The sequence below is a fragment of the Paraburkholderia sp. 22098 genome, assembly GCF_052045935.1.
Classification (GTDB): Bacteria; Pseudomonadota; Gammaproteobacteria; order Burkholderiales; family Burkholderiaceae; genus Paraburkholderia; species Paraburkholderia caledonica.
In genome coordinates, this window is the sequence record NZ_JBQEPV010000019.1 from 1 (window position 1) to 56,614 (window position 56,614).

Consider the following 56,614-nt stretch of genomic DNA (forward strand, 5'->3'; position numbering starts at 1 on the left):
TCCACGCTTCCTCCCCACACTCGGTCGCCCTCATGCAGTTGCGCTTCACTTCATTCGCTGTGACCAGCTTATGGCGGGACTTGCACCCGCAGGAGTGCGCCCATGCTGGGCGCACAAACAAAAAAGCTCCGGCATGGCTGCCGGAGCTTTTTCGTTCGTGCACATTGAAGTGGTGCGTTGCGCCGGAAAACGTCCGACGCGGCACCGCCACCTCATAAGCCGCGCCGTGTGAGGCGCGCTGATTGCCGCGCCGCTAGCCGCCTGATCAGTGCGCCGTCACAGCGGGCTTACCGATGCGCCCGCTCGCCGCACTTACTGCTGCATCACGTTCAGCTTGTTCGACACCGACGTCACGCCGGCGACACCCTTCGCTGCCTCGCCGGCCGCGTCGATCTGACCTTGATCGGGCACCGAGCCCGTGAGCGTCACGGCGCCGCCACGGGCGCGCACGGCGATGTTGGACACGTCGATGCCTTGCGTCTTGGCGAGCGCGGCGCGCACCTTGCGGCCCAGCTGGCTATTGGCCTTCTTGCTCGCCTTCGCGGTGGCGGCGGGAGCGGCTGTCGTGCCCGTTGCCGTTGCATCGCTTGCCTGAGCATAGACGTTGCATGCCACCACCATTGCCACCACCGAGCCCAGCGTCTTCAGAAAACCGACCGATTTCATATTGCTTCTCTCCTTAGCTTCACATTGGACCGCTTGAATAAGCGGCTTCGTTACGACTACCTGCGGCCATGCCCGAGGCGCGACGAGGCGCGCGGCGAGGCAATGGCCGGCTGTGGCTGCGACACGAGATGCGAGAGGCGAAGGGAGGCCGGCTGCCATGTGCCGCACGCGATGGCGAAGACGCTCATGCGATGCGGTCCGCAGACCGGCAAGCCGCGATATTCGCAGACGCGCCCGGTTCTTGTGTGTCGTGCCGGGTCGCGCCGCGCGAAACGTGTGTTCGCGGCAGCGATGCACAATTTAATCTAGCGGCGCCAGAAGCGCAAAGGGTTTAGTTGTGCTCGATGCGAGGGGGCTGAGTTAAATACTCATGTTTGCAGGCGTTCATACGCTGTTCACGTGCTTCCTATATGCGCTTAACCTGCTGAAGCACTTGTCGCCGCGGCGCTTTTTAATGGCCGCCTGCGCCCTGCTTGCCGGCGAAGCACTCGCCGGTCACCGAACCTTCATTGCGTGCTCCTCGCCCCGCGCTCGCCGCTTGGCCGCTACCCGGTAGTCACTTTTTGTTACGGGTTTCTCCGCGCCCTGCCCAGTCGTCCATTCCGCCGGCGCGGCAATCTCAGGTACCATCGGCGCCACGCGCAGCGCCCCATTCAGTTCACTCCGAACGTAGCCGTCCTGTCATCCGATGAAGCCAGCCACCGGCCGCAAACGCCCCACCCACCTCGTTGCCCGTTTCGTCGCGATCTCGTGGCGCGATCTGGCTGTGTCGTTCGGGCCGATCGTGCTGATCGCTGCCGTCGCGATCTGGCTCGCGGTGCGCCTGATCCAGCCCGCGCCGCCCAGCACGCTCACCATTAGCGCCGGCCCGCAAGGCAGCAGCTTCTGGACGGCGGCTCAAAAGTACAAGGAGATTCTCGCGCGCAACCGCATCACGTTGAATGTGCTGCCGTCGGAAGGCTCGCTGCAAAATCTCAAACGGCTGTCAGACCCGAACTCGAACGTCGACGTAGGCTTCGTGCAGGACGGCGTCGCGCCCGGCGCAGCAAGCAACGGCCTGATGTCGCTCGGCAGCGTGTCGTATGTGCCGCTCGCAATCTTCTATCACGGGCCGACGGTCGCGCGGCTTTCCGAATTCAAGGGCCAGCGGCTCGCAGTCGGCGCCGAAGGCAGCGGCACCCGGGAACTGGCGCTCGCGCTCCTGAAGGCCAACGGCATCGAGCCGGGCGGCGCGACCAAACTGCTGCCGCTATCCGGCGAAGACGCGGCGCAGGCCCTCATCTCCGGGAAGGTCGACGCGGCTTTCCTCGCCGGCGATTCCGCGCAACCCGCGGTCATGGGCAAGCTTTACCGCACGCCAAACGTGCAGTTCTACGATTTCACGCAGGCCGACGCATACACCCGCCGCTTTCCGTACCTGACGCAACTCGAATTGCCGATGGGCGCGTTCGATCTCGGTAAGAACCTGCCGTCCGCGCCGATCCATATGGTCGCGCCGACCGCCGAACTGGTGGCCCGCGACTCGCTGCACCCGGCGCTGTCGGACCTGCTGATCGAAGCCGCGCGCGAAGTGCACGGCAGGGCCAACATCATGCAGCGCGCGGGTGAATTCCCTGCGCCGCTTGCCCATGACTTCACGATCAGCGACGACGCCGCGCGCTACTACAAGTCGGGCAAGAGCTTCCTGTACCGCCTGTTGCCGTTCTGGCTCGCGAGCCTTGCCGACCGGCTGCTCGTGGTGGTCGTGCCGCTCGTGGTGCTGCTGATCCCGGCGCTGCGGCTCGTGCCGTCGCTGTATGCATGGCGGGTGAAGTCACGTATCTATCGCTGGTATGGCGCACTGATCGCTATCGAGCGCAGCGCGCTTAGCGACCATTCGCCGGCCGAGCGCGCGTCGCTTCTGCAACGGCTCGACGCGATCGAAGACTCGGTGAATGGTCTGAAGATGCCGCTCGCCTATGCCGATCAGTTCTATGTGCTGCGCGAGCACATCGGATTTGTGCGGGCAAGGCTCATGCAAAGCCGCGAAGCGCAGCGGGAGATGTCCGAAGAAGAGCCGGACGAAGGTACCGGCCAGGACTTCGCCGCGTTGACCGAAGCCGGCGACGCGGCCGCTGCGCCCGGCGCGCCGAACGAAGCCGCAGAGATCGGCGAGACACGCGCCGACGAGCGCCGCAAACCAGATTGACGGTGCAAGCCGCCGCCGCACCGCGTAAGATCATTACAATTCCGACGATCTGGCAGACGCAACCGCCGATCTGTCGGACAGGCAATCCGGGAGACATATATGACCGTTGGCATCGACGCCGCGCAGCCCCTGTGGTTTTACGATTTCGTCTCGCCGTTCACGTATCTGCTGCTCGAGCAACACGACAAATGGCCGGGCTTCGACTTCGCATTCACGCCGGTGGTGCTGAACGACCTGTATCGTCACTGGGGGCAACGGCCGGCTTACAGCGTGCCGGCCAAACGCACCTTCCTGTACCGGCACGCGCTCTTTCGCGCGGAGCAACTCGGCATACCGTACAAGATGCCGCCGGCTCATCCTTTCGACTCCATGAAGCCGCTGCTGCTCGCCACCGCCGCTCAGGCCGACGTGGTCTGTGTGCGCGAAATCTTCCGCTTCATCTGGCGTGAAGGCCGCGATCCGTCGAGCGACGCGGCATTCGCCGAATTGTGCGAACGGGTGGGCATACCGGACGGCCCCGAACTCATCAAGAGCGAAGAAGTGAAGGCGCAATTGCAGCGCAATACCGCCGACGCCATCGGCCTCGGTGTGTACGGCGTGCCGACCTTCCGGCTGAACGACCAATTGTTCTGGGGCGAAGATGCGTTGCCGATGGTGTTGTACTGCGCACGCACGCCCAACTGGCTGGAATCGAGCGAAGTGAAGCGGATCAGTGCGCTGCCGTCGGGTTTGCCCAACATCTGAGCGTTCGGTTCGGTGCAGTGGAGTGCGTGGGGCGCGCGTGTGGCGCGCGTGGGGCTACCGGGCGCTGCTGATGCCGGACATACCGCGCCCGCTATGGCGGCCGCAGTGCAATCGGGCCTAAGGTTATAACCTTTGCGCCACGCATAGACCGCGTGCTGATCGCCTCGCGTGCGGTGCGGATTCTTGTGACGCCCGCTCGACTTCGCCTCCCTCTTTTCCATGGACGACACCGCCGCCTCCCTCGATATCTGGCTCGTGCGTGTGCTGCGCACGCTGCTGGTCGAGCGCAGCGTCACGCAAACCGCGCTGCGCCTGAACCAGACACAGCCCGCAATCAGTACCGCGCTGCGCAAGCTTCGAGAGACGCTGAACGACCCCATCCTCGTACGGGGCAAGTCGGGCATGGTGCCGACCGAATATGGCGAGTCGCTGCTCGCATCCGCGCAACGGGTGCTGCGTGAGGTCGATTTCGTGGCCACGCCGCACGGCGACTTCGACCCCGGCCGTTCGCGCCGCACCTTTCGGGTAGCCGCGCCGGATTATCTGAACGACTTTTTCATGCCGACCGTGATCGCGCAGTTCCGCGAGGCGGCGCCGCACGCCCGGCTCGAAATCGATTCGCTGAGCCCGATGCTCGACCACACTGCCTCGCTCGATGCGGGCGAACTCGACCTCGTAATCGGCAACTGGCCGAAGCCCGATCCGCGCTTCGAGCGCAGCGACCTGTTTTCGGACACGGTTGTGTGCCTGATGCGGGCGGACCATCCGTTGGCGCGCGCGCCGCTCACGCGCGACGCGTATCTCGCGGCGCCGCATCTTGCGCCGACTCCTTATAGCGGCGCGCGCGGTGGCGCCATCGACATCGGGTTTGCGAGAGCGCGCGCCGAGCGGCGCATCGTCGCCACGCTGCCGTACTTCGGCCTCGTGCCGCAGACGCTGTTGCAATCCGATCTGATCTTCACGACGACGCGGCGCTTCGCGACGCACTACGCGAGCATTCTGCCGCTCGCGGTTGTCGAGGCGCCCATCCCGTTTCCGCGTATCAAGTGCTATCAGATGTGGCATCCGCAGCCGGATCGCCCGAGCGATCTCGGCTGGCTGCGCGCATTGATGTCACAGGTGTCGGACGGGCTGGTCGCGCAGAAGGTTCGGCGCGCGAAGCAGCCGCGGCAAGGGTCCACCTGAGGGCGACGCGAACGCGCTAATGGAGCGATGAGGCGTCCATGCGGTTGAGACGGTTAACGAGTGATCGGCGGCTGATGTTGTCGTGCGGATGACTTAGTCGATCAGGCCGCGTCGGCTAATGTTTTTAACGGCGCTAAACGCAGCCAATCCATTTCAGACGTTTGCCGCCACAGGTTGGAGCGCCGCTTGCGTTCCGTTTGCCGTTGCGGGCTGAACCGCGGCTCGCCGCCCGCGAACCTGCAGCAACTCCGCACATACCGCCACCGCGATCATGGCCGGCGCCTTGTCGACGATACCTGGCACGCCGATCGGACATGTCATCTGCTGCAACCGTTCGAGCTCTACCCCACGCGCGAGCAGGCGCCGCTCGAACTTTACGCGTTTTGTCTTCGAACCGATCATGCCGAAGTAGCTGAAATCGCGTCGCCGCATGATGCGTTCAGCGAGCGAGAAATCGAGCGCATGGTTATGCGTCATCACCAGAAACCAGGCGCCGGGCGGTGCCGTATCGACGATCGCGTCGGGCGTGTCGGTGGCTTCGATCTGCACATTCGCAGGCGTTTCGTCGGGGAACAGTTCGTCGCGCTCGTCCACCCACTGAACTACACACGGCAGGTTGCCGAGCAATTGAATGAGCGCATGCCCCACATGGCCCGCGCCGAACAGCACGATGTGCATGGGCGCGGGACGGGACTCGTCGACCTCGCTGCGCCGGCCGATCCGAATCGAAGAACAGTGGTTGATCGCGTTCATCTTCAATTACCTCGCGGCCGACGCGGCGGCCCGCACCGCGCCGATCGCCCTGAGGATTTCCTCGCTCGTGGCAGGTGCATTGAGCGGCGGATTCACCCGATGACCGCCCACTGCCGACACCGCGTCGCGAATCGCAAAGAATACCGAGAACGGCAACAGCAGCGGCGGCTCGCCAGTCGCTTTCGAGCGATGGATGCTGTCCTCTGCATTGCGGTTCTTGAACAGACGCACGTTGAAAACCGGCGGCGTATCGTTGACAGTCGGAATCTTGTAGGTGGACGGCGCGTGCGTCATGAGCTTGCCGCCGGCGTTCCACCACAACTCCTCGGTGGTGAGCCAGCCCATGCCCTGAATGAACGCGCCTTCCACCTGGCCGATGTCGAGCGCCGGATTCAGCGACGCGCCTACGTCATGCAGCGCGTCCGCGCGCAGCACGCGCATTTCGCCGGTCAGTGTGTCGATCACCACTTCGGACACGGCCGCGCCATACGAGTAGTAATAGAACGGCCGGCCTTGCAGCTTCGCCTGATCCCAGTAGAGCTTCGGTGTCGCATAAAAACCATCGGACCACAGCTGGATTCGCGCGAGATAAGCCTTTGCGACGACTTCTTCGAACGGCACAACTGCCTCGCCGACAATCACGCGGTCATGCGCGAAGCGCACGTCGGAAGCATTCACCTCGCCGGCGCCGAAACGCTCGGCGGCAAACACGGCGAGCCGTTCGCGCAGCTGGTGCGCCGCGTCCTGTGCAGCCTTGCCGTTCAGATCCGAACCCGTCGAAGCCGCCGTCGCCGAGGTATTCGCGACCTTGCTGGTATCCGTTGCCGTCACGCGAATCCGGTTGAAGCCGACGCCCAGTTCATGTGCGACGACCTGTGCGACTTTTGTGTTCAAGCCCTGGCCCATTTCCGTGCCGCCGTGATTCACGAGCACCGAACCGTCGGTGTAGATATGCACCAGCGCGCCGGCCTGATTGAAGTGCGTGACGTTGAACGCAATGCCGAACTTGACCGGCGTCAGTGCGAGGCCCTTCTTCAGCACCTCGTTGTTGGCGTTGAATTCGTTGATCGCCGCGCGGCGCGCGCGATATTCGCTGGTCGCTTCCAGTTCGTCGATCAGTTCGTGAATCACGTTGTCTTCGACGATCTGGCCATACGGCGTCTGATTACGCTCGGTCTTGCCATACAGATTGCGGCGGCGCACGTCGAGCGAATCCTCGCCGATCGAACGCGCCACGTTGTCCATGATGTATTCGATCGCAAACGCACCTTGCGGACCGCCGAAGCCGCGAAACGCGGTGTTCGATTGCGTGTTGGTCTTGCCGCAAAAGCCGTCGATGGTCACATCGGACAGCCAGTACGCGTTGTCGAAGTGGCACAGCGCGCGCGTCATCACCGGGCCGGACAGGTCGGCCGAAAAACCGCAGCGCGAGGTCATGTCGACAGCCACGCCTTCGATCACGCCCTTGTCGTCGTAGCCGACTTCATACGTGTAGTGGAAGTCGTGCCGCTTGCCCGTCACCATCATGTCGTCGTCGCGATCCGGGCGCAGCTTGACGGGGCACAGCAGCTTCCACGCGGCGAGCGCCGCGCAGCACGCGAAGAGACCCGACTGCGATTCCTTGCCGCCGAAGCCGCCACCCATTCGGCGACATTCGATCAGCACGTTATGGGACGCAATGCCCAACGCGTGAGCGACAAGATGCTGCATTTCAGTCGGATGCTGCGTTGAGCAATAGACGTGCATGCCGTCGTCGTCCTTCGGCACCGCATACGAAATCTGCCCTTCCAGATAGAACTGCTCCTGGCCGCCGAGCAGCATTTCGCCAGCCTCACGATGCGACGCGCGTGCGATCTTCGTGCCGGCCTCGCCGCGCGCGAGTTTCATCGGCGGCAGCACGTGCTGGTTGGCGGCACGCGCCTGCTGCGCGGTCAGGATGGCAGGCAATTCCTCATAGACGATCTCCGCGCGGCGGGCGGCGAGCCGCGCGGTTTCGTGCGACGTCGCGACCACGATGAACACCGGCTGACCGACGTACTGAACGATGCCGTCGGCGAGAATCGGATCGTCGCCGTGGACGATCGGCGCGACGTCGTTGGCGCCGGGAATATCGTCCGCCGTAAAGATAGCGACCACGCCGGGCGTCGCGCGCACCTTGTCGAGCGACATGGACACGATTTTCGCGTGTGCATTGCTCGACAGGCCGAGCGCGGCGTGCAGCGTGCCTGCGACCGTCGGGATGTCGTCAGTATAAGTCGCGCGGCCGCTCACGTGTAGATGCGCCGATTCATGCGGGCGCGACACATGAACCTGCGTGAAGTCGTCGAGCGCCTGAGCGTCCTTCAGAAAGGGTTCGGCATGCTGATTCATTGTTGTGTTCTCCGTTTTCTTCGTGCGCTTCGTGCGCTTCAGGCATCTGCCACGACATTGCCGCCGACACCGGCGTCCGCAGTCGAGCACGCCGCAACCACCGCGCGCACATCGAGCGAGCTTTTCGGCAACGGATTGTTGGGGCGCGTTTCGAGCCAGAAGCGATACAGCGTGTTCTTTGCAGCTTCGAGACGATAATTGCTGGTCGCGCGCATATCGGAAAGCGGCGCGTAGTCGTTGCCGAGCGCGAGCATCGCGGCTTGCGCGGTGGCTTCATGCCATTCGGCGTCGCGCAGCACGGCTTCTGCATGCGTTGCCCGCTTCGGCGTCGCTGCCATGCCGCCGAAGGCGATGCGCGGCTCGCGAATCAACTCGCCGTCCGCGATAAACGAGAATGCGGCACACACAGCGGAGATGTCCGAGTCGAAGCGCTTCGACAGCTTATAGGTGCGGAATTGCAACTTTGCGCGCGCGCCGGTGCGAGTCGGCACCTTCAGGCCGACGACGAACTCGTGCTCGGCCATATTCTTCTTCTGATACGCGACGTACAGGTCTTCGAGCGGCATTTCGCGTTCGACGTCGCCACCTCGGACAATCACGCGCGCGCCGAGCGCGATGAGACCGGGCATCGAATCACCGATCGGCGAGCCGTTGGCGATGTTGCCGCCGAGTGTGCCCGCGTTGCGAATGGGCAGCGAAGCGAAGCGTAGCCACATTTCCGTAAGCTCGGGATATTCCTTCGCGATCTCCGCGTAGGCGTTCTCTACCGTCACGCCCGCGCCAATTTCGATCCAGTCGGCATGCGTTTCGAGCTTCTGCAATTCGGCGATTTGGCCGACGTACACGACATTGCCGAGTTCGCGCATCTGCTTGGTGACCCACAGGCCAATGTCGGTGCTGCCCGCGAGAATGCGCGCGGCCGGCTCGGCCTGCTTGATCTGTGCGAGCGCCTGGACCGTGCGCGGCGCGTCGAAGCGCTGGCCGGCGTGCTCGTAATGGAACGTGTCGTCGCGTTGCAGCGTCGCGAGCGCGCCTGCGAGCGCCTCCACATTCACCGGTGCCTTGGGCGCGGGGACTTCGAACATGCGCACGGCCGCATCCACGATCGGACGATAGCCGGTGCAGCGGCACAGATTGCCTGTGAGCGCGTTGCTGATTGCTTCGCGCGAGGGCACCGTCTTGTTTGCGCAGCCATGCTCGTGGCCGTGCTTTTCGTAGAGCGACCACATCGACATGACGAAGCCCGGCGTGCAGAAACCGCACTGCGAGCCGTGGCATTCGACCATCGCCTGCTGTACCGGATGCAGCGAGCCGTCGGGCTGACGCAGATCTTCGACGGTGAAGAGCGCCTTGCCATCGAGCGTCGGCATGAACTGGATGCAGGCGTTGACCGCCTTGAAGTCGACGCCGCCCTTTTCGTTGCGCTCGCCAACCACGACCGTGCACGCGCCGCAATCGCCTTCGGCGCAGCCTTCCTTGGTGCCGGTGCAGTGCGCATCTTCACGCAGATACTGCAGGACCGTGCGGGTGACAGGCGCGTCCTTGATTTCGCGGATCGCGTTGCGATGGTAAAAGCGGATTGGCTCAGTCATGTCTTATCGCTCTCGAATGTTCTTTGTCCAGCAGGGATGGTTCGAAAACTATCACCGTCAATAAATACAACCCATAGCCCGGGTCGCATGCGGGACATATGCGCAATGCGATATCGAGATGGAATTGGCGCGCTGTGGGCTTATGTTGGGTTGGCTGGTCTTAGATGTTTGCTGGTGAAATGCTTGATTTCAGCCATTTTGTAGGGGCGCGCGGTGAGCATTTCGCCCTTCGCCGAGGGCAAATTAAGCGTCCGACGCCCCACTATCTGGGCTTCGCACCGGCTTACGTCTGACCAATTATTAAGCAAATGCTGCAAGAGAATCGGTTCCATGGGAAAATCACGCCTTCCCGCCGTTTTCAAGTCTGGTTTTCCCCATGTCCACCGACACAGCGACACCCCGCAGCGAATTCGCCACGACCATGCAGATCATTCCGGTCGTCTTTTTCACGTTTCTTTGCTATCTGACGATCGGCATTCCGCTGGCGGTGCTGCCGGGCTACGTGCATGACGACCTCGGCTACAGCGCGGTGCTCGCGGGCGCCGCGATCAGCGTGCAGTACTTGGCGACTTTGGCGTCGCGGCCGCTGGCAGGACGTTCGGCAGATACGTTGGGACCGAAGCGGACGGTGACGATCGGCTTGCTCGGATGCGGCGCGAGCGGCGTTCTTTTGTTGCTGGCAGTTTTGTGCGGACGCTGGCCCGTGCTGAGTCTTGGCCTGCTTGTGTGCAGCCGGCTCGTGCTCGGATTCGGCGAGAGTCTGTGCGGCACCGGCGCGATTCTGTGGGGCATCGGCCGCGTGGGCACGAGCAACAACGCACGAGTGATCTCGTGGAACGGCATCGCCACGTATGGCGCGCTGGCGGTCGGCGCGCCGCTCGGCGTTGCGATCGAGCGGACGGTCGGATTTGCGGCGCTCGGCATTCTAGTGATTCTGCTGGCGGCGCTCGGCTTCTACCTCGCCCGGCCGATGGCATCCGTGCCAATCGTCCACGGCGAACGGATGTCGTACCGAAGCGTGTTCACGCGCGTCCTGCCGCACGGCATCGGCCTTGCGCTCGGCTCGGCCGGTTTTGGATCGATTGCGACGTTCATCACCTTGTTCTATGCGGCGAAGCAGTGGCCGAACGCGGCGTTGTCGCTGACGGTGTTCGGCACGCTGTTCATCGGCGCGCGGCTGCTGTTCGCCAACACGATCAAGACCTACGGAGGTTTCCGGGTCGCGATTGTTTCGTTTTCATTTGAATGTGTCGGCCTGCTGATGCTGTGGCTTGCGCCTGAGCCGCATATTGCGCTCGCGGGGGCGGCGTTGACCGGATTCGGGTTTGCGTTGGTATTTCCGGCGCTCGGCGTCGAGGCAGTCGGACTCGTACCGCCCGCGAGCCGAGGTGCGGCGTTGTCGGCTTACTCGGTGTTTCTGGATCTGTCGCTGGGAATTACGGGGCCGTTGGCGGGGTATATTGCCGGCGAGTTTGGGTACGGGTCAGTGTTTCTATTTGCAGCAATTGCCGCTGCAGCGGCTGTGGGGCTTTCCAGTTTTCTTTATCTTCGGGATGTGAAGGTTGGGAAGATGCCTGCGGCGCTTTGAGGGCTTTTCGGCTCAACGCACCAACTCACACTTGAGTTCCGCGGCTCCGGGCAGGCAGCGGCGTAATCAGGACCAGCGCCGTGGCACGCCTGGCCTTGGTTGCAGCTAGCCGTACGTTCAGCCGGTACTCGTCGAAAGGCTCGGCTTCGAGCCGCCCCAAGTTGCGTTTGTCGAGCGGCTAAAGCGAACATAGTTACGACAAGCTGGAAATTAATCGGCAACCACATGTCGCACGATGTCCATGATGAGCAACAGGAAGGCCGTCATCCATCATCGACTCATCACCCTCAACAATCAGGTTCGGTCTAATTCCCGGATGCCGCGGGCAAAAGACTTCGTCGCCCATACGGGCGACCGGACGACCATCGAAGGTCATCGTTGGTGCTGGGAACAGCTACATCGGGAGGTACCCGCGTTGCGTTCAACTTCGACGGGCGCAAGGCGGTACTCGACATCGTTGGCGCGGGCAGCGTTGCCAACCCACTGACGAGCGATGTGCTGAAGACGTTCCACTGCCCGAGTTCCATGTCGACGTTCAGTTTGACCGACAGCGGTCCGCCGCCAGGATTACCTCCGGCAGGCGGACTTTCGAGCGTGTCGCATTAACGGAGTGGTTCCCAGCCCTCTACTTTCCTTCCGACAATCCCCGCTCCAACGCCGCGACCCCGGCGGGCAAATCGACCTTAACTCCGAGATCGACCATCGTCCGGCCCAACGCGTGCACAGTGCGAAACAGGTTGTGCTCGCGGCATTGCTCGCCCATCTGTCCGATCCGAACAATCGGCAATCCGAACGACCCCGAAATTTCGACCTGATGCTGCCGCGAAATATGCGCGCATACATCGCCTGGACTCAGCCCGGCGGGCACCTCGATTCCCACCACCGAATTTAGCCGGCAAGCAACCGGCGCATACAGCTGCAAGCCGAGCGCGGTCACGCCTTCCTGCAACGCCACCGAACACTTGAGGTGCCGCGCAAAACGCTTTTCAAGCGTCTCTGCGCACACGAGCCGCAGTGCCTCATGTAAAGCCAGCACGCCCGACACGGGCGCCGTGTAGTGATATCCCGCGTTATGCCAGAAGTTCTCGGCGAGCGACGCGTCGAGACACCAATGCGCATTCGGCGCCGTACGTCCTTTCACGCGCTCCCACGCTGCATCGGAAAACGCAATCAGCGAGACTCCCGGAATAGACGACAAGCCCTTCTGCCCGCCCGTGATCACCGCGTCGATGCCCCACGCGTCCATGGCGAGCGGCATGGTGCTCAATGTGCACACAGCATCGACGATCACCAGCGCGCCCGCCGCCTTCGCCAGTGCGGCAATGTCCTTCAACTGGTAATTCCAGACCGTATTCGAAGTCTCGCCCTGCACCACCGTGACGATCTCCGGTCGCTCACGGCGGATTGCCTCGGCGATCTCGTCGAGACTCGCCACCGTGCGGTCGGCCACTTCCAGTTCCGTCACTCGCGCGCCGACGCGGCGGCCCATCTCCGCCATGCGCCCGCTGAAAAAGCCGTTCTTGATGCTCAGCACGCGCGTACCTTCCCACGCGAGATTCGAGATTGCCATTTCCATCGCGGCCGAACCGGGGCCCGCCACGCCCAGCACCCATTTCGAATGGGTCTGGAACACGTAGCGCGCCATCGTCTTTACCTGACCGATCACCTTCACCATGGTTGCGCCCAGATGGTTGATGACGATCGTATTGGCCTTGGCGACCGCTGCGGGAATCGGCACGGGGCCGGCGCCCATCATCAGTAACGGCTCTTCGGGAAGAATGGCGTCGAGCGATTCGACAACCGGACACGGCACAGCAGTAGACGCAACGTTAGATGATGAAGTCGGCATGATCGGTACTTGAAGGAAAGCGCAAAGATGGAATGCACAGGAGCCAACGGCCTCGCCAGCTATGACACTGGCGAGGCCGTCGTCCGATCATTCACCGATCCGCGCAATTGCGCAAGTTTTTTGACCATGCTTTACCGGCGGCGCCGCAAACGCGCGTAGGCGACGCGCCTGGCCGCACCGCCGCAAGACCTCACTTCACCTTGGTCTTGTCGAGCTTTTTGCCGGTTTCCGCATTGAAACGCTCGACGTATTCTTCGATCAGCCGCCGCACCGCGCGTCCGATCTGCCGGTAGTCCGACTCGTTGAGGTTGGCCAGCGACACACGCCCAGACGCATGCTGCGTGCCGAAGCCGAGCCCCGGCAACAGCACCACCCGAGCCTCGCGCGCGAGACGGAACAGCAATTCGGTAGGCTGCGTGCTCTTCAACTGCCAATCGACGAACTCGCGCCCGAACATCCGCTCGCCAAGGTACTCGGCGTCGAGAATCGTGTAGTAGTCGACCTGGTTCGGGTCGCTGTCGTCGAATGCAATGCCGACCTCCTCATAAAGCGCCTGCTTGCGCTTGCGGATCAGGCGCTTCAGCGCGTTCTTGTATGCGTCGGGCGTATCCATCAGCGAGAACAGCGAGAACAACACCATCTGCACCTGCTGCGGCGTCGACAGCCCTGCCGTGTGATTCAGCGCGACGGTGCGGCTGTCGGCCACCAGACGATCGATGAATTTGAGCTTTTCAGGCTCTGTGGTGATCGACTCATAACGTTCGTGCAACTGCTTCTTCACGTCTTTCGGCAGCTCCGAAATCAGCCTGTCGAGCACGTTGTCGCGATGCGTCGCAATCGTGCCGAGACGCCAGCCGGTCGCACCGAAATATTTGGAGTACGAGTACACGAGAATCGTGTTCTTCGGCGCAAGCGCGAACAGCGACACGAAGTCGTCGGCGAATGTTCCGTACACGTCGTCGGTGAGAAGAATCAGATCGGGCCGTTCCTTGACGATGTCGGCAATGTACTGAAGGCTCTCGTCGTCCATTTTCACCGAAGGCGGATTACTCGGATTCACGAGAAAGAAGGCCTTCACTTTCGGATCGCGCAGCTTGTCGAGTTCTTCTTCGGTGTACTGCCAGCCATTCTCAACACCGGCGTTCAGATTCACCACGTTCAACTGGTAGTCGTTCAGCCGCGGAATCTCGATGTACGGCGTGAAGATCGGCATGCCGAGCGCGATGGTGTCGCCCGGCTTGATCAGGTGATTCTCGCGCATCGTGTTGAAGATGTACGTCATGGCCGCCGTGCCGCCCTCCACCGCGAACACGTCGAATTCGCCGACGAACGGATGCCGGCCGATCATCTCCCGGCGCAGATATTGTCCGACGATAACTTCGGATAGCTTGAGCATCCGGTCGGGCACCGGATAGTTCGATCCGAGAATCCCCTCGCACATTTCATAAAGGAAGTCGCCGGCGGAAAGCCCCAGCTGATCGCGCACGTACGATACCGCGCCGCGCAAGAAGTCGATCCCCGCGACGCCTTTGTTTTCGCGCAGGAACAGGTCAAAGCGCTCTTCGAGGCCTTCGCGCCGCGGAAATCCGCCGACGCCTTCAGGCATATAAGCGAACGAGCGTTCCGACTCGCGCATGGCGAAGAGCCCGAGCTGCCAGAAGCCGTGACGCGGGATCGTTGCGAGAAAATTCGGGTTGCCCCGACCGGCGTTCAGCATCGACGCATTGGCTGGCCGCTCGACGGCGCCGCCGCCCGCGGCCTTGATGAGTTCGTCCTTCAGCTCGAACGGGCTGAGCGCGGCAAGACCCGGCTGTGCCATGTCGCCACGTTTCTTGTCGTCCTTCTCTTTTGCCATGATGTGTTCTCCTGAGCCAGGTGAAAGACGCCGCCGGGCATTGATTAGCGCGATGCCGCGGCCGGCGCGAAGAGATCGATACAACGCGTTTGCTACACGAGTCCCACCACGAGCGGGCCGAGCAACGTCAACGCGACGTTCGCGATTGCATAGGTAATGGCGAACGGCACGGTCGGCACCGCGCTTTCCGCCTTGTCCAGCACGCCGCCAAAAGCCGGATTGGCACTACGTGAGCCCGACAGCGCACCTGCCAGAATGGCCGCGTTGTTGTAGCGAAGCACGTAGCGGCCGAACAGCATCGTGAGCAGGAGCGGGAACAGCGTGACGAACACGCCGAGCAGGAAGATCGTCATGCCGCTTTGCTTGACCGTGACCACGGCCTGCAGGCCGGAATTCAGACCGACCACGGCGACGAAGGCCGCGAGCCCGAAGTCCTTCAGCAGTTGCGAGGCTGCCGTGGGCATCACGCCGTACATGGGATGCTTGCCGCGCATCCAGCCGAACAGCAGGCCGGCGAGCAGACAGCCGCCGCCTGAACCGAGCGTGAGCGGAATTCCACCCACGTTGATAACGATGAGCCCGATCAGCAAGCCGAGTACGAGACCGACGCCCATGTAGATGAAATCGGTCTTGTTGCTGTACGGCAGTTCGTAACCCGCGGCTTCCACGGCGCGCTTGGTGTCTTTCGGCGAGCCATAAAACGTCAGCACGTCGCCATGTTCCAGATGGGTTTCCGGCAGCAGCGGCAGCGGCTGCCCGGCGCGCGTCACGCCTTGCAGATAGACGCCATGGCGCATGTCGCGATCCACCATTTCCCGCGCGGCCGCGATCGTCGTGTGGTTCATGCCTTTGCGGGTGAATACGCCTTCGCGCGTCTGCATGACGACGCCGACATCGCCAATGTCTGCAACTTCGCTGCCGTTCGAGCCGAACTCGACGACGGCTTCGCGACGGCCCACGACGAGCACGACATCGTCGTGATTCAATACCAGGTCGGGCGTAGGGTCGAGCGTATGGCCGCCTCGCTTGACGCGCTCGATTGTCAGCATGTCGCGATGCAGCGTCTCAACCTGCTTCACCGTCTTGCCCGCGCTGACGTCGATCCGGTACGCGCGCCCTACCAGTTCCGGCAACGCCAGAAGTTGTCCTGGCCCGCGAGCCGGCGCGCCCGCGGTGAGCTCGCGTTCTGCTTCGATGGAGGCATCGCGCAGACTCTGCCCCATGAACTTCGGCAAGATATTCACGCATACGATGATCGCGCCGAGCGAGCCGAACACGTACGTCACCGCATAGGCGATCGCAACGTCGGATTGCAGCGACTTCACCTCGTCGGCGGGCAGCCCGAGGCGCGCGATCGCGTCGCCCGCAGTGCCGATGATCGCCGACTGCGTCAGCGCGCCGCCAGCGAGCCCGGCGGCGAGCCCCTTGTTCAGGTGGAACAGCTTCGCGCAGATCACCACGGTAATCAGCGCGGTGACCGCGAGGAAAACGGCCATCGCGATTTCGCGCAGCGTCTTGCGGTTCAGCGAATTGAAGAAACCCGGACCGGAGTCGTAGCCGACCGCGTAGATGAATACGGCGAACATCACCGACTTCACGCCGTTGTCGATCGTCACGCCTGCCTGACTGATCACCACCGCCGCGAGCAGCGATCCGCCGACGCCGCCCAGCTGGAACTTGCCGAAGTTGATCTGGCCAATAAAGTAGCCAGCCGCGAGCGACAGAAACAGGGCGATCTCAGGTGATTTCTGGAATATGTGATGTAGCCAGTCCATCATGTCCTCGCTGAATAGTTTGCGATGCTAATTACCCGACACTGCCCGCCGCGGGTGTTCGATCCCCGCGCGGTGAATCCGACCGGCTAGCTGAGCTTGCCGGCCAGGCCGACCACGACCGGTCCCATCAACGGCAGAAAGATGTTGGAAAGCGCGTAGGTGATCGTGTAGCCGATCACCGGCGTCGAGTTGCCGGTCACACCGACGAGCGCGCTTATTGCCGGCGTGCTGCACTGCTGACCGGCGATGGCGCCGAGCAGCATCGGCGTTTCGAGCTTGAGGAACATGCGGCCAATCCACAACGACAGCAGCCCCGGCACGAGCACCATCAGAATGCCGGCTGCGGGCAGCGCGAGGCCGTATCCGCGCACCAGCTTGATGGCGTCCGGTCCCGCCGACAATCCCACCGCGGCGATGAAAGTGGCAAGCCCGAAGTCCTTGAGAATCTGCGCGGCCGCCGGAGGCAGCGAGCCGACGAGCGGATGGCGCGAGCGGATCCAGCCGAACAGCAGCCCGGACAACAAACAGCCGCCGCCGGTGCCCAATGCGAGCGATACGCCGCCGATGCGCCCGCCCAGGTGGCCAATCGCCATGCCGACCAGCACGCCGAGGCCCAGATAGACGAAGTCGGTCTTCTGCGTTGCGACGAGCACATAGCCGAGACGCCGTGCACCGCGCTCGACATCGGCCTTGGCGCCGACCAGCGTCAGCACGTCGCCGCGATTCAGTTCGGTGCCAGGCAACGCGGGTATTGTCGTCTCCAGCCGCGTGACGGCCGCAATGTAGACGCCACGCGCCTCGTCCGGCGGTGCCCGCTCACGCATCTGGGCAACCGTGAGGCCGTGCGCGTCGCGCCGTGTCAACACGACGTCGAGTTTCTCGGCAAGCACCTGGCCGAAGCCGGCGCCGTCGACTTCATCGCCGAGATCGGGCGCCGCGGCGACGATCGCTTCGCGGCGGCCCGCGACGAGCACAATGTCGCCCGAGGCCAGCGCGAGGTGCGGATCTACCGGCACATTCGCGCCGTTGCGCCGCACCTGCTCGATGGTGAGATTGAAGCCGTGCTGCTGTTCGATGGTGAGAACTGTTGCACCACGCGCCGCCCCGATGCGAAAAACGCGGCCCACCAGCGCCGGTGCGGCGGCATGCTGGCCCTCGCCCAATGCTCCGTCGCCGCCCAGCTTGCGCCACACGCGCGCCGCCTCCTCGCGCAAATCAATGCGCAACAGCAAAGGTGCAAACTGGCTCGTGAAGAGGACGATAGTGACCAGCCCGAACAGGTAACTCACGCTGTAAGCAGTCACGATGTTCGCTTGCAGACGCAGCGTCTGCGCTTCGTCGAAGCCGAGCCTGGCAATCGCCTCGGAGGCCGTGCCGATCACGGCCGACTCGGTCGCCGCGCCGGCCAGGAGACCCGCCGCAGTGCCGGCATCGAGCCGCATCACGGTCACCGCGATCGTGATCAGCACGAGCACCGACACGATCTCGACCACTGACAGCAGCCCATAGCGCCACCCCCGACCGATATTGGCGAAGAATTGCGGCCCACCGGTGAAGCCCAGCGCAAAGATGAACAATGCGAAGGCGATGTTCTTCAGATCGGGCGCGAGGCGCGCGCCTGTCTGGCCAAGTAACAACGCAACGATCAATGTGCCGCAAACACCGCCCAGCTGGATAGGACCAATACGAAAAGAGCCAATCAAATAGCCGATTGCGAGGCTCGTGAACAGAGCGATCTCCGGTTGAGTCCTCAGCAATTCACCGATCATGTTGACTAGCCGATTTTTGAAATTATTCGGAAATTGCTAAATATCTACGCAAGAGAAATTAAGCCCGTTGCCGTTGTCGATAGTTGACTTAAATCAGCTATCCCACGGAAAAGATGGAATGGCGTCATATGGCGCAAAGATAGCGCGCAGCAATCACGAATGCCGCGTTGACTACTGCGTCATTAAACGGAAAACATTGCTGACCGGACTTCGCTAGATGCGCCCGGCAGGGTGAAACGCCGCAAGTGCGGTTTGCACGAAATGCCTTTACTCATGAATGGAGCGGTGATTCACGAGCTTTTTTAAATTATGAAAGTTTAGTATCCCTGTCAATGCTATTTTTTTGCCATGAACACTTGACTTCACAGAGCGCGGACCTAAACAAGCTCCATCCGCATTCGCTTTAGCGCATTGCTTATTGCGATAGCTCCCTTATACTCATTCGCTCCAGGCAGACTTGACTCGTCGGCATTAGCCGGGAATTCGCGAGCGCCGCGAAACGTTCATGGGGATACGCGATGCGCATCATTCTCTTCAGCAGCCGCCAATACGACATCGAAACTTTCGCTGGAGCGAACAGCCGCCATGGCTATGAACTGCATTTCCAGGAGTCGCATCTGGACAGCGAAACTGCTGTGCTGGCGCAGGGCTACGAGGTGGTGTGCCCGTTCGTCAACGACCTGGTCGACGCGGCCGTGCTGGAGCGGCTATATGCAGGCGGCACGCGGATGATTGCCTTGCGTTCGGCGGGCTTCAACCACGTGGACCTCGCAACGGCCGAACGTCTCGACATGGCGGTCGCCCGGGTGCCGGCCTATTCGCCGCACGCGGTGGCCGAGCACGCAGTGGGCCTGATCCTCGCGCTGAACCGGCGCATTCCGCGCGCCGTCGCCCGTACACGGGAAGGCGACTTCTCGCTGCATGGGCTGCTCGGTTTCGATTTACACGGCAAGACGGTGGGCGTGATAGGCACCGGCATGATCGGCCGCGTGTTCGGCCGCATCATGGCGGGCTTCGGCATGCGTGTTCTCGCGCACGATCCCGGCACGCCCGCGAGCGACCTGCTCGCGCTCGGCGCGCGCTATGTCGCGCTCGACACGCTTCTGGCTGAATCGGACATCGTGAGTTTGCACTGTCCGTTGGTGCCGTCGACCTACCATCTGATCGACGCCGCCGCGCTGGCCAAAATGAAGCGCGGCGCTATGCTGATCAACACGGGCCGCGGCGGACTCGTCGAGAGCAATGCGCTGGTCGGTGCACTGAAGGACGGCCAGCTTGGCCATCTGGGGCTCGACGTCTACGAGGAAGAAGGCGGACTCTTCTTCGAAGACCATTCGAATCTCCCGCTGCAAGACGACGTGCTCGCGCGTCTGCTGATGTTCCCGAACGTCATCGTGACCGCGCACCAGGCGTTTTTCACACGCGAGGCGATGAACGAGATCGCGCAGACCACGCTCGATAACGTCGCCGCCTGGCAAACGGGTGTGCCTTGCAACACGGTCTCTGCAACGGGCACAACGAGCGCAGCGGGCACAGCAGGCTAGACGCCGCCGACCTTCAGCGAAACGGGGCGGATCGCGGTGCGGGCGTCGTCCGGCGCACCGCACATCTCACGCAGCAAGGCCGCCTCGCGCTCGTGCACTTCCACCGGAAACCAGCGTGCGCCGGCGTCGGCAAGATAACGCGCGCGATGCTGGCCATTGCGAAACGCCACCACACCCTCGCGCTCGAAACCGAACCAACCCAGTAGACCCGGTGCGCGGCGCGTGCAAATCGTCACGTAGGGCATCTGCGGAATACGAGGATTGTCCGGATCGAGAAATTCGCGAATGCCCCGCACCTTGCCCGCATGCCATTCGGCGATAGGCTTCAGAACGTAGTCGGTGTTGTCGCGATCGGCGCAGGCGAGCAGCTTGCGCACGTCGACCAGCACGACCTGATGCCGGGTGCCGTCGGCGACGAACACGCGTTTCAGGCGCACATGGTCGTACCATGAATGTTGATGCAGCGGCACGATCCAGACCGTCTCAGCGCAGGCCGGCGCAGCTCCGGACGATGAATTGATTAGAGGCAAAGGCAGGCTCGAAGAGCCGGCGAAGATTCGCCAGCGCGTTAAGAGAGCGCTAACGCTACGAGTCGATTGTGAAAGAAGCATGTCAAGCCACGGTATTAACTGCTCTGCATGAGTGCCGACGAGCGCGGCACAAACGCCCGAACTGACGGGCGAACGCGGACCTTCAAGGACACAACGATGAAAGACACCCTGAATTTCAATCGATATGTGCGCATAGAGGCTAACCAGGATAACGGCGTAGCAACCATCGTGCTTGAGCGCCCCGAGCGGCGGAATGCTGTCGACCGCGCTGTCGCCGACGCTTTGAGCGCCGCGTTCCAATGCTTCGAGGCGGAACCGGGGTGGCGCGCCGTGGTGTTGTTCGGCGCAGGCGGCACCTTTTGCGCGGGCGCGGATCTGAGCGCGCTGCCCGACGAGACCTTGCGCAACGAAATACACGCAGACGGCAGCGGACCTGGGCCAATGGGACCGACGCGCACGAGCTTCACGAAGCCGGTCATAGCGGCCATCGCGGGCTATGCGGTGGCGGGAGGCCTGGAACTGGCTGCGATGTGCGACCTGCGTGTCGCGGAAGACGATGCGGTGCTCGGCGTGTTCTGCCGGCGCGTCGGCATTCCGTTGATCGACGGCGGCACAATCCGCATGCCGCGGCTGATCGGCATGTCGCGCGCGCTCGATCTGATTCTGACGGGACGTGCGGTGAGCGCCCAGGAAGCGCTCGGTTTCGGCCTCGTCAACCGTGTGGTTGCAAGGGGCGAGGCGCGCGTCGCGGCAGAGCAACTGGCCGCGGATCTCGCAGCATTCCCGCAGGCGGCGCTACTGGCTGACCGCCTTTCGGTGCTCGAAAACAGCATGCTCGGCGACCTGGCCGAGGCACTCCAGCGCGAAGGCGCCGGCGGATATCGGGCTGTATTCGACGAAGGTATCGCCGGTGCCGCGAGTTTTGCAAAAGGCGCTGGACGTCACGGCGAGACGCCGGACTCGCATGAAGGAAGCAACTAGCGGGGCGCGGAAAAGGAGTGGCTGCAGCTATCGGCACCGCGGGTCGTACACACTCAAGCGGCGTAACGTCGCGCGGTGTTCAGCGAAAAACAACGTTCGCATCGGCGCTCAGCACTATCGTTTTGACTTAGGTAGAATCCCTGACTGTTTTGCATCCCGCACGGCGCATGCGCTCTCGTCCCGAAAACGCGCGCCGGCCGCGCGACGCTTCGCGCCGCGCCGATCCACAGTCTGCTGCCATGCCTTTGCCCCTGCTTGCTCTCGCCGTTGCCGCCTTTGGCATCGGCACCACCGAATTTGTCATCATGGGGCTGTTGCCCAACGTCGCCCGCGATCTGTCTGTCTCGATCCCGGCAGCGGGCATGCTGGTCTCGGCATACGCGCTTGGCGTGACCATCGGCGCGCCGATCGTGGCAATCGCGGTCGCCAACATGCCGCGCAAGAAAGCGCTGATGAGCCTGATCGGCGTATTCATCGTCGGCAATCTGCTGTGCGCGTTGGCGCCGGGCTATGCGGTGTTGATGGCCGCGCGGATCGTCACGGCGTTCTGCCATGGCGCATTCTTCGGCATCGGCTCGGTGGTCGCCGCGGGTCTCGTCGCGCCGAACCGCCGCGCGCAGGCCATCGCGCTGATGTTCACCGGCCTCACGCTCGCGAATGTGCTCGGCGTGCCGCTCGGCACCGCGCTCGGCCAGGCGGTCGGCTGGCGCGCGACCTTCTGGGCCGTGACGGCCATCGGCATTGCCGCAGCTGCCGCGCTCGCCGTGTGCCTGCCGGCGCAGATCGAGATGCAGAAGGCGAGCCTCGTGCGCGAATTCAGCGTGCTGAAAAATCCGCAGGTGCTGATGGTGCTCGGCATCAGCGTGCTCGCTTCAGCGAGCCTCTTCTCCACGTTCACGTACATCACGCCGATTCTCGAAGACGTGACCGGCTTCACGCCGCACGCCGTCACACTCGTGCTGCTGCTGTTCGGGCTCGGCCTGACGGTCGGCAGCACGCTTGGCGGCAAGCTCGCCGACTGGCGCCTGATGCCGTCGCTGGTGGCCTTTCTGCTCGCCATCGTCGTGATTCTCGCGATCCTTGCCGGCACCATGCATGCCGAAATTCCGGCAATGATCACCGTTTTCGTTTGGGGTGTTCTGGCATTTGCAATCGTGCCGCCATTGCAGATGCTGATCGTCAATCGGGCGAGCGATGCGCCGAATCTTGCGTCGACGTTGAACCAGGGCGCATTCAACCTCGGCAACGCAACTGGCGCATGGCTCGGCGGCATGGCGATCGGCGCGGGCGCGCCGTTGACTACGCTGCCGTGGGTCGGCGTCGCGACCTCGATCGGGGCGCTCGTGCTCACGCTGTGGTCGGTGTCCATCGACCGGCGCGCGCAGCGGATGGCGATGGCGGGTTGACAGCCGCCTGCGCGGGCTCGCGCCGGTTCATGCCGGCGCGCATCGCGCGAGCGCGGCCGTTTCTTCCTCAGGCCTTCGCCGGCAGAATCTGGCCGACGCACGTTCCAAAGCCCACGCGATAACCGTCCGCCTGGCACCAACCCGAGAGCGTCAACTCGTCGCCGTCTTCGATAAAGCTGCGCGTGCCGCCCTCTTTCAATTCCAGCGGCTTCTTGCCGTTCCACGTGAGTTCGAGCAGGCTGCCGTACGAGTCTTCCGTCGGCCCGCTGATCGTGCCCGAGCCCATCAGGTCGCCCACTCGCGTGTTGCAACCCCCCACCGTGTGATGCGCGAGTTGCTGAGCCATCGTCCAGTACATGTACTTGAAGTTGGTTCGCGCAATGGTCGTGGCCTGTTTCGCGCCTTGCGGACGTAGCGTCACTTCCAGCGCTATGTCGAATGCATGCTCGCCGTCGTGCCGCAGATACGCAAGCGGTTGCGGCTCCTGCACGGGCTGTGCGACGCGGAAAGGCTCGAGCGCATCCAGCGTGACGATCCACGGCGAAATGGTGGTCGTGAATGATTTTGAATTGAACGGGCCGAGCGGCACGTATTCCCATTGCTGGATGTCGCGCGCGCTCCAGTCGTTCAACAGCACCATGCCGAAGATATGCGCTTCGGCATCGGTACAGGCGATCGGCTCGCCCAATGCGTTGCCGCCGCCGATCACGAAGCCGGTCTCCAGCTCGATGTCCAGCTTACGGCACGCGCCGAACACGGGACGCTCCTGATCGGGCAACTTCAATTGACCGTTCGGCCGGCGCACCGGCGTGCCGCTCACCACGACCGACGACGCGCGTCCGTTGTAGCCAATCGGCATCTCGGACCAGTTCGGCAGCAGCGCATCCTTCGGATTGCGGAACATGGAGCCGACATTCGTTGCGTGCTCCTTCGACGAATAGAAATCCGTGTAGCCGGGAATTTGCACGGGCAGATGGAGCCGCGCGTCGGCCTGACGCACCAGCGCCTTCGCGCGCAATGCAGCGTCGTCGCGCAAAGTCGCGGTGTCGCGCGAAAGCAGATTACTCAACTGGATGCGCACGCTGCGCCATGCGTCGCGGCCGAGCGCGATGAAGTCGTTCAAGGTATCGCGCGCGAAAACGCCTGCCTTTGAGGGCACCGTGAGCAAGCCCGCCGCCTCCAGCGCCGCCAGATCGACAATCTCATCGCCAATCGCAACGCCCACGCGCGGCGTGTCGTTTTTGCTATCGCTGAAAATGCCGAACGGCAAGTTCTGAATCGAAAAATCGTTGCTCGGTTCGTTGGCCGACTGCACCCAACTTTTGCGTGACGGATCGAGCGTCGCCTGAAGATCGCTCAATGCGCTCATCGTTGCTCCGGGTTGAAGTGTTTCTTAAGACCTTGCCAGCACTCGTAGTAGTGCGCCTGAAGTTGCGCGGTTTCGAGCGCAAAACGGGTCGGCTTGATCAGCGTCCTGGTTTCGAACATGAACGCCATGGTGTCGCCGACCTTGACCGGCTTTGACGTATCGCTGTGCGAAGCTTTCTCGAATGTATCCGCGTCCGGGCCGTGGCCGGACATGCAGTTATGCAGGCTCGCGCCACCCGGCACGAAGCCCTCGGCCTTCGCGTCGTAGACGCCGTGCACGAGTCCCATGAATTCGCTCGCGACATTGCGATGAAACCATGGCGGGCGGAACGTGTCTTCGGCGGCGAGCCAGCGCGGCGGGAAGATCACGAAGTCGAGCGAATCCACGCCCGGCGTGTCGCTTTGCGATTGCAACACCAGAAAGATCGACGGGTCCGGATGGTCGAAGCTAATCGAGCCGATGGTGTTGAAGCGCCGCAAGTCGTATTTATACGGCGCGTAATTGCCGTGCCACGCGACCACGTCGAGCGGCGAATGTCCGATGTCCGCGCGCCACAGATTGCCGTCCATCTTCGCGACGAGTTCGAAGTCGCCTTCGCGGTCCTCGTAAGCCGCATGCGGCGTGAGGAAGTCGCGCGGATTGGCAAGGCCGTTCGAGCCGATTGGCCCGAGGTCCGGCAAGCGAAGCAACGCGCCGAAGTTTTCGCAGATGTAGCCGCGCGCCGTGCCGTCCGGCAAGCTCACCGCGAAGCGCACGCCGCGCGGAATCACCGCGATCTCGAACGGCCCCACTTCGAGCCGGCCCAGTTCCGTCGCGATATCAAGGCGCCCTTCCTGCGGCACGATCAGCAACTCGCCGTCGGCACTGTAGAAGAAACGGTCCGTCATTGAACGGTTCGCCGCGTACAGGTGAATCGCGCAGCCGCTCATCGATTCGGCGGCGCCGTTGCCCGCCATCGTCATCCAGCCGTCGACGAAATCCGTCGGCTCGCCTGGCATCGGCAATGCGTCCCAGCGCAGCTGATTCGGCGGCGTCGGCGGCACTTCGGCGAAATTCGCGACGAGCCGCTCCGAAGGCAGCGGCGTGAACGGCTTATGCACTGCCGCGGGACGAATGCGGTACAGCCAGGTGCGCCGATTGTGCCCGCGCGGTGCGGTGAAAGCGGTGCCGGACAACTGTTCGGCGTACAAACCATAAGCCGCGCGCTGTGGCGAATTGCGCCCTTCCGGCAGCGCGCCCGGTAAAGCCTCGGTCGCGAATTCGTTGCCGAAGCCCGACTGATAGCCGGGTTCGATCTCGAGCCGCGACCTGACTGTATTCGGCTGACGTGTTGAGGTATCCATGCAAGATTCTCCGTTGACCCTAGACATCACTTCACGCGGTTTGCGGTTCGGACGGGCGACTGCGTTGCCGCGTCGCCGCGGCGAGCGCGATCACCAGCAACGCCGAACACAGCACCGGCAGCGCAGCCGCATGGAACAGCGATTCGTTCGACCAGTTCAGCGCGATCAGTTGACCGCCGACCAGCGGCCCGATTACCGAGCCGATACGCCCGATTCCGAGGCTCCAGCCGATGCCCGTCGATCGCAATGTGGTCGGATAAAAGTGGCCCGCGAGCGCGTTCACCGCCGGCTGCCCGCCGACTACACAGAAGCCGCCCGCAAACACGACGATTAGCAGCCACGGCAAAGCATGCGCCACGCTGCCGATGGTGCCGACAGCGAGTGCCGCGCCCGCGAAGCACACGAACAGCACGCGCACGAAACCAAAGCGTTCGATGAACCAGCCGAGCAGCAACGTGCCGACCACGCCACCCGTCTGCAACACCGTGCCGACGATCACCGCGGTGCCCGGCGAATAGCCGGCATCGCGCATGACGGTCGGCAGCCAGTTCGACAGAAAGTACAGATCGATCAGGTTCATGAAACTGATCGCCCACAGAATCAAGGTGACCGGAGCACGCCCCGCGCGGAACAACTCCGCGACCGGCGCACCGGCATTGCCCTTCTCGCGCACGACGACGCGTGTGTTCGCATCGATCTGCAAGCTGGGATTGAACTTCGCGAGCCAGCGCAACGCGCGCTCGCTGCGGCCCTTCAGTACGAGAAATTGCAACGACTCCGGCAGCGCGACGAGCATGGCGACCGCCAGCACCAGCGGCACCGCGCCGCCGACCCAGAACACCGCGCGCCAGCCGTAGGCCGGAATCAGCGCAGCGCTGATGAAGCCGCCCAGCGCCGCGCCCAACGTGAAGCCGCACGACACCAGCATCATGCGCTTGACGCGATGAGCGGGCGTCGAAAATTCGCCTACCAGCGCCATTGCGTTCGGCATGATGCAACCGAGGCCGAGGCCCGTGATGAAGCGCAGCGCGATCAATGCGGGAATCGTCGAGACAAACGGCGTGGCCAGCATCGACAGCGCAAAGAAAAACGTTGCACCGATCAGCACCGGACGACGGCCGATGCGGTCCGCCAGCACCGACAGCCCCAATGCCCCGAGCAGCATGCCGAACAGGCTTGCGCTGAAGACCGGGCCGAGCGCCGCCTTCGACACATGCCATTCGCCGATCACGCTCGGCGCGACGTAACCCATGGCCTGCGCGTCGAAGCCGTCGATCACGAGGCAGAGTCCGCACAGCGCGAGCAGCATGAACTGGAATGCCGGGTGATGCGTCTCGCCGAGCACCCGCTCGACTTCGATCACGTTGGTGGCGGCTGGTGCCGGCTTGGCGCTCATGGGATTTGTCTCCGCGTGTAATGGTTGGAATGTCGGCGGCTGCGGGCCGGTGCGAATCGCACGAAACGGCGCGAGTCGGCTCTCGTCAGCCGCACGACAATTTACGCATGGTAAAACGAATTACGTTAAGTGAAATTAACGTATACCCTGGAAGCGGGACAACAAACGCGCGGCGCCGCCGCCAGGCAAGGGCTGGCGGATATCGTTAGCAGCATTTTGTTCATGTGCGCGCGATGCGGACTGCTACCATCGAAGCATGCGGCGCATGAGCTCTGTCTGGAGTCTCGAGCGAACGCACCACTCACCTGACCCATTCGCCTAAATGATTCCGCCGACCATTCCCAGCCTCGTTGCCCGCGCCTCTGAGCATCCGTTCCTCGGCACACATCTGGCGATGGGACATGGCGCGCACGGCGAGATTGCGCTCGCCCGGTTCCACGACCTCGAGCTCACGAGCGCCTACGAACCGATCTTCGACATCAGCGTGCATGCGCTGGCGCAATCGATGTCGTCGGACGTCGAAAACGTCGACCGTTTCGGCGATGAGTTGGGCTTCCAGGCTGTCACGCAACGGCTCGACGCCGCGCCGTTCGATATGTTCGACGCGTTCGACCGCATCGCCGACGACCAGGAAGTCGTCGCGCTTGACCGCATGTCGCGCGCGCTGCACTCAGTCAATTTCTTCGGCGCACAGCGGCACGGGCTGCTATTTCTACGCGTACACGAGCGGCTTCTGAAGAGCGTGAAATACGATCATGGGCGGCACTTTTCGAGCGTGCTCACGTCGTTCGGGTTGAACCCGTCGAGGATAGTGATCGAACTGCCGGCAGCCGCGGTCGCGCATAAGACGTTTCTCGGCTATTTGACCAAGAGCTATCAGCACTACGGCTTCAAGGTGGCGGGCAACCTGTCCAACGCAGGGCAAATTCTGTCGGTGTCGGACACCGCTCGCCTGGACTTCATCAAGATGGATGCGGCGACCGCGTTGCGCGACGCGACGGTCAAGCCGTTAGTGGGATACGCGAGCCGGCTGCGGATTCCGCTGATCTTCAATCGCGTGATGGACGAACCGCAATTCGAAGCGTTGCAGCAATACGATGTGCGCTTCGTGCAAGGGCCACTGTTCAATGCGCATTATCACGACCGCGCGGCTTGATTTGCGGGTTGGCTTGATCCGCTCGGGGCGGTTCGCCTGGCTTGATCCGGTTGATGCGGTCGATGCGCTTGATGCAAGCCACTCGGCTCGAACACGAGTCCTCAACCAGCGTCGCCGAGGCGCCGCGCAAGCGCCTTCAGCCGCGGCGCAACCTTCTCCCGAAACACGTCTTCTCCCATCGACGAAGCCGGCCCGCTGCAACTGAGCACAAGCCAGCGCCCTTCGCGCGGCTCGCGAAACGGCACGGCAACCGCGTTGACGTCGTCGTTCCAGGCGCGGAACGAATAGCAGCAACGCTCCTTTTCGAACGCGGCGATTTCCTTCACAGCGTCGGCCACCAGCGCCGCACCGCCCTTCCCCGCCGCTTTCCTGAGTTCCGCAAGCAACGCGGCGCGCACGTCGACAGGTTGCACAGCGAGATATGCGCGACCCATGGAACTCGTCAGCATCGACAGTTTCGAGCCGGGCGCGAGGCCGAGCGTGAGCGCGGTTTCGCTGCGTATGGTGTCGAGGTAGATCATGTCGAGGCCGTCACGGCAGCCAAGCGAAACAGCAGCGCCCACCTCGCGCGCAAACCCGCGCATGTGCGGGCGGGCGAGTTCGAGCGTGTCGGTGCCCGAGAGCAGCGCAAACCCGAGCGACAGCACCCCTGCATCGAGCGCGTACTTTCCCAACGCCTCATCGAGCCGAAGATAGCCGAGCACGGTCAGCGTATAGGCGAGACGGTTCACAGTCGCCTTGGGCAAACCCGTGCGTTCGACGAAGTCGCGATTGCCGAGCATCGTTTCGCCCGGCTTGAATGCGCGCAGCAAATCGAGCCCGCGGGCGAGGGCGACAACGAATTTGCGCTCGTCGAGCGGATCGGACAAAGTGGATGCGGGCGTCATCGGGTGATACACTCAGTCGTGGTTTGCAAAACATTGTTCTGCATAGCGGAACTATAGTCAAGCTTGAATCAAGCAAAGAATCAGGAGATACGTCATGGCCGAGGCCGCGCAGTTTCACTGGGAAGACCCGCTGCTGCTGGATCAGCAGCTCACCGAAGACGAACGCATGGTGCGCGACGCCGCCGCGGCGTATGCGCAGGACAAGCTGCAGCCGCGCGTGCTGGAAGCGTTCCGTCACGAGAAGACCGACATCGAAATCTTCCGCGAAATGGGCGAACTGGGCCTGCTCGGTCCGACCATTCCCGAGCAATACGGCGGTCCCGGGCTGAACTACGTGGCGTATGGCTTGATCGCGCGTGAAGTGGAGCGCGTCGACTCCGGCTACCGGTCAATGATGTCGGTCCAGTCTTCGCTGGTCATGGTGCCGATCTACGAGTTCGGCTCCGAGGCACAGAAGCAGAAATACCTGCCGAAGCTCGCCACCGGCGAATGGATCGGCTGCTTCGGACTGACCGAGCCTAATCACGGCTCCGACCCGGGCAGCATGGTGACGCGAGCAAAGAAGGTCGACGGCGGCTATTCGCTGTCGGGCTCGAAAATGTGGATCACCAATTCACCGATCGCCGACGTTTTTGTGGTGTGGGCCAAACTCGAGGAAAACGGCAAGGACGCGATTCGCGGCTTCATCCTCGAGAAGGGCTGGAAGGGACTCTCAGCGCCGACCATCCATAGCAAGGTGGGCCTGCGCGCGTCGATCACCGGCGAGATCGTGCTCGACGAAGTGTTCGTACCGGAAGAAAACCGCTTCCCGGAAGTGAGCGGCCTGCGCGGTCCGTTCACGTGCCTGAACTCAGCCCGCTACGGCATCGCGTGGGGCGCGCTGGGCGCCGCGGAATCCTGCTGGCACACCGCGCGTCAGTACGTGCTCGACCGTAAGCAGTTCGGCCGGCCGCTCGCGGCAAACCAGTTGATCCAGAAAAAACTCGCCGATATGCAGACGGAGATCACGCTCGGGCTGCAAGGCGTGCTGCGCCTTGGTCGTATGAAAGACGAAGGCACGGCAGCCGTCGAGATCACGTCGATCATGAAACGCAATTCATGCGGCAAGGCACTCGACATTGCGCGGCTCGCGCGGGACATGCTGGGCGGGAACGGCATCTCCGACGAATTCGGCATCGCGCGGCATCTGGTGAATCTCGAAGTGGTCAACACGTACGAAGGCACGCACGACATTCACGCGCTGATTCTCGGACGCGCGCAAACGGGCATCCAGGCGTTTTTCTAAAGCCTTTCCGACGGCAAACCGAGGTTTGTCGCAGCGCGGTTTGCTCCTGCGTCAAAAGTAAAAGGCCGGTTCGCGATGAACCGGCCTTTTGTCCGTGTATGGCGCGACTTTAGGCTTCCGGCTTTCTGCTCGGGGCTTTCTGCTCCGAACGCCTCTGGCCTTGCGCCGAGCCCGCGCTTACTTGTTCGGCTGCGGCGTCATGCGCAGATACGGACGCAGCGCCTTGTAGCCTTTCGGGAATTTCTGTTTGATCACCTCTTCGTCCTTCAGCGACGGCACGATCACGACGTCGTCGCCCTGCTTCCAGTTGCCGGGCGTTGCAACCGAGTGGCTGTCGGTGAGCTGAAGCGAATCGATTACGCGCAGCACTTCGTCGAAGTTGCGCCCCGTGCTTGCCGGGTACGTAATGATCAGACGCACCTTCTTCTTCGGATCGATGATGAACAGCGAGCGAACCGTGAGCGTTTCATTGGCGTTCGGGTGAATCATGTCGTACAACTCGGACACTTTGCGGTCGCCATCGGCCAGAATCGGAAACCCGACGTTGGCGGCCTGCGTCTCGTTGATGTCCTTGATCCACTCCTTGTGCGACTCGGCGCTGTCGACCGACAACGCAATGGTCTTCACGTTGCGCTTCTCGAATTCCTCGGCGAGCTTGGCAGTCAGGCCGAGTTCCGTGGTGCAGACCGGCGTAAAGTCGGCCGGGTGCGAGAACAGCACGCCCCAGCTGTCGCCGAGCCATTCATGAAACTTGATGCGGCCGATACTGGATTCCTGCTCGAAATCCGGTGCGGTATCGCCAAGACGTAGACTCATGTGCATCTCCTTAAGTATTCGGACACCAGCGCGAGCATTTGCCCGCAGCGCTTGGCAAAGATAAAGCATACGGCAGCGACCGTACATGACGAACGAACATCGGCTCACTACTTTATGCCTTTTTGTAATTTTCGCCGATTTAGTGGAAACTTTGCGGGACAGATCAACTCAATCATGCACTAACATCATCTGTGAGAGTCATGCAGATGTTGTCTGGAAGTGTTTAGCCTCGCCGGGAACGGTTCGTGCGTTCGGCTCCGCAGACCGGGCAGTGCGCTCGCCAGCCGCCGTTTCTTTGGTTAGGATTCACGCGTGGCGTGAGAACGAAAAGGGGAGCTGTCAATGTCGGAAGTCAACAAGGAGAGATTGATGTCGGATATCAAAACCGTCCTCGCGGACGCGGAAGACCTGCTGAAACAGGCCGCAAGCGCAACGGGCGAGCGCGCTTCGGAACTGCGCGAAACGGCGCTGTCCCGTCTGAAGCAAGCCCGGGAAAAAGCTGCCGACGTGCAAGTCGTCGTGGTCGAGAAAGGCAAGAAGGCTGCTCGCGCAACCGACGACTACGTTCACGAGCATCCGTGGGCATCCATCGGCATTGCTGCGGGCGCCGGCGTGTTGCTGGGTCTGCTGATCAACCGCAAGTAACACCATTGCACGTTGCCGGACGAACTAAGTCCGGCTTGCCAGCGAATCAAGCGGACCGGCGCATGTCCGGCCGGTCCGCTTATCTTGGCGCGCACGTTTGCACGCGCCGCTTAGGCCACCACGCGCAACGCCCACAGCCATGACGACCGACACACATTCGCAGCGCGAACTACATAGCCCGTTACGCCGCATCATCAGTTCGGTGTCTGCCATTCTGCAAACACGCCTTGAACTGGTCGGCATTGAACTGGCTGAGGAAAAAGACCGCCTTCTGGGCGTGCTCTTTCTTGGCCTTGCGGCGATGATGCTGACCACCATGGCCCTGATCGCTCTTACCGCGCTGGTCGCCATCGCGTTCTGGGACACATACCGGTGGCAGGCGCTTGCCGGCATCACACTGGTTTATGCGATTGCCGGACTGGTCTGCGCGCTAAAAGCGCGTAGTGGTCTGCGTAATGCGCCGATGGTCTTCGAGTCCACCATCGCCGAATTCGAAAAAGACCGCGACGTATTTCGTAGACCGTAGCACCGCGAGCGCACGGAGCGCGAGACGTTTTTTGTCGATTGGCAAGTTCGTGAACCGGTTGTTCAGCGTATGTGAAGCGCACCGGTTGCACCGACTCTTTTCATGCCGTTCTTTGCGCCGCTCGTTGTGCCGTTCCGTGCGCTGTTCCTAGCCCTCCATAATGCCGATACGCCATGAGCCAGAGCCATTCAAGTTCCGCATTCCGCAACAAGCGCCAGCCGGCGAGAGACCTTAGCGCGCCGCACTTGCGAGCGCTACGCAAGGAATTGCTGCTCGTGCGCGCGGACGTCGAGCGCATGGAATTGGCCCAGGCGACGATCGAATTGCGCGAAGCCGTCACACACTTCAGCTGGCTTAAGTTCATCGTGCCGGGTTTCGGCGGATTGCGCATGGGCACCGGCTCTAAAGCGAACTTCCTGAACGCCGGGACCATTGGCGCTCTTCTCAAACAGTATCCGCTTGTCAGCTCGATCGCCTCGCTCGTCCTCGCGAAGCCGCTGCGCGCGACCGTTGCTGCTGGCGCAAAACCCGCGCTGAAATGGGGTGGCCTTGCGCTTGCCGCGTGGGAAGCGTACCGCGTGTGGCAGCAGATCAAGGGTGAGTCGCGTGCATCGTATGGTTCGGGCGGTTCGGGCGACGAGAGGTGAAGTGCCGGGTTGGCTGATTGCTTGAGCGCCCAGTGACTGCCCGCTTCCCTGTCCGTCAACGAACGCACTGCGGCGTGTGCCAACTTCGAGGCGCTTGCTAGCCAGTGCCCCAACACTGCCCGGTGGGCGGTGCCGACCCGTTCGCGACATTCTTGTTACTTCGCATCCCTGTTGCGTCGAGCGTGAAGACGCCACACGGGTCATCGCGCATCGGCCCCGATTCGTCCGGGGCCGCTTCAATTGAATAGCCGCCGTTAGCATCGTCCGCCGGCAGTACATGCAACCGATAGACAGCCGTGCCGAATTGCGGAGCCTGATCGAGGCCCGGCGGCAGCGCGGCAATGCTGTCACTTGCTGCACCCTCGACGAACTGCGCCGCCCGAAACAGCGCCGATGCCGCGTCGACCCGATGCGTTCGTACGACGTGGTTGCGATACGACGGCACGGCAAAGACGGCAAGCACCGCGACTATCGCGAGAGTGATAATCAGCTCGAGCAAGGTGAATGCGGATACGTGCGCCCTTCTCATCTATGCCTCACTAAAATGGCCGCGCGGCGACGCGCCGCCAATGGCGTTCGATCCTGTCGCCATCGATAACAAGTTCCATTTGCAGCCATACCTGCGAGTCCTTATTCATGCCAAACCCGCGCGATGTCAGCAGGTACGCGCGCGCGTCGGGGCGAGCCGGCAGACTCCATCCTTCGACCATGCATTGCGGCGCGCGCAGTGCCCCGGGCCACTGAGCGACGGGTGTCGCGGCTGCGGCCTCGAACGTAGCTTCGACTTTCCACTGGGTCGGCTCGCGGGCGACTGACGGCGATGCCAATGCGCCAATGCCCGTGCCTGCGACGACGCTGCGGGCACATAAGCTCAAGGCCGAGTCCGCAGCGTGGAATGCCTGCAAGTAGTCGCGCACATTGACGGCGCTACGCGCGGCCGCGACCGATGCTTCGAACCAGGCCGCCGATGTCGCCAACAGCATCGCCGAAATCAGCAGAACGATGGGTAGCACGGCGCCGCGGCAACGGCTGCGATGCGCGTCGTGACGTGGGCGCGAAGCACGGCGCCTCTTGCCACCAGACGCCACCTGCAGCGTCGCCAATTGCTGTGAGCAGCCGCAAAGCGCATGAGCGACGCAGCGGCAAGTCGTTCTGCCTGGTGTGTCAGTCACGAAATAGCCTCCACGTAGTTACGCAGCGCGATCCGTCGCCAGAACGCTTGCCGCGGACGCAGGTCGCTCGCAATGCTGCTGACGCCATCGCAATCCGCATAGCGCGAGCGCTGCCCTTGGGGCGCGCCCCGCACGAGCACACACAGATCGACCGCGACAACGCTCGCCCACTGGTCGGGCATTACCGCCGACGCGTCGATTGCATTCACCGCGCCGGCCAGCCAATACCTGATGCGCAGCCGCTCGACGCCTTCGACCAGCGGTTGCGCAGAGCCTGTCTTGCCATTGCCTTCGCAATAGAGCTCCGGCTCGCCGGTCGAGCCGCTCGTCTTGGCGTAGAAGCGATTGACCACCGGCACGCCGCGCTCGCCAAGCGCAGCACTGCTACTGGTCACGGCTTGTCCGAGACAGTCCGTTGTTTGTCCCGTGGATGACGGCCACGTCGACACGCTATCGCCGACATATCGCACCGCGACGCCGTCTGATTTACCAGGCAATGTCTCGCAGGTCAGACGGCTGTCATCCGTGCCGGCGGGTTGACCGCCGGAACAGCCGAACAATGGCGCCGGTGCGCGGTATTGCGAAGCGTATGCCGGCACGAACCCTGCCATTTGCAACTGCTGCCCGACAACGGTCAGCGCCGTCCAACCGGCCTCGCGGATTCGCAGCCCGTTGCTCGCGTGCTCAAAGGCTGCGTGCTGCGTCGTATAGAGCGACACCGTCCCTGCGGTCACCACGAGCCCCAGCGCGACGGCAATAACAAACTCGACCAACGTATGACCGCACGCACGATGCAAGCGCGACATCATTTGACGAACGCCAGTGCGATGCACGAGAAGCCCACGGGCGCGCTCACTCCGCCACACGGCTCGGGCTTGTCGATCACGTCGTTTGCGCGCGGCAAGTTCTGCGAAGCCGACCATGTCACGCGAGCCGCCGACACGCCACCTGTCGCGACGACCGACGCGTCGCCGCGCGGCAACACTGTTGCCGCGCGCGAGTTCCACCACGCGAGCGCCGCCTCGTTGCCTGACGGCGCAGACATCGCCTCAGCCACGGAATCGGCTATCCACGCGGCCTGTTCCCGCATCGACATTGCCCGGGCCTCACGCGCTGTCCACAACTGCCCGGCGATCAAACCGAGTGCCGTGACCGCGAGCACTGCGACGGCCAGCATCACTTCGATCAACGAGCTGCCGCCGCACTTGCTGCGGCAACGTTCCGATGGTGCTTGCGCCAAAGACGGTTCGATGAGCCGCCTCATGACGCCGCCCCGCACGCACCTTCCGCAATCCGCGTCCGACCACCCGCAGCAATGCGAATGCAGCGCCGCCACTTATCGCCCTGAGTCGCTTTCGATGGCGCACGCGGCGCAATGTCGAAACTGCGGAAAGTGCCGATCAACTGACCAGCGGGCGGCGTGAACGTTAGAGTCGTCTGGGTCCCCACAATGCTCACCGACGAAAGCGAGGGATGGGCGCGCAGCAACGTAAGAGTGCCGCCTCGATCCGCCAGTACCGCCCAGCCGCAAGACCAGTCGGTCGGGCCCGTGCCGCACGGTTGCCCGGCGGCCAGGCAGTGCCGCGCCGCATCTGCCCGGCATACGGTCACGCGAGCGCCGCGACGCAAAGCCTCGCTGCGCGCATAGCCGAGCGTCGACACGAGCGCCTTTGCGCGGGCATCGACCTGATCCCGCACCTGCCACGCTACGAACGATGGAGTCGCCATCAACACGACCACCGCCAGCAGCGCGACCACGATCAGCGTTTCGACAAGCGTAAATCCGCCGCACGGCGGCGGAGCGATTGCATGCTGTTTCATTTGCATCCCTGAATATTTCAAAGAATGCAGCCAATCTAGCGGTTCGAGGACGGCTCAACAATCGGCCGAATGGCCAGGTGGCATTCAGACGCTATTGCGCGCAAGAATTCACGCGACGAACGATGAGGGAGCGGGAAATGCAGAGACTCGAAGCGACGCGGCACAACACGAATAGTCGGACGCGACGCGAGGGACGTGGGCGCTCAGCGCTTGCGCGACGGCTTGGGAGGAGAGGAAGCGTGGCGGAACTCTTCAATCACGTCTTCAAATTCAGAGACGTCTTCAAAGCGCCGGTAAACGGAGGCGAAACGAACGTAGGCAATGGTGTCGAGCGCGCGCAACTCGTTCATTACGAGTTCGCCGAGGCGCTCGCTGCGCACTTCGCGCTCGCCGCTGCCGAGCAGTTGGTACTCGATCCGGGCGACGGCCGCGTCGATCGCGTCTGCTGCAACCGGCCGCTTGCGCAGCGCCAGTTGCATGCTCGCGACAATCTTGCGGCGATCGAATTCGGTACGGCTGCCGTCTTTCTTGACGACCGACGGCAACGCCAGCTCGACCCGCTCATACGTCGTAAAACGTTTGTCGCAGGCCGGGCAGCGGCGGCGCCGGCGAATCGTCGCGCCGTCTTCGGAGACACGCGAGTCGACAACCTGCGTATCGGCGTGACGGCAGAAAGGGCAATGCATGGCGGCTTAGCCGTAAACCGGGAAACGCTGCGTCAACTCGGCGACCTGGCCGCGCACGCGGTCGATGGTGGCCGTGTCTTCCGGGTTGTCCAGCACGTCGGCGATCAGGTTACCCACCTGCTCGGCTTCCTTGGTGCCGAAACCGCGTGTGGTCATGGCCGGCGAGCCCAGACGAATACCGCTCGTCACAAACGGCTTTTCCGGGTCGTTCGGAATCGCGTTCTTGTTGACCGTGATGTGAGCGGCGCCGAGCGCGGCTTCCGCAGCCTTGCCGGTAATCTTCTTCGCGCGCAGATCGACCAGCATCACGTGGCTTTCAGTACGGCCCGACACGATGCGCAGACCGCGCTTGACGAGCGTCTCGGCCAGCACGCGGGCATTCTCAACGACTTGTTGCTGGTAAGCCTTGAATTCCGGCGACAGCGCTTCCTTGAACGCAACCGCCTTGCCGGCGATCACGTGCATCAGCGGGCCGCCCTGAATGCCCGGGAAGATTGCCGAGTTGATCTGCTTTTCGAATTCGGCCTTCATCAGGATCACCCCGCCGCGCGGGCCACGCAGGCTCTTGTGCGTGGTGGTGGTGACGAAGTCTGCATGCGGCACCGGGTTCGGATACACGCCCGCAGCGATCAGACCCGCGTAGTGCGCCATGTCGACCATGAAGTACGCGCCGACCGACTTCGCAATTTTCGACAGACGTTCGAAGTCGATGCGCAGCGCGAACGCGGACGCACCGGCAACGATCAACTTCGGCTTGTGTTCCTGGGCGAGCTTCTCGGCGGCGTCGTAGTCGATGTCTTCGGCTTCGTTCAGGCCGTAGCTCACGACGTTGAACCACTTGCCCGACATGTTGACGGGCGAGCCGTGAGTCAGGTGGCCGCCGTGCGCGAGGCTCATGCCCATGATCGTGTCGCCCGGCTTGAGCATGGCGAAGAACACGCCCTGGTTCGCCTGCGAGCCCGAGTTCGGTTGCACGTTGGCAGCCTCGGCGCCGAACAGTTGCTTCACGCGGTCGATCGCGAGCTGCTCCGCCACGTCGACGTATTCGCAACCGCCGTAGTAGCGCTTGCCCGGGTACCCTTCGGCGTACTTGTTCGTGAGTTGCGAGCCTTGTGCAGCCATCACAGCCGGGCTCGTGTAGTTTTCCGACGCGATCAGTTCGATATGCTCTTCCTGACGACGGTTTTCCTGTTCGATCACCTTCCAGAGTTCAGGGTCGACGTTGGCGATGGTGCTTTGGGCTCTGTCAAACATACGGATTCCGTTGAGTGTGTTCAGGTTGACCGGATCGTGCGCCGAATCTTGCGTAGAGGGTACGCGGCGCTGCTGGCGGCTGGGCCAGCCCTGACGTGGCGAGAGGGAGTCGCCGCACACGCGAGGCAGGACAGCCACCGTCAGCGCAGATTGATGCGCGCGGATCACGGCTGCCCAGGCGAACGGCAAAACGGCACCCTGCGCTTCACGGTGGGTTTTTCCACCTTGAACCCGATTTGTTGGATCGGTTCTATCGCCAGTCACGCAGGGATGAGCGCGTTAGTTTATTGGAAGAGGATCGAATAGGCAACCAGGTTTCCCCCGTCGCGCAAGGCACTGGCACGACGGCAACCGAGGGCGCGAAGCGCAGCGCACAGCCGTCCCGCAAAGGCCCGCCAGGAAGCGTGCGCGGACGTCTTGCGGCGCAATCCATCCGGCTCGCCTATCCTTGCCGCAGCGCCGCATTGGAAGTAGGCTTGGGGCCTTTGTCTTCTACCGACCAGGGAACTGTAATGATCGTGTTCGTCACCGGTGCGTCCGCAGGATTCGGCGCCGCCATCGCTCGTGCCTTCGTCAAGGGGGGCCATCGCGTCGTCGCCACGGCCCGCCGCAAAGACCGTCTGGATGCGCTCGCCGCCGAACTCGGCGACGCCCTCCTGCCCTATGAACTGGACGTGCGCGATCGCGCGGCGGTGGAAGCGGTCCCAGCAGCGTTGCCGGCCGACTTCGCCGCGATCGACGTGCTCGTGAACAACGCCGGCCTTGCACTGGGCGTCGAGCCGGCGCAGAAGGCGAGCCTCGACGAATGGCAGACGATGATCGAAACGAACTGCACCGGCCTCGTTCAGGTCACGCACGCGCTGCTGCCCGGCATGGTCGAGCGCAACCGCGGCCATATCTTCAACCTCGGCTCGGTCGCTGGCCGCTGGCCTTACGCGGGCGGCAACGTCTACGGCGCCACCAAGGCGTTCGTGCGCCAGTTCAGCCTGAACCTGCGCGCGGACCTCGCAGGCACTGCGCTTCGCGTGACGGACATCGAACCCGGTCTGTGCGGCGGCACCGAATTTTCGAACGTACGCTTTCGGGGCGACGACGAAAAGGCCGGCAAGGTCTACGAAAACGTCCAGCCGCTGACGGCCGAAGATATCGCCGATTCGATCTACTGGGTCGCCACGCGCCCGGCACACGTCAACATCAACACGATCGAACTGATGCCGGTGGCGCAATCGTTCGCGGGTTTGTCCGTTCATCGCGGCTAAAGGCCCGCCAGACGGCTCGCACATCTTGAAACAGACCTCGCAGTGTGCGATCCGGTAAAATGCGCCGCATGAATATGACGACCAGCCAGCCAGGCACGGAAATCGGCCATTCGTGGGGCATCCGCGTGTACTACGAAGATACCGACGCCGGCGGCATCGTGTTTTACGCGAATTACCTGAAGTTCTTTGAACGGGCGCGCACCGAATGGCTGCGCGCGTGCGGCATCGACCAGAACCGGCTCGCCGATGAAACGGGCGCGATCTTTATCGTCCGCAGCACCGCAGTCGACTATCGGGCGCCCGCGCGTCTCGACGACGTCGTCAAAGTGGTGAGCCGGATCGAGCGGCTCGGCAGAGCTTCCGTCGACTTCGCGCAAGAAGCGTGGCGCGACGGCACGTTGCTTGCTACCGGCTCGATCCGGGTCGGTTGCGTCGAGCGTACAGCGCTGCGCCCCGCCGCGATTCCGCCGCAGGTTCTGGCAGCTTTGCGGCGCGGACCAGGCGTGCGCGACGGCGGCGTGTCAACGAACGCATGCTGACTCTCGTTGTTACGGGGCCAGTGAACTCGCATCGACCAAGCAGCACAAAAGCATGGTTCGGCTTGCAGTACCGCCGATGCTTCCGTTTTGCTCACGGAAAGCTTCGCGTGGCCTTGCAAAGCCGGACGCCCCTTTCGGGACGATAAAACGAACCTTTATGAACACTACACAAGATCTGTCGATCGTTTCTCTCGTACTCAACGCGAGCCTGCTGGCGCAGGCCGTCATGGCGCTCCTGCTGTTGCTGTCACTGCTTTCGTGGACTTTCATCTTCCGCAAGTGGTTTGCGATCCGCCGCGCCCGCGCGCAGACTGAGCGTTTCGAACGTGATTTCTGGTCGGGCGGCGACCTGCAGGCGCTGTATCAGAGCGCTGCCAATAACCGTCACACCATCGGCGCGCTCGAACGGATTTTCGAGTCGGGCATGCGCGAATTCCTCAAGGGCAAGGAAAAACGCCTGAACGACCCGGGCGCGATTCTCGACGGCGCGCGCCGTGCAATGCGTGCGGCGTTCCAGCGTGAAATGGACGTGCTCGAAGCGAACCTCGCGTTTCTGGCGTCGGTCGGTTCGGTCAGCCCGTATATCGGTTTGTTCGGTACGGTGTGGGGGATCATGAATGCGTTCCGCGGACTCGCCAACGTGCAACAGGCCACGCTCGCGAACGTGGCGCCGGGCATCGCCGAAGCGCTGACTGCAACCGCGATCGGCCTGTTTGCCGCGATCCCGGCCGTGGTCGCATACAACCGCTACGCGCACGACATCGACCGTCTGGCGATCCGCTTCGAGACCTTCATCGAAGAGTTCTCGAACATCTTGCAGCGCCAGGCGCACTAAGGAGTCCACGATGGCAGGCTCTCGCTCCTCCAGCATGCGCGGCGGCCGCTCGCGCCGCGCGATGTCCGACATCAACGTCGTGCCGTATATCGACGTGATGCTCGTGCTGCTCGTCATCTTCATGGTGACCGCGCCGCTCGTCGCGCCGTCCATCGTCAATCTGCCGACTGTCGGCGGCGCAGCGCCACAACAGCAAACGCCGCCTGTGATCGTCAACATTCGCGCGGACGGCAACATGAGCGTCAAATACAAGGACGACTCGGGCGCGCAGCAGCAGGAGGACATGACGAAAGCGGGCCTCAACGGCTTTATCGCCGACCGCGCGCAGTCGCATCCCGATCAGCCCGTCGTGATCGCCGCCGACAAGACCGTGAAGTATGAAGCCGTGATGAACGTGATGTCCGAGCTGAAGGCACGGGGCGTCAAACGCGTTGGATTGCTCGTCAAATCGCAATGATCCGTAAGAACACCGACTATCCGCTCCAGCCACCGCGTGAACGCGGCACCGGGCGCGCCTTTGCGTTCGCGCTGGTGATGCATGCGCTGCTCGGGTTCTTCCTCTATCACGGCATTCAGTGGCAGAACAGCACGCCCGAAGGCGCCGAAGCGGAACTGTGGACCGAAGTGCCGGACACCGCGATCCCGCGCGTGGCGCCGCCGCCGCCCGCGCCTGTGGTCCCTGCTCCGCCCGTGGCCGACGAACAGGCCGAAATCGCGCTGCAGGAGAAGAAACGCAAGCAACAGGAAGCGGCTCGTCAGGCGCAACTTGCGGAGCAGCAACGTCAGGAAAAGCTGCAGGCTCAGCAGGAAGCCGAGGCGAAGCGTCAGCAACAGTTGGCCGAACAGGCGGCGCAACTGGCTGCCCAGAAAGCGGCGGCCGCGAAGCAGAAGCAACAACAGCAGCAGGCGGAAAAGCTGAAGCAACAGCAGTTGGCCGAGCAGCAGAAGCAGCAGCAGTTGAAGGAACAACAGCAGGAAAAGCAGCAGGAACAGCAAAAGCAGGCTGAGGCCGAAGCGCAGAAAAAGGCGGACGCGCAAAAGGCGGCGAAGGCGAAAGCACAAGCCGCACAAGCCGAAGCAGCGGCACAAGCGAAAAAGGTCGACGCGGAACGCCGCGCTCGGCTCGCGCAAATGCAGGGCATGGCCGGGCCTCCGGGCTCGACTGGCAATGGCCTCGGCAAGAGCGGCACGGGCAGCGGCTCGGGTGGTAATGCGGCATCGCCGGGTTACGCTGACAAGGTGCGTCGCGTGGTGCGGCCGAACATTTCGTGGGGCGGTGAGACGGAGGGCCTCGAGACTGTGATCGCCGTTCGTTGTTCACCAACAGGCACCCTGTTGAGCGCAACGATCGCTCACAGCAGCGGCAATTCCGCGTGGGACGACGCGGCGTTGCGAGCCGTTCAGCGCTCGGACCCAATGCCTCAGGACATTGACGGCAAGACACCGGCGAGCTTCAGAATTACGTTGCGACCGGCAGGTTGATGAAAGCCTGACAGTACCTTGACAGCAGACCCAGCGCCCCGCCCGGCGCGGCGTGCTCGGGAACGAATTAGCTCTTTTCCGGTCTGTCTGCTGTCGCGAAGCTTTAGTAAAACCGTTTTTTGGGGAATCCATACAGCATGAGTTTGATGACCAAGCTAGGCCTGCGGACACTTGTAGCGTCGTGCCTGATCGCCGTCGGCGGCGCCGCGAACGCACAACTCAACGTCCTCGTGACGGGCGTCGGGTCCACCCAGTTCCCGATCGCAACGGCGAACTTCGCCAACGAAGCGAGCTCGCCGCAACAGGTCAGCACCATCGTGCGTCAGGACCTGCAACGCAGCGGCAAATTCACCAATATCGACGCAGGCTCGACGCCGGTTCCCGAAACGGCTTCGGTCGACCTCGGTAGCTGGAAGGCAAAAGGCGCGAATGCATTCGTGGCCGGCAGCGTGAACCGCCTGCCGAACGGCCAGTACGAAGTGCGCTTCAAGCTGTACGACACGGTCAAGGGCGAGAGCCTCGGCGGCCTCGTGCTGGTCAGCCCCGAAAGCGGCCTGCGCATGAGCGCGCACAAGGTGGCCGACTACATATACGCGAAGCTAATGGGCGGCCGCGGTGTGTTCGCGACGCGGCTGTCGTATGTCATCAAGACCGGCAACCGTTATCAGTTGCAGATCTCGGATTCGGACGGTCAGGACGCGCACATTGCGTTGTCGAGCCCGGAGCCGATCATCTCGCCAGCATGGTCGCCCGATGGCACCAAGGTGGCTTACGTATCGTTCGAAAAGAAGAAACCGATCGTCTATATCCACGATCTGCCTACGGGTCGGCGTATTGTCGTTTCGGACCAGAAAGGCAATAACAGCGCGCCTGCATGGTCGCCGGACGGGCGCACGCTCGCCGTGGCGCTCTCGCGCACGGGCAACACGCAAATCTTCGCCGTCAATGCGGACGGCACTGGCATGCGCCGTCTCACGCAAGGCAGCTCAATCGACACGGAGCCGACCTTCTCGCCAGACGGCCAGACGATCTATTTTACGAGCGACCGCGGCGGTCAACCGCAGATCTACAAGATGTCGGCGCAGGGTGAAAGCGCCGGCGCGGCACAACGGGTCACGTTCACCGGCAGCTACAACACCAGTCCGCGCGTGAGCCCGGACGGCAAGCAACTCGCGTATATTTCGCGCGTCGGCGGCGGCTTCAAGCTGTATATCCAGGACCTGCAAGGCGGAACGGCCACGGGCCTGACGGACACGACACATGACGAATCGCCGAGCTTCGCGGCGAACGGTCAGTACATTCTTTACGCCACTCAGGTGAACGGCCGTGGCGTATTGGCTGCGGTTTCGACCGACGGTCGCACCCGGCAGGTCCTGTCAGTGCAGGGCGGCAGCGTACGTGAGCCGTCCTGGGGCCCTTTCATGCAATAACGTTGATGCAATAACACAAGGAGAGTAAAAAATGATGTCTAAACTTCGCTTCGCATTCGCAGTCCTCATGGTCGGTGCACTGGCCGCATGTCATTCGGGCGTCAAGCTCGACGAAAACGCAAACAAGGGCGGCGCCGTCTCGACGCAACCGAACCCGAACGATGTCGCGCAAGTGAACGTCGACCCGCTGAACGATCCGAACAGCCCGCTCGCAAAGCGCAGCATTTACTTCGACTTCGACAGCTATTCGGTGAAGGACGACTACCAGTCGCTGCTGCAACAACACGCGCAGTATCTGAAGAGCCATCCGCAACGCCACGTGCTGATCCAGGGCAACACCGACGAGCGCGGCACGAGCGAGTACAACCTGGCACTGGGCCAGAAGCGTGCTGAAGCAGTGCGTCGTTCGCTGTCGCTGATGGGCGTGACCGACTCGCAAATGGAAGCCGTGAGCCTCGGCAAGGAAAAGCCGCAAGCTACCGGTCATGACGAATCGTCGTGGGCACAGAACCGCCGCGCCGATCTCGTGTACCAACAGTAAGTAACAGGTGATGAGCCGAATGACGCATCGTTTCTCCTGGCTGCGATTTGCCGCAGCGGCCTGCGTCGCGGGCACGGTCTTCATGGCTGTGCCCGCGCACGCCGGTATCTTCGACGACGATCAGGCCCGCCAGGCCATTCTCGATCTTCGGTCGAAGACTGACAGCCTGTCGAGCCAGTTGTCGGCAGCACAGCGCACGATCCTCGATCAGTCCAACCGTCTCGACCAGATGAATCAACAGGTCGCGACGCTGCGCGGGCAGAACGAGGACATGGCCAATCAGCTCGCCACGCTGCAAAAACAGCAGAAGGACTACTACACCGATCTGGACACGCGCCTGAAGAAATTCGAGCCGCAGCAGCAAACGGTGGATGGCGTTCAGGGCGAGGTGCAGCCGGGCGAAACGGAGTCGTTCAATGCGGCCTCACAGCAGTTCCGCAACGGCGACTTCAAGAATGCGGCGGCGTCGTTCCGCAGCTTCATCTCCAAGTATCCGAACAGCCCTTATCAGCCGACCGCGCAGTACTGGCTCGGCAACGCGCTGTATGCGTTGCGCGATTACAAGGGCTCGACGGCGACCTGGCAAGGTGTGGTGAAGAATTATCCGCAGCATCCGCGAGCGCCTGAAGCATTGATGGCAATCGCGAACAATCAGCTCGAGCAAGGTCAGAAGGCCGCGGCCAAGAAGACGCTCGAGCAGATCGTCGCGCAATACGGCGGCTCGGACGTCGCGCAGTCGGCGCAAAGCAAGCTGTCGCAGATCAAGTAGTCGTAGTAGTGTCGAGCAGTTGGCAGTAACGCGCAGTGTCCGTGAGCGCCAAAAAGATGGTCACGCGCGCCTCTCGCCGAAAAGCCCGGGTCTTCATGCCCCGGGCTTTTCACTATCTGGACTGCACTAACGTGTATATCGGATTGCTCGGAACGGGTTGACAGTCGTCCGGGGCTATCGCTATAATTTCGCTTCTCTTTTGGGTCGTTAGCTCAGCTGGTAGAGCAGCGGACTTTTAATCCGTTGGTCACAGGTTCGAATCCCGTACGGCCTACCAAAAGATTCGAGGGCTTACACGCGTCAGCGTCGTAAGCCCTTTTCTTTTTTCGTCGCGGTTTCTTTGCAGCGCGCGCTCCCCTGGTCTCTTAGCAACACTCTTCTCTCCAAGAAGAAGTAGCGCAAACCACACGGCGAAGTCCAAAGCAAAACAGCCCACAACTCGCCGCGATTTCTCGTTACGCCCCTGACTTTTCTCACGCGATACCTCGCACATTCCGACAACGCTACGGACTGCGAACGTGAGCATTTATTGAGACATAAAGACGTGCAATGATCGCCGCCGTCTGTCAATTCGCCGAGAACCGACGGACACAGACGCTCTCGCAACACCGCAACCTGCGGCGCTTTCATTCCATCGATATGACCAATTTTCTGTTCGATCTCGCTTCGAATCTTGCGTTGCTGGCGATCGTGCTTGTCGCGTGCAATGGGTGCAATCGCCTGATACCCGGCGCCGCGATAGACGGCTCTCGCGTGTTTTCCGCGCTGGCGCTCACCGCAATGCTGCTGGATGCAGCCCTCACTTTCCTTGTCTTTGCCGACGCCCGCACACGTTACGGCCAGTTCAGCACGCCGACCGCGTTCTTCGTACGCAGCGCCGCATATGCGCTCGCAATCGTTGCGGCAGTTGCGTGGCGCAGTTTTGGTCGCCGAAACCGCCCCGCCAGATCGACGTTAGGCAAGACGTTGGTCATTCCGACATCGCCCTACTCCGACTCTCACCTGCCGATGTAAAACGCGTCGTGCGAGCGCGAGGCGCGGCGGGAACGGTCCTTGCGCAGCCTCGCGCCTTCACCTATAACTTCCCAAGACCAGGCAGCATCCGGTTGGATTCAGCCACCCAAGCGCCGGCCCGCAGCATCGCGTCACGTCGTAATCAGTCAAAGCAAGTTCACCGATTGGGGAACATCTTGGATTTCGAAACCGTACGCGTTTTCATGATGACCCGCGGCATCGACCTCGGCGTCAAAGTGCTCGGTGCGATCGTCTTGTGGATCGTCGGCCGCTGGGTCATTGGACTGATTACCCGCTTGCTGCGCGCGGTGCTAACGCGCAACAGCCGCGTCGACCCGACACTCGCGCATTACCTCGGCTCGATCCTCGGCGCGCTATTGAACCTGCTTCTGATCCTCGCGATCTTGCAGGTATTCGGCGTGCAAACCACTTCGTTCGCGGCGTTGCTCGCCGGGCTCGGCCTCGCGATCGGCACGGCGTGGGGCGGACTGCTCGCGCACTTCGCGGCCGGCATCTTCATGCAGGTGTTGAGGCCGTTCAAGGTCGGCGACTTCGTGACCGCGGGCGGCGTCACGGGCACCGTCTCCGAACTCGGTTTGTTCGGCACGACCATCGTTACGCCAGATAACGTGACGACAATCATCGGCAACAACAAGATTTTCTCCGACACGATTTCCAATTACAGCGTGCTGCCGGTGCGACGGGTCGAACTGACAGCGAAGATCGCGAACGGCGTCGACCCGACGGACGCGATGAACCGGCTGAAGGCTGCGATCGGCGAAATACCGAACGTTGCGGAAAGCCCCGCGCCCGATGTCGAAGTGCTGAGCTTCACGCCCGAAGGACCGCTGCTTTGCGTGCGACCCTACGCACACAATGAGCATTACTGGCAGGTGTACTTCGACACCAACCGCGCGATCATCCAGACATTCCGCGAGGCCGGTTACCCGACGCCCGAAACCCCGCTCGCGCCGCGTGCAGTCACGTGAACGCGCACGCAGGCGTGTGGCCGCGCACGCAAAAAAAAACGGCGTCGCAATTTACGCGACGCCGTTTGCTCATGCAAGTAGGTCAGCGGACTGAGTGCCCGCGCCAGCGTTAGCCAGGCTTCGACGCACTCTTGCGCATCATCTTCCAGAGCGCGCCGAGCACGACCGGCACAATCGCAGCGCCAATCCCGACGAGCACGATCACATTCAGATATTGGCGGATAAACGGAATATTGCCGAAGAAATAGCCGAGCAGAACAAGCAGCAATACCCAGAACAGCGCGCCGGCGACATTGAACAGCTGAAACCGGCTAACCGTCATCTCCGAAGCACCCGCGACGAACGGCGCAAACGTCCGCACAACCGGAATGAAACGCGCAAGCACGATGGTCTTGCCGCCATGCCTCTCGTAGAAGTCATGTGTTTTCTGCAGCGCGCGCCGGTCGAGAAAACGCTCGAGCACTGGAATACGCGAATTGAAAACCTTCGGCCCGATCGCTCGCCCGATCATATAGTTGACGGTATTGCCCGTGGTCGCCGCGACGAACAGCAACAGGATCAGCAGACCGAGATTCATCTGTCCAGACGCGCAGAAAGCCCCGCCGATAAACAGCAATGAATCGCCCGGAAGAAACGGCACAATCACGAGCCCCGTTTCGCAGAACACGATCAGGAAAAGCACCGCATAGACCCAGGCGCCGTACACGTGGATGAATTCTCCCAGGAACTTGTCGATGTGCAGCACAAGATTGGCTAGATGTAGCAGCGTGTCCAAAAAGCGTCCTTTATGAGGCAAGAGTGAACGTGGTGTGAGGGTCGGCAGCAGACCCGCGGGATAACGGCGAGCGCTCGCTCGCCGCCCGAATTGACCGCGTCATGATACAGAAAGTGCCCGGGCGAACTTCGAAAATCTCCGGCGTGTTTCCGCCATTCGAGGGCCGCCGCGCCGAATCGCTATAATTTCGGCATGTCCGAATTTTCCGAAACGCCTGTCGACGCCACGGCCGCCGCCGCTACACCGGCCGTGCGCCCGCTGCGGGCAATCCTGCCGCTGCCCGATCAGCTCATCAGCCAGATTGCCGCCGGCGAAGTGGTCGAGCGGCCCGCATCGGTGGTGAAGGAGTTGCTTGAAAACGCGCTCGACGCGGGCGCGCAGACGCTTCGCATCATGCTGGACGAGGGCGGCGTCAAACGTATTTCGATCACCGACGACGGCTGCGGCATTCCCGAGAACGAACTTGCGCTCGCGTTGATGCGCCACGCGACCAGCAAAATCCGCTCGCTCGCCGAGCTTGAGGCCGTCGCGACGCTCGGGTTTCGCGGCGAGGCGCTGGCGTCGATCGCGTCGGTCGCGCAGATGACCATCACAAGCCGCACAGCCGACGCGCCGCATGCAGTGCGCGTCGATGCACAAACCGGCGTGCTGAGCCCGGCTGCGGGCACGCAAGGCACCACCATCGAAGTGCGCGAGCTGTACTTCAATACGCCCGCGCGTCGCAAATTCCTGAAAAGCGAACAGACCGAACTCGGCCATTGTCTCGAACAGATCCGTCGTGCCGCCTTGGCGCGACCGGACGTCGCCATTTCGGTCCTGCACAACGGCAAGGCCGTCGAGCATTGGAACGCCAGCGAACCGCCCGCGCGAGTCGCAAAGATACTGGGCGAAACTTTCGCGACGGCTCATCTGCCGCTCGATGAATCCGCCGGTCCGCTCGCCGTCTACGGTTGCGCGGGTTTGCCGACCGCGAGCCGCGGACGCTCCGACCAGCAGTACTTTTTCGTCAATGGCCGTTTCGTGCGCGACAAGCTGCTGACGCACGCGGTGCGCGCCGCTTATGAAGACGTGCTGCATGGCGACCGTTATCCGTCGTATGTACTGTTTCTCGATTTGCCGCCCGAAGCGGTCGACGTGAACGTGCATCCGTCGAAAATCGAAGTCCGGTTCCGCGATTCACGCTCGATTCATCAGTTCGTTTTCCACGCGGTCCAGCGTGCGCTGGCGCGCCATGCGGGCGCGTCGCCGGAGACGACCGCAGGCGGGCACGCGGCGCATCTGCAAGCGTCGGCAGACGGAGCGGTTTCGTTCGGAACGTCGCCGGGCGGTGCCGGCGTTCCAGGGTTCGGCGCTCCCGCTGCGGGCAGCTTTGTCGGCGGCTTGGGTTCCAACGGCACGCCTGGATCGACGGGTAGCGGCTTCAGCGCGTCGCAAGCGGGCAATACGTGGATGCGCCAGTCGCGCATGACACAGGGCACGCTGCCGGTCGCCCAACCGCTCGCATTCTATGACGCGTTGTTCGGCCGCAAGGACACCAGCGCAGGCACTGCGCAAGGCGCGACGCTCTTCGAAGCGCGCGATTCCGCCGCCGAAGGTCCGTCGCCCTATAACGCGTCAGCGTCCTACGCGCCGCCCGCGTTCAATCCCGCCGACGACCAGCCGCTCGGCTTCGCGCTCGGCCAGATTCACGGCATCTACGTGCTTGCGCAGAACGCGCATGGACTCGTGATCGTCGATATGCACGCCGCGCACGAGCGCATTCTTTACGAGCAGTTCAAGAACGCGCTCGCCGACCGCACGATCGCCGTGCAGCCGTTGCTGATTCCGCAGACGATGCAGGCGGACCCTGTCGAAATCGGCACAGTGGAAGAAGAGCGCGACACGCTCGACGCACTCGGCTTCGACCTGGCCGTTTTGTCGCCGACTACCCTCGCCATCCGCGCGGTGCCGGCGCTGCTGAAAGATGCAGACCTTCAGGCATTGGCGCGCGCGGTGCTGGCCGATCTACATGCTTACGGCGGCTCGCGTGTCCTGACCGAGCGTCAGCACGAACTGCTCGGCACGCTCGCCTGCCATCACGCGGTGCGCGCGAACCGGCGTCTCACGCTGGACGAAATGAACGCGCTGCTGCGTCAGATGGAAGCGACCGAGCGCGCCGACCAGTGCAACCACGGGCGTCCCACGTGGTATCAGTTGACGCTCTCCGACCTCGACCGCCTCTTCATGCGCGGACAGTGACGGTGCGCTTTTTGAAGCTTGATTGCCGAGCGCCGGCACGTTCATGAACGCACGCACCGCCACACCCATTCCGTGCCTGCTCGGCCCGACTGCGTCGGGCAAGACCGCGGCTGCATTGGCTCTCGCCGCGCGGCGGCCGGTCGAAATCATCAGCGTCGATTCGGCGCTCGTGTATCGCGAGATGGACATCGGCACCGCAAAGCCGACCGCCGATGAGCGCGCGGTAGCGCCGCATCATCTGATCGACATTGTCGATCCCGCCGACGCCTACTCCGCCGCGGAATTTCGCGCCGACGCACTCCGGCTGACCGCAGAGATCACTGCGCGCGGCCGGCTGCCGCTGCTGGTCGGCGGAACGATGCTGTACTACAAGGCGCTGACTCAAGGGCTCAACGACTTGCCCGCAGCCGACGCGAATGTCCGCGCGCAACTCGATGCCGACGCCGCGCGGGATGGCTGGCCCGCGCTGCATGCACGCCTGGCTGCCGTCGATCCGGCGACTGCCGCGCGTCTTGCGCCCAACGATTCGCAGCGAATCCAGCGCGCACTCGAAGTCTTCTTGCTAACGGGTCAAGCGATGTCCGCATTGCTGGCCGCGCCCGCTCGCATCGACGACGCCGCGGCGCAGTGGCGCTTCGCGCCGATCGCACTCGAGCCGTCCGACAGAAGCGTGCTGCACGCGCGCATCGAGCAGCGTTTCGATGCCATGCTGGCGAACGGCTTTGTCGATGAAGTGGTGAAGCTGCGCGAACGCGGAGATTTATCGCCCGAGATGCCGTCGATGCGTTGCGTCGGCTACCGGCAGGTCTGGGAATATCTCGATGGAACCGTCGACTACCCCACCATGCGCGACAAAGGCGTGTTCGCGACGCGGCAATTGTGCAAACGGCAACTCACATGGCTGCGCGGCATGAACAAACGGGTGGTGGTGGACTGTTGCGACCCAAACGCGAGCGCGCGGGTGATTGATTTGATCGAAGCGCTGGTTTCGCAGCCTGTTTGATGCGCTTTGGTGAAGCACGCCGAAGTGCTGCGCTTTCGAGCAAACTAGATGGCGAGCACACTGGGGAACTACTAGACCTCAGAAAACCTTGAAACTGCGAGCCTGCGCGGCATTTAGTATTCACGCCGCGCAGGCTGCCAATCTTTACACCACTACCGTCTGTGCTTCACCCGGCGCGCTCTCGCGAATCGTGCCGATCTTCCAGACCTGCTCGCCGGCTGCGGACAACAGACCGATTGCGGCATCCGCGTCAGCAGCCGAGACGACCACCGCCATCCCGATACCGCAGTTGAATACGCGATGCATTTCCGCATCCGCCACGCCGCCGTGCTTTTGCAGCCACGAGAAGAGCGGCGGCAGCGGCCAGCCGCGATGATCCAGCTCGGCCGTCAGGCCTTCGCGCAGAACCCGCGGAATATTTTCGACCAACCCGCCACCGGTGATGTGCGCCATGCCCTTCACCGCGATTTGCTGCATCAGCGAGAGAAGCGGCTTAACGTAAATGTGCGTGGGCGCCATCAAAGCGTCGGCTAGCGAACGGCCGTCGAAATCCGCATTGAGATCGGGCTGCGCGCGCTCGATGATCTTGCGCACCAGCGAAAAACCGTTCGAATGAATGCCGCTCGAAGCGAGGCCCAGCACCACGTCGCCGGGAGCGATGGTGCTGCCGTCGATAATCTTGCTCTTTTCCACCGCACCGACCGCGAAGCCCGCGAGATCGTATTCGCCGTCCGGATACATGCCCGGCATTTCAGCCGTTTCGCCGCCGATCAAGGCACAGCCCGCCAGTTCGCAGCCGTAAGCGATACCCTTGACGACCGTTGCCGCCGTGTTCACGTCCAGCTTGCCGCAGGCAAAGTAGTCGAGGAAAAACAGCGGCTCGGCGCCTTGCACGAGAATGTCGTTCACGCTCATGGCGACCAGGTCCTGGCCGACGGTGTCGTGCTTGTTCAACTCGAACGCGAGGCGCAGCTTCGTGCCCACGCCGTCTGTGCCCGATACCAGCACCGGTTCCTTGTACCTCTTCGGCACTTCGAACAGCGCGCCGAATCCGCCAATGCCGCCCAGCACGCCGTCGCGCATCGTCTTTTTGGCAAAGGGCTTGATCGCGTCGACAAGGGCGTCGCCCGCGTCGATGTCCACGCCGGCGTCGCGGTACGACAGACCTTGGGCCGAACCGGTTGAATTCGGGGCGGATTTCGGTTGATTCATGGGGGAGAGCTCGAAGGTCGGTAAAATGCGATTTTACCCGATGCCGATCCAGAGTTGGCGCTTCAGCGCTTACTCCGGTCCCATACAGAGTTGCCGGCCGGCTGGATTTCGAATCATCCGTTCCGGCGACACCAGGGAAACAACTTTGCAACAGAACTCCTCGATACTGACTCCGGTCCAGCGCCGCGCTTTCATCTGGCTAGCCATCGCGCTCGGCGTGGGCATTCTGCTGTGGCTCTTGAGCCCCGTCCTCACGCCGTTTCTGCTCGGCGCGATTCTCGCGTACATTCTGCAGCCGGGCGTCGCGTGGATGGTGCGCCGACGCGTGCCGCGCGCGATCGCTGCCTTGCTGATGATGCTGCTTTTCACGTTGCTGGTGACAATGCTCGCGCTGCTGGTCTTCGCCGTCATCCAGAAGGAAGGCCCGCAGCTGCGGCAGCAGGTGCCGCAACTGTTCGCCCATGTGAATGCGTGGCTGCAGCCCAAGCTCGCCATGCTGGGGCTCGCCGATTCGCTGGATTTCGCAAGCGTGCGCGATCTCGTCATGGGCCAGTTGGAAGGCAGCGCGCAGACCGTCGCGCGTTATGCGTGGACCTCGATCGTGACGAGCGGCAACGTCATGATGACCGTGATCGGCAATCTCGTGCTGGTGCCGCTCGTGCTGTTCTATCTGCTGTACGACTGGAACCGCATGCTGTTGCGCGTACAGGGCGTGGTGCCGCGCCGCTGGCTCGACAAGACGCTGCAACTCGCGCGCGACATGGATCAGATGCTGTCGCAATATCTGCGCGGCCAGTTACTCGTGATGGGCGTGCTCGCGGCGTTCTATGCGGTGGCGCTCAGCATCGCCCGCTTCGAGATCGCGCTGCCGGTGGGCATCTTCACCGGGCTCGCGGTGTTCATCCCGTACATTGGCTTCGCGACCGGCCTCGCGCTGGCGCTTCTCGCGGCATTGCTGCAGTTCGGCAACTGGTACGGCTTCGGTGCGGTGGCTGTGATCTACGGCGTCGGTCAGATCGTGGAGAGCTTTTTCCTGACGCCGCGCCTCGTCGGCGAGCGGATCGGGCTGCACCCGCTCGCGGTCATTTTCGCGTTGCTCGCGTTCGGGCAACTGTTCGGCTTTTTCGGCGTGCTCCTTGCGTTGCCCGTGAGTGCGATTTTGTCCGTGGCGGTGCGCGAATTGCGGCAAAGCTATCTGGAAAGCACCCTGTACAACAATTGACCTTCTGCTCCAGTGACCCGGCTCGCCAGGACCATCGGCAGCCTCAGCCCTACTTTCGGCATCAACCTACTGTGCTTCGTCAACTGACGCTCGATCTCGGCACTCCGCCGCCATCGACATTCGATAATTTTTTCGCTGGCGCAAACGCCGAGCTGGTGACGCGCCTGCGTGAACTCGACCGCGCGCTCGCGGCCGGGCCTGTCGCCGATCGCACCTTCTATATCTGGGGCGAAGCGGGCAGCGGTCGCACTCACCTGTTGCAAGCGCTCGTGCACGAAGCGCCGCCGGGCCACGCGCGCTTCGCGGGTCCGCAAAGCAGCCTTGCCGCGTTCAGTTTCGATCCGCGCGTGGCGCTCTATGCGATCGACGATTGCGACGGCCTGTCGGCCGCGCAGCAGATCGCCGTGTTCAATCTCTTCAACGAAGTGCGCGCGCATCCGACGAGCGCGCTCGTCGCCACCGGCAACGCGGCGCCGATCGGCATGACGGTGCGCGAGGACCTGCGCACGCGGCTCGGCTGGGGACTCGTTTTCCACCTCGCGCCGCTGCCCGACGAAGGCAAGGCAGCGGTGCTCAAGCACGCGGCCCGCGAGCGCGGCATCATGCTGGCCGACGACGTGCCGGCCTATCTGCTCACGCACTTTCGTCGCGACATGCCAAGCCTGATGGCGCTTCTCGACGCGCTCGACCGTTTTTCGCTCGAACAGAAGCGGGCGGTTACGTTGCCGCTTTTGCGCACGATGCTGGCTTCGCCGGGCGCGGACGGGCCCGCCGCGTCGTCCGCCGCTTCAAGTAAAATAGATCCCCATGGCTAATCTCGCACTCTTCGACCTCGATCACACGCTCATTCCCACCGACAGCGACCACGAATGGGGCCGCTTCATGGTGAAACACGGTATGGTCGACGGCGAAAATTTCGCTCGTGAAAACGACCGCTTCTATGCCGACTACAAAGCCGGCAAGCTGGACATTCACGCCTATCTGATCGCCATGCTCACGCCGCTCGCGAAATACACGCGCGCGCAACTCGCGGACTTTCACGCGCAGTACATGCACGAAGTGATCACGCCGGCCATCCTCCCGGCGGCCGTCGAACTGGTCAAGCGGCACCGCGAAGCCGGCGACCTGTGCTGCGTGGTCACCGCGACCAACGAATTCATCACCCGTCCCATCGCGAGCGCGTTCGGCGTCGACACGCTGATCGCCTGCGAAGCGGAAACCGTCGACGGCCAGCCGCATTCGGCCTACACCGGCCGCCCCACCGGCACGCCGAGCTACAAGGAAGGCAAGATCGTGCGCACCGAGGCATGGCTTGCGTCGCTCGGCAAAAGCTGGAGCGACTTCGAGCGCAGCTACTTCTACAGCGATTCGCACAACGACATTCCGCTGCTCGAAAAAGTCACCGATCCGATCGCAACGAATCCCGACGACACATTGCGCGCCCATGCGCAGGCCAAAGGCTGGCGCATCCTCGAACTCTTTCAACCCACGTGATCAAAAAACTCATCCGTAAGCTATTCGGCCAGGACACAGCGTCCGCCGACGACACCGTGCCGGCTGAAGCCGACTCAGACGAACCCGGCAGCGCACCGGCACGCAATGCAGCAGGCGCCGCGGGAACCGGCCGCGCGCGCCGCAAGCCGGCTCGCAATGGCGCGCCCGCAAAGACAGTGCGCGACCCGGACGTGCCGGTCATCATTCCGCACGACGTACACGGCATCGACCCCACGCTGATCTCGCGCAACGCGATTCGCGTGACCGAAGGCCTGCAACAGGCGGGGCACCGGGCGTTTATCGTCGGCGGTGCGGTGCGCGACCTGCTGCTCGGCATCAAGCCGAAAGACTTCGACGTGGCGACCGACGCCACGCCCGAACAGGTGCAGAAGCTGTTCCGCCGCGCGCGCATCATCGGCCGCAGGTTTCAGATCGTGCATGTGCAGTTCGGCCAGGAAATCATCGAAACCTCCACGTTCCGCGCGCTGGTCGATCCGCCCGCCGCTGACGCCGCGCCGCCGCGGCGCCTGAAACGCGACGAGCTCGACCGCCGCACACACGCGGTCGATGCAAGCGGGCGCGTATTGCGCGACAACGTGTGGGGCGAGCAGCATGAAGACGCCACGCGCCGCGACTTCACGATCAACGCGATGTACTACGATCCCGCGACCGAAACGGTGCTGGACTACCACAACGGCATGGCGGACGTGCGCGCGCGCCTGCTGCGCATGATCGGCGACCCGGCCACGCGATATCGCGAAGATCCTGTACGCATGCTGCGCGTGGTGCGTTTTGCGGCAAAGCTCGACTTCGAGATCGAAGACGCGACCCGCGCGCCGATCGCCGAAATGGCCGACCTGATCAACAACGTGCCGGCCGCGCGTCTATTCGACGAGATGCTGAAGCTCATGCTGTCCGGCCATGCGCTCGCCTGCCTGAAGCGCCTGCGCCAGGAAGGCCTGCATCATGGTTTGCTGCCCTTGCTCGACGTCGTGCTCGAGCAGCCCACCGGCGAAAAATTCATCACGCTCGCGCTCACCAACACGGACGCACGCGTGCGCGCCGGCAAGCCGGTATCGCCCGGCTTCCTGTTCGCCACGCTGCTCTGGCACGACGTGCAACAGCGCTGGCAGAAGTTTGAAGCGAACGGTGAATATCCGGTGCCGGCGCTGCATCGCGCGATGGACGAAGTCCTCGACATGCAGACGGAAAAACTCGCTATCCACAAGCGCTTCTCGTCCGACATGCGCGAGATCTGGGGCTTGCAGCTGCGCCTCGAAAAACGCTCGGGAAGAAGCGCGCTGAAGCTGCTGGAACACCAAAGATTTAGAGCGGGGTATGATTTCCTCCTGTTGCGCTGCGAATCGGGCGAACTCGATGAGTCGGTCGGAGCGTGGTGGACGGAGTTCATTGAAGGAGACATCGCGGCGCGTGAAACATTGCTTACGCAAGGCGGGAAGGACCGAAGCCCCAGAAAACGACGGAGACGCAGCAGTGGCGCGAGAAACCGCAAATCGGGCGACGGAATGGAGGGCGGCACGCCAGCCGAACGCACAGACGCCGAAGCGGGCCATGAAGGCCCGCACGAAGACTGACGCAGCGTTCGCTGAAGCCGTCGAACGATAGTTGCAGGAAGTTATGCCATGACGGTTGCTTATCTCGGCCTCGGCGCGAATCTCGGGGACGCGCGCCAGACCCTGAAAGACGCAGTGGTGTGCCTCGCACAACAGCACACCATCACCGTGCTCGCCAAGTCGAGCCTGTATCGCACGGCCCCGATCGACGCGGGCGGTGACGACTATTTCAACTGCGTCGTCAAGATCGACACAACGCTCCCCGTGCGGCATCTGCTCGCGCTGTGCCACAAGATCGAGCATCAGTTCGGCCGGGAGCGGCCCTTTCGCAATGCACCGCGAACGCTCGATCTCGACATCCTGCTTTTCGGCGATCAATCGATCGACGAAGCCGATCTGATCGTTCCGCATCCTCGCCT

At 62.7% G+C, this 56,614-nt stretch carries 53 protein-coding genes, 1 tRNA gene, 1 pseudogene and 1 riboswitch (1 of these 56 cut by a window edge); of the genes and pseudogenes, 31 read left to right on the forward strand and 24 right to left on the reverse strand.

The features are described from left to right. Nucleotides 1–312: 312 nt before the first annotated feature. Entirely contained in the window at nt 313–666 is a 354-nt protein-coding gene (locus tag ACTJLB_RS28805; protein ID WP_020069765.1) for a BON domain-containing protein, read from the reverse strand. Between the two features lie 688 nt (nt 667–1,354). Here ACTJLB_RS28805 and ACTJLB_RS28810 point away from each other — a divergent pair. From ACTJLB_RS28810 to ACTJLB_RS28820, 3 genes are all read left to right on the forward strand, one after another. After that, entirely contained in the window at nt 1,355–2,854 is a 1,500-nt protein-coding gene (locus tag ACTJLB_RS28810; protein ID WP_440785288.1) for a TAXI family TRAP transporter solute-binding subunit, read from the forward strand. A 99-nt stretch (nt 2,855–2,953) separates the two neighbouring features. After that, nucleotides 2,954–3,598: a 2-hydroxychromene-2-carboxylate isomerase gene (locus tag ACTJLB_RS28815; protein WP_020069762.1), complete on the forward strand. Its 645-nt coding sequence runs from the start codon at nt 2,954–2,956 to the stop codon at nt 3,596–3,598. Between the two features lie 219 nt (nt 3,599–3,817). Then, entirely contained in the window at nt 3,818–4,783 is a 966-nt protein-coding gene (locus ACTJLB_RS28820; protein ID WP_027777954.1) for a LysR substrate-binding domain-containing protein, read from the forward strand. 153 nt (nt 4,784–4,936) lie between these two features. On the opposite strand, the gene xdhC is transcribed toward ACTJLB_RS28820, so the two are convergent. Genes xdhC through xdhA form a run of 3 tightly spaced genes read right to left on the reverse strand, consistent with a single transcriptional unit; the run spans nt 4,937 to nt 9,498 of the window. Continuing rightward, nucleotides 4,937–5,536, reverse strand: coding sequence for a xanthine dehydrogenase accessory protein XdhC (xdhC, locus tag ACTJLB_RS28825; RefSeq protein ID WP_310354260.1), 600 nt, complete (start codon nt 5,534–5,536; stop codon nt 4,937–4,939). A 6-nt stretch (nt 5,537–5,542) separates the two neighbouring features. Beyond that, nucleotides 5,543–7,906, reverse strand: a complete 2,364-nt coding sequence (xdhB, locus tag ACTJLB_RS28830; protein WP_440785289.1) for a xanthine dehydrogenase molybdopterin binding subunit — start codon at nt 7,904–7,906, stop codon at nt 5,543–5,545. Between the two features lie 38 nt (nt 7,907–7,944). Then, the gene (gene xdhA, locus ACTJLB_RS28835) at nt 7,945–9,498 is read right to left on the reverse strand and encodes a xanthine dehydrogenase small subunit (protein ID WP_440785290.1); all 1,554 of its coding nucleotides are present in this window, start codon (nt 9,496–9,498) and stop codon (nt 7,945–7,947) included. A gap of 376 nt (nt 9,499–9,874) precedes the next feature. Here xdhA and ACTJLB_RS28840 point away from each other — a divergent pair, with 376 nt between their 5' ends. Beyond that, nucleotides 9,875–11,086 carry an MFS transporter gene (locus ACTJLB_RS28840; RefSeq protein ID WP_027777950.1) on the forward strand — a complete coding sequence of 404 codons (1,212 nt, stop codon included), beginning with the start codon at nt 9,875–9,877 and terminating at the stop codon, nt 11,084–11,086. Between the two features lie 193 nt (nt 11,087–11,279). Here the strand turns inward: ACTJLB_RS28840 and ACTJLB_RS28845 are convergent, their stop codons facing one another. Continuing rightward, nucleotides 11,280–11,462, reverse strand: a complete 183-nt coding sequence (locus ACTJLB_RS28845; RefSeq protein ID WP_408492968.1) for a PAAR domain-containing protein — start codon at nt 11,460–11,462, stop codon at nt 11,280–11,282. A 5-nt stretch (nt 11,463–11,467) separates the two neighbouring features. Here ACTJLB_RS28845 and ACTJLB_RS28850 point away from each other — a divergent pair. Continuing rightward, nucleotides 11,468–11,692 (forward strand): annotated as a pseudogene (locus tag ACTJLB_RS28850) (hypothetical protein); the annotation flags it as partial. A gap of 19 nt (nt 11,693–11,711) precedes the next feature. On the opposite strand, the gene ACTJLB_RS28855 reads toward ACTJLB_RS28850, so the two are convergent. The 4 genes from ACTJLB_RS28855 to aspT (ACTJLB_RS28870) all read right to left on the reverse strand — a co-directional run bounded on the left by ACTJLB_RS28855 (nt 11,712) and on the right by aspT (ACTJLB_RS28870) (nt 18,334). Then, on the reverse strand, nt 11,712–12,935 hold the full coding sequence (locus ACTJLB_RS28855) for a pyridoxal-phosphate-dependent aminotransferase family protein (protein ID WP_408492967.1): 1,224 nt from the start codon (nt 12,933–12,935) through the stop codon (nt 11,712–11,714). 190 nt (nt 12,936–13,125) lie between these two features. Continuing rightward, entirely contained in the window at nt 13,126–14,790 is a 1,665-nt protein-coding gene (locus ACTJLB_RS28860; RefSeq protein WP_408161655.1) for a bifunctional aspartate transaminase/aspartate 4-decarboxylase, read from the reverse strand. A gap of 92 nt (nt 14,791–14,882) precedes the next feature. After that, nucleotides 14,883–16,565: an aspartate-alanine antiporter gene (gene aspT / locus ACTJLB_RS28865; protein WP_440785342.1), complete on the reverse strand. Its 1,683-nt coding sequence runs from the start codon at nt 16,563–16,565 to the stop codon at nt 14,883–14,885. An 86-nt stretch (nt 16,566–16,651) separates the two neighbouring features. Next, a complete protein-coding gene (gene aspT / locus ACTJLB_RS28870; protein WP_440785291.1) occupies nt 16,652–18,334 on the reverse strand; it encodes an aspartate-alanine antiporter in 1,683 nt (560 codons plus the stop codon). Nucleotides 18,335–18,852: 518 nt separating this feature from the next. Between aspT (ACTJLB_RS28870) and ACTJLB_RS28875 the strand changes: the two genes are divergently transcribed. After that, the gene (locus ACTJLB_RS28875) at nt 18,853–19,878 is read left to right on the forward strand and encodes a 2-hydroxyacid dehydrogenase (protein ID WP_440785292.1); all 1,026 of its coding nucleotides are present in this window, start codon (nt 18,853–18,855) and stop codon (nt 19,876–19,878) included. On the opposite strand, the gene ACTJLB_RS28880 is transcribed toward ACTJLB_RS28875, so the two are convergent. Then, a complete protein-coding gene (locus tag ACTJLB_RS28880) occupies nt 19,875–20,489 on the reverse strand; it encodes a plasmid fertility inhibition factor family protein (RefSeq protein WP_440785293.1) in 615 nt (204 codons plus the stop codon). The genes ACTJLB_RS28875 and ACTJLB_RS28880 overlap by 4 nt on opposite strands. A 96-nt stretch (nt 20,490–20,585) precedes the next feature. Here ACTJLB_RS28880 and ACTJLB_RS28885 point away from each other — a divergent pair, with 96 nt between their 5' ends. Both ACTJLB_RS28885 and ACTJLB_RS28890 read left to right on the forward strand, forming a co-directional pair. Further along, nucleotides 20,586–21,410 (forward strand): crotonase/enoyl-CoA hydratase family protein, encoded by an 825-nt coding sequence (locus ACTJLB_RS28885; protein ID WP_440785294.1) that lies wholly within the window; start codon nt 20,586–20,588, stop codon nt 21,408–21,410. A gap of 239 nt (nt 21,411–21,649) precedes the next feature. Then, on the forward strand, nt 21,650–22,816 hold the full coding sequence (locus ACTJLB_RS28890) for an MFS transporter (RefSeq protein ID WP_440785295.1): 1,167 nt from the start codon (nt 21,650–21,652) through the stop codon (nt 22,814–22,816). Between the two features lie 67 nt (nt 22,817–22,883). Here the strand turns inward: ACTJLB_RS28890 and fahA are convergent, their stop codons facing one another. From fahA to ACTJLB_RS28905, 3 genes are read right to left on the reverse strand one after another with little or no spacing between them, the layout of a single operon-like run. Beyond that, on the reverse strand, nt 22,884–24,185 hold the full coding sequence (gene fahA, locus ACTJLB_RS28895; RefSeq protein ID WP_440785296.1) for a fumarylacetoacetase: 1,302 nt from the start codon (nt 24,183–24,185) through the stop codon (nt 22,884–22,886). Then, on the reverse strand, nt 24,182–25,528 hold the full coding sequence (hmgA, locus tag ACTJLB_RS28900; RefSeq protein WP_440785297.1) for a homogentisate 1,2-dioxygenase: 1,347 nt from the start codon (nt 25,526–25,528) through the stop codon (nt 24,182–24,184). Before hmgA ends, fahA begins: the two co-directional genes overlap by 4 nt. Nucleotides 25,529–25,559: 31 nt before the next feature. Then, nucleotides 25,560–26,924, reverse strand: coding sequence for an MFS transporter (locus ACTJLB_RS28905; RefSeq protein WP_440785298.1), 1,365 nt, complete (start codon nt 26,922–26,924; stop codon nt 25,560–25,562). A gap of 322 nt (nt 26,925–27,246) precedes the next feature. Here ACTJLB_RS28905 and ACTJLB_RS28910 point away from each other — a divergent pair, with 322 nt between their 5' ends. After that, nucleotides 27,247–28,080: an EAL domain-containing protein gene (locus ACTJLB_RS28910; protein ID WP_020069744.1), complete on the forward strand. Its 834-nt coding sequence runs from the start codon at nt 27,247–27,249 to the stop codon at nt 28,078–28,080. A 101-nt stretch (nt 28,081–28,181) separates the two neighbouring features. On the opposite strand, the gene ACTJLB_RS28915 is transcribed toward ACTJLB_RS28910, so the two are convergent. Continuing rightward, entirely contained in the window at nt 28,182–28,967 is a 786-nt protein-coding gene (locus ACTJLB_RS28915) for an IclR family transcriptional regulator (protein WP_440785299.1), read from the reverse strand. Nucleotides 28,968–29,061: 94 nt separating this feature from the next. Here ACTJLB_RS28915 and ACTJLB_RS28920 point away from each other — a divergent pair, with 94 nt between their 5' ends. Next, nucleotides 29,062–30,252 carry an acyl-CoA dehydrogenase gene (locus ACTJLB_RS28920; RefSeq protein WP_006047845.1) on the forward strand — a complete coding sequence of 397 codons (1,191 nt, stop codon included), beginning with the start codon at nt 29,062–29,064 and terminating at the stop codon, nt 30,250–30,252. 177 nt (nt 30,253–30,429) lie between these two features. Here ACTJLB_RS28920 and ACTJLB_RS28925 read toward each other — a convergent pair whose 3' ends face one another. Continuing rightward, nucleotides 30,430–31,068 (reverse strand): peroxiredoxin, encoded by a 639-nt coding sequence (locus ACTJLB_RS28925; RefSeq protein ID WP_020069742.1) that lies wholly within the window; start codon nt 31,066–31,068, stop codon nt 30,430–30,432. Nucleotides 31,069–31,410: 342 nt separating this feature from the next. Here ACTJLB_RS28925 and ACTJLB_RS28930 point away from each other — a divergent pair, with 342 nt between their 5' ends. From ACTJLB_RS28930 to ACTJLB_RS28940, 3 genes are all read left to right on the forward strand, one after another. Continuing rightward, nucleotides 31,411–31,713, forward strand: a complete 303-nt coding sequence (locus tag ACTJLB_RS28930; RefSeq protein WP_006047848.1) for a DUF883 family protein — start codon at nt 31,411–31,413, stop codon at nt 31,711–31,713. A 139-nt stretch (nt 31,714–31,852) separates the two neighbouring features. Further along, nucleotides 31,853–32,239, forward strand: a complete 387-nt coding sequence (locus tag ACTJLB_RS28935) for a phage holin family protein (RefSeq protein WP_087751559.1) — start codon at nt 31,853–31,855, stop codon at nt 32,237–32,239. 173 nt (nt 32,240–32,412) lie between these two features. Beyond that, the gene (locus tag ACTJLB_RS28940; RefSeq protein WP_087751560.1) at nt 32,413–32,886 is read left to right on the forward strand and encodes a DUF3318 domain-containing protein; all 474 of its coding nucleotides are present in this window, start codon (nt 32,413–32,415) and stop codon (nt 32,884–32,886) included. Nucleotides 32,887–32,983: 97 nt separating this feature from the next. Here ACTJLB_RS28940 and ACTJLB_RS28945 read toward each other — a convergent pair whose 3' ends face one another. From ACTJLB_RS28945 to glyA, 7 genes are all read right to left on the reverse strand, one after another. Then, on the reverse strand, nt 32,984–33,415 hold the full coding sequence (locus ACTJLB_RS28945) for a type IV pilin protein (RefSeq protein WP_131317751.1): 432 nt from the start codon (nt 33,413–33,415) through the stop codon (nt 32,984–32,986). A 10-nt stretch (nt 33,416–33,425) separates the two neighbouring features. Further along, a complete protein-coding gene (locus ACTJLB_RS28950; RefSeq protein WP_440785301.1) occupies nt 33,426–33,899 on the reverse strand; it encodes a pilus assembly PilX family protein in 474 nt (157 codons plus the stop codon). Between the two features lie 155 nt (nt 33,900–34,054). Further along, nucleotides 34,055–34,864: a PilW family protein gene (locus ACTJLB_RS28955; protein ID WP_440785343.1), complete on the reverse strand. Its 810-nt coding sequence runs from the start codon at nt 34,862–34,864 to the stop codon at nt 34,055–34,057. Next, entirely contained in the window at nt 34,864–35,322 is a 459-nt protein-coding gene (locus tag ACTJLB_RS28960; RefSeq protein ID WP_408469997.1) for a type IV pilus modification PilV family protein, read from the reverse strand. The genes ACTJLB_RS28955 and ACTJLB_RS28960 overlap by 1 nt, the downstream gene beginning before the upstream one ends. Beyond that, nucleotides 35,319–35,879: a GspH/FimT family pseudopilin gene (locus ACTJLB_RS28965; RefSeq protein WP_440785303.1), complete on the reverse strand. Its 561-nt coding sequence runs from the start codon at nt 35,877–35,879 to the stop codon at nt 35,319–35,321. Before ACTJLB_RS28965 ends, ACTJLB_RS28960 begins: the two co-directional genes overlap by 4 nt. A 203-nt stretch (nt 35,880–36,082) precedes the next feature. Continuing rightward, entirely contained in the window at nt 36,083–36,565 is a 483-nt protein-coding gene (gene nrdR / locus ACTJLB_RS28970; RefSeq protein WP_020069733.1) for a transcriptional regulator NrdR, read from the reverse strand. A 6-nt stretch (nt 36,566–36,571) separates the two neighbouring features. Beyond that, nucleotides 36,572–37,819 carry a serine hydroxymethyltransferase gene (gene glyA / locus ACTJLB_RS28975; RefSeq protein WP_020069732.1) on the reverse strand — a complete coding sequence of 416 codons (1,248 nt, stop codon included), beginning with the start codon at nt 37,817–37,819 and terminating at the stop codon, nt 36,572–36,574. 165 nt (nt 37,820–37,984) lie between these two features. Then, nucleotides 37,985–38,093: riboswitch (ZMP/ZTP riboswitch) on the reverse strand. A gap of 238 nt (nt 38,094–38,331) precedes the next feature. Here glyA and ydfG point away from each other — a divergent pair. The 11 genes from ydfG to ACTJLB_RS29030 all read left to right on the forward strand — a co-directional run bounded on the left by ydfG (nt 38,332) and on the right by ACTJLB_RS29030 (nt 46,677). Beyond that, a complete protein-coding gene (ydfG, locus tag ACTJLB_RS28980; RefSeq protein WP_440785344.1) occupies nt 38,332–39,078 on the forward strand; it encodes a bifunctional NADP-dependent 3-hydroxy acid dehydrogenase/3-hydroxypropionate dehydrogenase YdfG in 747 nt (248 codons plus the stop codon). Nucleotides 39,079–39,137: 59 nt separating this feature from the next. After that, entirely contained in the window at nt 39,138–39,617 is a 480-nt protein-coding gene (ybgC, locus tag ACTJLB_RS28985) for a tol-pal system-associated acyl-CoA thioesterase (protein WP_020069730.1), read from the forward strand. 157 nt (nt 39,618–39,774) lie between these two features. Beyond that, nucleotides 39,775–40,452: a protein TolQ gene (tolQ, locus tag ACTJLB_RS28990; protein WP_006047860.1), complete on the forward strand. Its 678-nt coding sequence runs from the start codon at nt 39,775–39,777 to the stop codon at nt 40,450–40,452. 10 nt (nt 40,453–40,462) lie between these two features. Beyond that, nucleotides 40,463–40,909 (forward strand): protein TolR, encoded by a 447-nt coding sequence (tolR, locus tag ACTJLB_RS28995; RefSeq protein ID WP_025601528.1) that lies wholly within the window; start codon nt 40,463–40,465, stop codon nt 40,907–40,909. Then, complete coding sequence (gene tolA, locus ACTJLB_RS29000) at nt 40,906–41,934, forward strand: cell envelope integrity protein TolA (RefSeq protein ID WP_020069728.1); 1,029 nt, start codon at nt 40,906–40,908, stop codon at nt 41,932–41,934. Before tolR ends, tolA begins: the two co-directional genes overlap by 4 nt. A 137-nt stretch (nt 41,935–42,071) precedes the next feature. Then, nucleotides 42,072–43,364, forward strand: coding sequence for a Tol-Pal system beta propeller repeat protein TolB (gene tolB, locus ACTJLB_RS29005; RefSeq protein WP_027777927.1), 1,293 nt, complete (start codon nt 42,072–42,074; stop codon nt 43,362–43,364). Between the two features lie 31 nt (nt 43,365–43,395). Next, nucleotides 43,396–43,905, forward strand: coding sequence for a peptidoglycan-associated lipoprotein Pal (pal, locus tag ACTJLB_RS29010; protein WP_013338115.1), 510 nt, complete (start codon nt 43,396–43,398; stop codon nt 43,903–43,905). A gap of 19 nt (nt 43,906–43,924) precedes the next feature. Then, entirely contained in the window at nt 43,925–44,674 is a 750-nt protein-coding gene (gene ybgF, locus ACTJLB_RS29015; RefSeq protein ID WP_027777926.1) for a tol-pal system protein YbgF, read from the forward strand. Nucleotides 44,675–44,875: 201 nt separating this feature from the next. Beyond that, a tRNA-Lys gene (locus tag ACTJLB_RS29020) sits at nt 44,876–44,951 on the forward strand. A 362-nt stretch (nt 44,952–45,313) separates the two neighbouring features. Further along, nucleotides 45,314–45,688 (forward strand): hypothetical protein, encoded by a 375-nt coding sequence (locus ACTJLB_RS29025; protein ID WP_408127943.1) that lies wholly within the window; start codon nt 45,314–45,316, stop codon nt 45,686–45,688. A gap of 176 nt (nt 45,689–45,864) precedes the next feature. Next, nucleotides 45,865–46,677: a mechanosensitive ion channel family protein gene (locus ACTJLB_RS29030; RefSeq protein ID WP_440785305.1), complete on the forward strand. Its 813-nt coding sequence runs from the start codon at nt 45,865–45,867 to the stop codon at nt 46,675–46,677. A gap of 109 nt (nt 46,678–46,786) precedes the next feature. Here the strand turns inward: ACTJLB_RS29030 and ACTJLB_RS29035 are convergent, their stop codons facing one another. After that, nucleotides 46,787–47,452, reverse strand: coding sequence for a VTT domain-containing protein (locus tag ACTJLB_RS29035; protein WP_027804898.1), 666 nt, complete (start codon nt 47,450–47,452; stop codon nt 46,787–46,789). A gap of 192 nt (nt 47,453–47,644) precedes the next feature. On the opposite strand from ACTJLB_RS29035, the gene mutL reads away from it, so the two are divergent. Both mutL and miaA read left to right on the forward strand, forming a co-directional pair. After that, nucleotides 47,645–49,690 (forward strand): DNA mismatch repair endonuclease MutL, encoded by a 2,046-nt coding sequence (gene mutL / locus ACTJLB_RS29040; protein WP_440785306.1) that lies wholly within the window; start codon nt 47,645–47,647, stop codon nt 49,688–49,690. A gap of 43 nt (nt 49,691–49,733) precedes the next feature. Beyond that, complete coding sequence (miaA, locus tag ACTJLB_RS29045; protein ID WP_440785307.1) at nt 49,734–50,693, forward strand: tRNA (adenosine(37)-N6)-dimethylallyltransferase MiaA; 960 nt, start codon at nt 49,734–49,736, stop codon at nt 50,691–50,693. A gap of 144 nt (nt 50,694–50,837) precedes the next feature. Here the strand turns inward: miaA and purM are convergent, their stop codons facing one another. Next, nucleotides 50,838–51,905: a phosphoribosylformylglycinamidine cyclo-ligase gene (gene purM / locus ACTJLB_RS29050; protein ID WP_020069720.1), complete on the reverse strand. Its 1,068-nt coding sequence runs from the start codon at nt 51,903–51,905 to the stop codon at nt 50,838–50,840. A 145-nt stretch (nt 51,906–52,050) separates the two neighbouring features. Here purM and ACTJLB_RS29055 point away from each other — a divergent pair, with 145 nt between their 5' ends. From ACTJLB_RS29055 to folK, 5 genes are all read left to right on the forward strand, one after another. Beyond that, on the forward strand, nt 52,051–53,127 hold the full coding sequence (locus ACTJLB_RS29055; RefSeq protein ID WP_020069719.1) for an AI-2E family transporter: 1,077 nt from the start codon (nt 52,051–52,053) through the stop codon (nt 53,125–53,127). 71 nt (nt 53,128–53,198) lie between these two features. Next, nucleotides 53,199–53,942 carry a DnaA regulatory inactivator Hda gene (hda, locus tag ACTJLB_RS29060; protein ID WP_440785308.1) on the forward strand — a complete coding sequence of 248 codons (744 nt, stop codon included), beginning with the start codon at nt 53,199–53,201 and terminating at the stop codon, nt 53,940–53,942. Beyond that, nucleotides 53,935–54,621 carry an HAD family hydrolase gene (locus ACTJLB_RS29065; RefSeq protein ID WP_020069717.1) on the forward strand — a complete coding sequence of 229 codons (687 nt, stop codon included), beginning with the start codon at nt 53,935–53,937 and terminating at the stop codon, nt 54,619–54,621. The genes hda and ACTJLB_RS29065 overlap by 8 nt, the downstream gene beginning before the upstream one ends. Beyond that, the gene (pcnB, locus tag ACTJLB_RS29070) at nt 54,618–56,216 is read left to right on the forward strand and encodes a polynucleotide adenylyltransferase PcnB (protein ID WP_087750887.1); all 1,599 of its coding nucleotides are present in this window, start codon (nt 54,618–54,620) and stop codon (nt 56,214–56,216) included. The genes ACTJLB_RS29065 and pcnB overlap by 4 nt, the downstream gene beginning before the upstream one ends. Nucleotides 56,217–56,264: 48 nt before the next feature. Continuing rightward, nucleotides 56,265–56,614: the 5' portion of a 2-amino-4-hydroxy-6-hydroxymethyldihydropteridine diphosphokinase gene (gene folK, locus ACTJLB_RS29075; protein WP_020069715.1), read on the forward strand. The gene runs 184 nt beyond the window's last position; only the first 350 of its 534 coding nucleotides appear in the window; its start codon is at nt 56,265–56,267; the stop codon falls past the right edge of the window.

Coding starts and splice junctions, on each gene's coding strand:
- ACTJLB_RS28805 (WP_020069765.1), bottom strand. CDS start 666: ATGAAATCGGTCGGTTTTCTGAAGACGCTGGGCTCGGTGGTGGCAATG.
- ACTJLB_RS28810 (WP_440785288.1), top strand. CDS start 1,355: ATGAAGCCAGCCACCGGCCGCAAACGCCCCACCCACCTCGTTGCCCGT.
- ACTJLB_RS28815 (WP_020069762.1), top strand. CDS start 2,954: ATGACCGTTGGCATCGACGCCGCGCAGCCCCTGTGGTTTTACGATTTC.
- ACTJLB_RS28820 (WP_027777954.1), top strand. CDS start 3,818: ATGGACGACACCGCCGCCTCCCTCGATATCTGGCTCGTGCGTGTGCTG.
- xdhC (WP_310354260.1), bottom strand. CDS start 5,536: ATGAACGCGATCAACCACTGTTCTTCGATTCGGATCGGCCGGCGCAGC.
- xdhB (WP_440785289.1), bottom strand. CDS start 7,906: ATGAATCAGCATGCCGAACCCTTTCTGAAGGACGCTCAGGCGCTCGAC.
- xdhA (WP_440785290.1), bottom strand. CDS start 9,498: ATGACTGAGCCAATCCGCTTTTACCATCGCAACGCGATCCGCGAAATC.
- ACTJLB_RS28840 (WP_027777950.1), top strand. CDS start 9,875: ATGTCCACCGACACAGCGACACCCCGCAGCGAATTCGCCACGACCATG.
- ACTJLB_RS28845 (WP_408492968.1), bottom strand. CDS start 11,462: ATGACCTTCGATGGTCGTCCGGTCGCCCGTATGGGCGACGAAGTCTTT.
- ACTJLB_RS28855 (WP_408492967.1), bottom strand. CDS start 12,935: ATGCCGACTTCATCATCTAACGTTGCGTCTACTGCTGTGCCGTGTCCG.
- ACTJLB_RS28860 (WP_408161655.1), bottom strand. CDS start 14,790: ATGGCAAAAGAGAAGGACGACAAGAAACGTGGCGACATGGCACAGCCG.
- aspT (WP_440785342.1), bottom strand. CDS start 16,565: ATGGACTGGCTACATCACATATTCCAGAAATCACCTGAGATCGCCCTG.
- aspT (WP_440785291.1), bottom strand. CDS start 18,334: ATGATCGGTGAATTGCTGAGGACTCAACCGGAGATCGCTCTGTTCACG.
- ACTJLB_RS28875 (WP_440785292.1), top strand. CDS start 18,853: ATGCGCATCATTCTCTTCAGCAGCCGCCAATACGACATCGAAACTTTC.
- ACTJLB_RS28880 (WP_440785293.1), bottom strand. CDS start 20,489: ATGCTTCTTTCACAATCGACTCGTAGCGTTAGCGCTCTCTTAACGCGC.
- ACTJLB_RS28885 (WP_440785294.1), top strand. CDS start 20,586: ATGAAAGACACCCTGAATTTCAATCGATATGTGCGCATAGAGGCTAAC.
- ACTJLB_RS28890 (WP_440785295.1), top strand. CDS start 21,650: ATGCCTTTGCCCCTGCTTGCTCTCGCCGTTGCCGCCTTTGGCATCGGC.
- fahA (WP_440785296.1), bottom strand. CDS start 24,185: ATGAGCGCATTGAGCGATCTTCAGGCGACGCTCGATCCGTCACGCAAA.
- hmgA (WP_440785297.1), bottom strand. CDS start 25,528: ATGGATACCTCAACACGTCAGCCGAATACAGTCAGGTCGCGGCTCGAG.
- ACTJLB_RS28905 (WP_440785298.1), bottom strand. CDS start 26,924: ATGAGCGCCAAGCCGGCACCAGCCGCCACCAACGTGATCGAAGTCGAG.
- ACTJLB_RS28910 (WP_020069744.1), top strand. CDS start 27,247: ATGATTCCGCCGACCATTCCCAGCCTCGTTGCCCGCGCCTCTGAGCAT.
- ACTJLB_RS28915 (WP_440785299.1), bottom strand. CDS start 28,967: ATGACGCCCGCATCCACTTTGTCCGATCCGCTCGACGAGCGCAAATTC.
- ACTJLB_RS28920 (WP_006047845.1), top strand. CDS start 29,062: ATGGCCGAGGCCGCGCAGTTTCACTGGGAAGACCCGCTGCTGCTGGAT.
- ACTJLB_RS28925 (WP_020069742.1), bottom strand. CDS start 31,068: ATGAGTCTACGTCTTGGCGATACCGCACCGGATTTCGAGCAGGAATCC.
- ACTJLB_RS28930 (WP_006047848.1), top strand. CDS start 31,411: ATGTCGGAAGTCAACAAGGAGAGATTGATGTCGGATATCAAAACCGTC.
- ACTJLB_RS28935 (WP_087751559.1), top strand. CDS start 31,853: ATGACGACCGACACACATTCGCAGCGCGAACTACATAGCCCGTTACGC.
- ACTJLB_RS28940 (WP_087751560.1), top strand. CDS start 32,413: ATGAGCCAGAGCCATTCAAGTTCCGCATTCCGCAACAAGCGCCAGCCG.
- ACTJLB_RS28945 (WP_131317751.1), bottom strand. CDS start 33,415: ATGAGAAGGGCGCACGTATCCGCATTCACCTTGCTCGAGCTGATTATC.
- ACTJLB_RS28955 (WP_440785343.1), bottom strand. CDS start 34,864: ATGTCGCGCTTGCATCGTGCGTGCGGTCATACGTTGGTCGAGTTTGTT.
- ACTJLB_RS28960 (WP_408469997.1), bottom strand. CDS start 35,322: ATGAGGCGGCTCATCGAACCGTCTTTGGCGCAAGCACCATCGGAACGT.
- ACTJLB_RS28965 (WP_440785303.1), bottom strand. CDS start 35,879: ATGAAACAGCATGCAATCGCTCCGCCGCCGTGCGGCGGATTTACGCTT.
- nrdR (WP_020069733.1), bottom strand. CDS start 36,565: ATGCATTGCCCTTTCTGCCGTCACGCCGATACGCAGGTTGTCGACTCG.
- glyA (WP_020069732.1), bottom strand. CDS start 37,819: ATGTTTGACAGAGCCCAAAGCACCATCGCCAACGTCGACCCTGAACTC.
- ydfG (WP_440785344.1), top strand. CDS start 38,332: ATGATCGTGTTCGTCACCGGTGCGTCCGCAGGATTCGGCGCCGCCATC.
- ybgC (WP_020069730.1), top strand. CDS start 39,138: ATGCGCCGCATGAATATGACGACCAGCCAGCCAGGCACGGAAATCGGC.
- tolQ (WP_006047860.1), top strand. CDS start 39,775: ATGAACACTACACAAGATCTGTCGATCGTTTCTCTCGTACTCAACGCG.
- tolR (WP_025601528.1), top strand. CDS start 40,463: ATGGCAGGCTCTCGCTCCTCCAGCATGCGCGGCGGCCGCTCGCGCCGC.
- tolA (WP_020069728.1), top strand. CDS start 40,906: ATGATCCGTAAGAACACCGACTATCCGCTCCAGCCACCGCGTGAACGC.
- tolB (WP_027777927.1), top strand. CDS start 42,072: ATGAGTTTGATGACCAAGCTAGGCCTGCGGACACTTGTAGCGTCGTGC.
- pal (WP_013338115.1), top strand. CDS start 43,396: ATGATGTCTAAACTTCGCTTCGCATTCGCAGTCCTCATGGTCGGTGCA.
- ybgF (WP_027777926.1), top strand. CDS start 43,925: ATGACGCATCGTTTCTCCTGGCTGCGATTTGCCGCAGCGGCCTGCGTC.
- ACTJLB_RS29025 (WP_408127943.1), top strand. CDS start 45,314: ATGACCAATTTTCTGTTCGATCTCGCTTCGAATCTTGCGTTGCTGGCG.
- mutL (WP_440785306.1), top strand. CDS start 47,645: ATGTCCGAATTTTCCGAAACGCCTGTCGACGCCACGGCCGCCGCCGCT.
- miaA (WP_440785307.1), top strand. CDS start 49,734: ATGAACGCACGCACCGCCACACCCATTCCGTGCCTGCTCGGCCCGACT.
- purM (WP_020069720.1), bottom strand. CDS start 51,905: ATGAATCAACCGAAATCCGCCCCGAATTCAACCGGTTCGGCCCAAGGT.
- ACTJLB_RS29065 (WP_020069717.1), top strand. CDS start 53,935: ATGGCTAATCTCGCACTCTTCGACCTCGATCACACGCTCATTCCCACC.